46 protein-coding genes (1 of these 46 running past the window's edge) are annotated in these 51,604 nt (G+C 44.5%); 25 read left to right on the top strand and 21 right to left on the bottom strand.

Features of this window, described 5'->3' with window-relative positions:
- Positions 1–127: 127 nt before the first annotated feature.
- Positions 128–1,318: an MFS transporter gene (locus G5T77_RS01935; RefSeq protein ID WP_166136549.1), complete on the top strand. Its 1,191-nt coding sequence runs from the start codon at positions 128–130 to the stop codon at positions 1,316–1,318.
- Here the strand turns inward: G5T77_RS01935 and G5T77_RS01930 are convergent.
- Positions 1,315–2,262 carry an IS30 family transposase gene (locus G5T77_RS01930; protein WP_166136546.1) on the bottom strand — a complete coding sequence of 316 codons (948 nt, stop codon included), beginning with the start codon at positions 2,260–2,262 and terminating at the stop codon, positions 1,315–1,317. The genes G5T77_RS01935 and G5T77_RS01930 overlap by 4 nt on opposite strands.
- Before the next feature lie 274 nt (positions 2,263–2,536).
- Between G5T77_RS01930 and G5T77_RS01925 the strand changes: the two genes are divergently transcribed.
- Together G5T77_RS01925 and G5T77_RS01920 are read left to right on the top strand one after the other, a co-directional pair.
- Entirely contained in the window at positions 2,537–4,927 is a 2,391-nt protein-coding gene (locus G5T77_RS01925; protein WP_166136555.1) for a YgiQ family radical SAM protein, read from the top strand.
- 398 nt (positions 4,928–5,325) lie between these two features.
- Positions 5,326–5,874 carry a DUF2726 domain-containing protein gene (locus G5T77_RS01920; protein WP_166136543.1) on the top strand — a complete coding sequence of 183 codons (549 nt, stop codon included), beginning with the start codon at positions 5,326–5,328 and terminating at the stop codon, positions 5,872–5,874.
- Positions 5,875–5,955: 81 nt separating this feature from the next.
- Here G5T77_RS01920 and G5T77_RS01915 read toward each other — a convergent pair whose 3' ends face one another.
- The 5 genes from G5T77_RS01915 to mdtD all read right to left on the bottom strand — a co-directional run bounded on the left by G5T77_RS01915 (position 5,956) and on the right by mdtD (position 11,261).
- Positions 5,956–6,312: a RidA family protein gene (locus G5T77_RS01915; protein WP_166136540.1), complete on the bottom strand. Its 357-nt coding sequence runs from the start codon at positions 6,310–6,312 to the stop codon at positions 5,956–5,958.
- 4 nt (positions 6,313–6,316) lie between these two features.
- Positions 6,317–7,612 (bottom strand): shikimate transporter, encoded by a 1,296-nt coding sequence (gene shiA / locus G5T77_RS01910; RefSeq protein WP_166136537.1) that lies wholly within the window; start codon positions 7,610–7,612, stop codon positions 6,317–6,319.
- Between the two features lie 222 nt (positions 7,613–7,834).
- Positions 7,835–8,890 (bottom strand): DNA polymerase IV, encoded by a 1,056-nt coding sequence (gene dinB, locus G5T77_RS01905; RefSeq protein ID WP_166136534.1) that lies wholly within the window; start codon positions 8,888–8,890, stop codon positions 7,835–7,837.
- A gap of 143 nt (positions 8,891–9,033) precedes the next feature.
- On the bottom strand, positions 9,034–9,819 hold the full coding sequence (locus tag G5T77_RS01900; RefSeq protein WP_166136531.1) for a GH25 family lysozyme: 786 nt from the start codon (positions 9,817–9,819) through the stop codon (positions 9,034–9,036).
- A gap of 50 nt (positions 9,820–9,869) precedes the next feature.
- Positions 9,870–11,261 (bottom strand): multidrug transporter subunit MdtD, encoded by a 1,392-nt coding sequence (mdtD, locus tag G5T77_RS01895; RefSeq protein ID WP_166136528.1) that lies wholly within the window; start codon positions 11,259–11,261, stop codon positions 9,870–9,872.
- A 351-nt stretch (positions 11,262–11,612) separates the two neighbouring features.
- Between mdtD and G5T77_RS01890 the strand changes: the two genes are divergently transcribed.
- A complete protein-coding gene (locus G5T77_RS01890; RefSeq protein ID WP_034169797.1) occupies positions 11,613–12,578 on the top strand; it encodes a hypothetical protein in 966 nt (321 codons plus the stop codon).
- 88 nt (positions 12,579–12,666) lie between these two features.
- Here G5T77_RS01890 and G5T77_RS01885 read toward each other — a convergent pair whose 3' ends face one another.
- Positions 12,667–13,287, bottom strand: a complete 621-nt coding sequence (locus G5T77_RS01885; protein ID WP_166136525.1) for a TIGR00730 family Rossman fold protein — start codon at positions 13,285–13,287, stop codon at positions 12,667–12,669.
- 323 nt (positions 13,288–13,610) lie between these two features.
- On the opposite strand from G5T77_RS01885, the gene G5T77_RS01880 reads away from it, so the two are divergent.
- From G5T77_RS01880 to G5T77_RS01855, 6 genes are all read left to right on the top strand, one after another.
- Positions 13,611–15,191 carry a TerC family protein gene (locus G5T77_RS01880; protein ID WP_166136522.1) on the top strand — a complete coding sequence of 527 codons (1,581 nt, stop codon included), beginning with the start codon at positions 13,611–13,613 and terminating at the stop codon, positions 15,189–15,191.
- A 75-nt stretch (positions 15,192–15,266) separates the two neighbouring features.
- Positions 15,267–15,716: a YchJ family protein gene (locus G5T77_RS01875; protein ID WP_166136519.1), complete on the top strand. Its 450-nt coding sequence runs from the start codon at positions 15,267–15,269 to the stop codon at positions 15,714–15,716.
- A gap of 61 nt (positions 15,717–15,777) precedes the next feature.
- Positions 15,778–16,422 (top strand): trimeric intracellular cation channel family protein, encoded by a 645-nt coding sequence (locus G5T77_RS01870; protein WP_034169794.1) that lies wholly within the window; start codon positions 15,778–15,780, stop codon positions 16,420–16,422.
- A 131-nt stretch (positions 16,423–16,553) separates the two neighbouring features.
- Positions 16,554–17,873, top strand: a complete 1,320-nt coding sequence (locus G5T77_RS01865) for an MFS transporter (RefSeq protein ID WP_005233444.1) — start codon at positions 16,554–16,556, stop codon at positions 17,871–17,873.
- A gap of 163 nt (positions 17,874–18,036) precedes the next feature.
- Entirely contained in the window at positions 18,037–20,256 is a 2,220-nt protein-coding gene (parC, locus tag G5T77_RS01860) for a DNA topoisomerase IV subunit A (RefSeq protein ID WP_166136516.1), read from the top strand.
- Between the two features lie 150 nt (positions 20,257–20,406).
- Positions 20,407–22,083: an AMP-binding protein gene (locus tag G5T77_RS01855; RefSeq protein ID WP_166136513.1), complete on the top strand. Its 1,677-nt coding sequence runs from the start codon at positions 20,407–20,409 to the stop codon at positions 22,081–22,083.
- A 35-nt stretch (positions 22,084–22,118) separates the two neighbouring features.
- Here G5T77_RS01855 and G5T77_RS01850 read toward each other — a convergent pair whose 3' ends face one another.
- Positions 22,119–22,505, bottom strand: a complete 387-nt coding sequence (locus G5T77_RS01850; protein WP_034703874.1) for a hypothetical protein — start codon at positions 22,503–22,505, stop codon at positions 22,119–22,121.
- 100 nt (positions 22,506–22,605) lie between these two features.
- Between G5T77_RS01850 and G5T77_RS01845 the strand changes: the two genes are divergently transcribed.
- Positions 22,606–23,004 (top strand): MAPEG family protein, encoded by a 399-nt coding sequence (locus tag G5T77_RS01845; protein WP_166136510.1) that lies wholly within the window; start codon positions 22,606–22,608, stop codon positions 23,002–23,004.
- A 120-nt stretch (positions 23,005–23,124) separates the two neighbouring features.
- Entirely contained in the window at positions 23,125–23,661 is a 537-nt protein-coding gene (ppa, locus tag G5T77_RS01840) for an inorganic diphosphatase (protein WP_005233448.1), read from the top strand.
- A gap of 100 nt (positions 23,662–23,761) precedes the next feature.
- Here the strand turns inward: ppa and G5T77_RS01835 are convergent, their stop codons facing one another.
- Positions 23,762–25,087: an OprD family outer membrane porin gene (locus tag G5T77_RS01835; protein ID WP_166136507.1), complete on the bottom strand. Its 1,326-nt coding sequence runs from the start codon at positions 25,085–25,087 to the stop codon at positions 23,762–23,764.
- An 870-nt stretch (positions 25,088–25,957) separates the two neighbouring features.
- Between G5T77_RS01835 and G5T77_RS01830 the strand changes: the two genes are divergently transcribed.
- Entirely contained in the window at positions 25,958–26,692 is a 735-nt protein-coding gene (locus G5T77_RS01830) for a TorF family putative porin (protein ID WP_166136504.1), read from the top strand.
- Positions 26,693–26,738: 46 nt separating this feature from the next.
- Here the strand turns inward: G5T77_RS01830 and G5T77_RS01825 are convergent, their stop codons facing one another.
- On the bottom strand, positions 26,739–28,226 hold the full coding sequence (locus G5T77_RS01825; protein WP_166136501.1) for a YifB family Mg chelatase-like AAA ATPase: 1,488 nt from the start codon (positions 28,224–28,226) through the stop codon (positions 26,739–26,741).
- 65 nt (positions 28,227–28,291) lie between these two features.
- Positions 28,292–28,519, bottom strand: coding sequence for an accessory factor UbiK family protein (locus tag G5T77_RS01820; RefSeq protein ID WP_166136498.1), 228 nt, complete (start codon positions 28,517–28,519; stop codon positions 28,292–28,294).
- 278 nt (positions 28,520–28,797) lie between these two features.
- On the opposite strand from G5T77_RS01820, the gene glnK reads away from it, so the two are divergent.
- The 7 genes from glnK to G5T77_RS01785 all read left to right on the top strand — a co-directional run bounded on the left by glnK (position 28,798) and on the right by G5T77_RS01785 (position 34,938).
- Complete coding sequence (gene glnK, locus G5T77_RS01815; protein WP_004650081.1) at positions 28,798–29,136, top strand: P-II family nitrogen regulator; 339 nt, start codon at positions 28,798–28,800, stop codon at positions 29,134–29,136.
- Positions 29,137–29,197: 61 nt separating this feature from the next.
- On the top strand, positions 29,198–30,613 hold the full coding sequence (locus G5T77_RS01810) for an ammonium transporter (protein WP_166136495.1): 1,416 nt from the start codon (positions 29,198–29,200) through the stop codon (positions 30,611–30,613).
- A gap of 139 nt (positions 30,614–30,752) precedes the next feature.
- Complete coding sequence (gene nrdR, locus G5T77_RS01805; RefSeq protein WP_004787309.1) at positions 30,753–31,220, top strand: transcriptional regulator NrdR; 468 nt, start codon at positions 30,753–30,755, stop codon at positions 31,218–31,220.
- A gap of 2 nt (positions 31,221–31,222) precedes the next feature.
- On the top strand, positions 31,223–32,311 hold the full coding sequence (gene ribD / locus G5T77_RS01800) for a bifunctional diaminohydroxyphosphoribosylaminopyrimidine deaminase/5-amino-6-(5-phosphoribosylamino)uracil reductase RibD (RefSeq protein ID WP_166136492.1): 1,089 nt from the start codon (positions 31,223–31,225) through the stop codon (positions 32,309–32,311).
- Complete coding sequence (locus G5T77_RS01795; RefSeq protein ID WP_034703433.1) at positions 32,308–33,600, top strand: DNA adenine methylase; 1,293 nt, start codon at positions 32,308–32,310, stop codon at positions 33,598–33,600. Before ribD ends, G5T77_RS01795 begins: the two co-directional genes overlap by 4 nt.
- A 23-nt stretch (positions 33,601–33,623) precedes the next feature.
- Positions 33,624–34,283, top strand: a complete 660-nt coding sequence (locus G5T77_RS01790; RefSeq protein ID WP_166136489.1) for a riboflavin synthase — start codon at positions 33,624–33,626, stop codon at positions 34,281–34,283.
- A 109-nt stretch (positions 34,284–34,392) separates the two neighbouring features.
- Complete coding sequence (locus G5T77_RS01785) at positions 34,393–34,938, top strand: VTT domain-containing protein (protein ID WP_166136486.1); 546 nt, start codon at positions 34,393–34,395, stop codon at positions 34,936–34,938.
- Positions 34,939–35,040: 102 nt separating this feature from the next.
- Here G5T77_RS01785 and G5T77_RS01780 read toward each other — a convergent pair whose 3' ends face one another.
- From G5T77_RS01780 to G5T77_RS01770, 3 genes are read right to left on the bottom strand one after another with little or no spacing between them, the layout of a single operon-like run.
- Positions 35,041–35,655 carry a hypothetical protein gene (locus tag G5T77_RS01780; protein WP_166136483.1) on the bottom strand — a complete coding sequence of 205 codons (615 nt, stop codon included), beginning with the start codon at positions 35,653–35,655 and terminating at the stop codon, positions 35,041–35,043.
- Between the two features lie 26 nt (positions 35,656–35,681).
- Positions 35,682–36,089, bottom strand: a complete 408-nt coding sequence (locus G5T77_RS01775; RefSeq protein ID WP_166136479.1) for a DNA polymerase III subunit chi — start codon at positions 36,087–36,089, stop codon at positions 35,682–35,684.
- Positions 36,082–37,530: a leucyl aminopeptidase gene (locus G5T77_RS01770; protein ID WP_166136476.1), complete on the bottom strand. Its 1,449-nt coding sequence runs from the start codon at positions 37,528–37,530 to the stop codon at positions 36,082–36,084. Before G5T77_RS01770 ends, G5T77_RS01775 begins: the two co-directional genes overlap by 8 nt.
- Before the next feature lie 156 nt (positions 37,531–37,686).
- Between G5T77_RS01770 and lptF the strand changes: the two genes are divergently transcribed.
- From lptF to G5T77_RS01750, 4 genes are all read left to right on the top strand, one after another.
- The gene (gene lptF / locus G5T77_RS01765; protein ID WP_166136473.1) at positions 37,687–38,787 is read left to right on the top strand and encodes an LPS export ABC transporter permease LptF; all 1,101 of its coding nucleotides are present in this window, start codon (positions 37,687–37,689) and stop codon (positions 38,785–38,787) included.
- A gap of 2 nt (positions 38,788–38,789) precedes the next feature.
- Positions 38,790–39,860, top strand: coding sequence for an LPS export ABC transporter permease LptG (lptG, locus tag G5T77_RS01760; RefSeq protein ID WP_166136470.1), 1,071 nt, complete (start codon positions 38,790–38,792; stop codon positions 39,858–39,860).
- A gap of 124 nt (positions 39,861–39,984) precedes the next feature.
- Positions 39,985–41,532, top strand: a complete 1,548-nt coding sequence (gpmI, locus tag G5T77_RS01755) for a 2,3-bisphosphoglycerate-independent phosphoglycerate mutase (protein WP_166136467.1) — start codon at positions 39,985–39,987, stop codon at positions 41,530–41,532.
- A 23-nt stretch (positions 41,533–41,555) separates the two neighbouring features.
- A complete protein-coding gene (locus tag G5T77_RS01750) occupies positions 41,556–42,728 on the top strand; it encodes a S41 family peptidase (protein ID WP_166136463.1) in 1,173 nt (390 codons plus the stop codon).
- Here the strand turns inward: G5T77_RS01750 and G5T77_RS01745 are convergent, their stop codons facing one another.
- From G5T77_RS01745 to G5T77_RS01735, 3 genes are read right to left on the bottom strand one after another with little or no spacing between them, the layout of a single operon-like run.
- Positions 42,729–44,150 (bottom strand): sigma-54 dependent transcriptional regulator, encoded by a 1,422-nt coding sequence (locus G5T77_RS01745; RefSeq protein WP_166136552.1) that lies wholly within the window; start codon positions 44,148–44,150, stop codon positions 42,729–42,731.
- Positions 44,151–44,167: 17 nt separating this feature from the next.
- Positions 44,168–45,733 (bottom strand): ATP-binding protein, encoded by a 1,566-nt coding sequence (locus G5T77_RS01740; RefSeq protein ID WP_166136460.1) that lies wholly within the window; start codon positions 45,731–45,733, stop codon positions 44,168–44,170.
- A gap of 27 nt (positions 45,734–45,760) precedes the next feature.
- Positions 45,761–46,396: a response regulator gene (locus G5T77_RS01735; protein ID WP_005233474.1), complete on the bottom strand. Its 636-nt coding sequence runs from the start codon at positions 46,394–46,396 to the stop codon at positions 45,761–45,763.
- Between the two features lie 216 nt (positions 46,397–46,612).
- Between G5T77_RS01735 and G5T77_RS01730 the strand changes: the two genes are divergently transcribed.
- A complete protein-coding gene (locus tag G5T77_RS01730) occupies positions 46,613–47,665 on the top strand; it encodes a serine hydrolase (RefSeq protein ID WP_166136457.1) in 1,053 nt (350 codons plus the stop codon).
- Between the two features lie 59 nt (positions 47,666–47,724).
- On the opposite strand, the gene thrC is transcribed toward G5T77_RS01730, so the two are convergent.
- The 4 genes from thrC to xerD all read right to left on the bottom strand — a co-directional run.
- On the bottom strand, positions 47,725–48,864 hold the full coding sequence (thrC, locus tag G5T77_RS01725) for a threonine synthase (RefSeq protein WP_166136454.1): 1,140 nt from the start codon (positions 48,862–48,864) through the stop codon (positions 47,725–47,727).
- Positions 48,865–48,921: 57 nt separating this feature from the next.
- Positions 48,922–50,226, bottom strand: a complete 1,305-nt coding sequence (locus G5T77_RS01720; protein WP_005233480.1) for a homoserine dehydrogenase — start codon at positions 50,224–50,226, stop codon at positions 48,922–48,924.
- A gap of 127 nt (positions 50,227–50,353) precedes the next feature.
- Positions 50,354–51,166 (bottom strand): DsbC family protein, encoded by an 813-nt coding sequence (locus G5T77_RS01715; RefSeq protein ID WP_034703409.1) that lies wholly within the window; start codon positions 51,164–51,166, stop codon positions 50,354–50,356.
- Positions 51,167–51,265: 99 nt separating this feature from the next.
- A protein-coding gene (gene xerD / locus G5T77_RS01710) for a site-specific tyrosine recombinase XerD (RefSeq protein WP_166136452.1) crosses the window boundary here: on the bottom strand, positions 51,266–51,604 show its final stretch. Its footprint extends 579 nt past the window's final position; only the last 339 of its 918 coding nucleotides appear in the window; its start codon lies beyond the right edge, outside the window; it ends in the stop codon at positions 51,266–51,268.

Below are 51,604 nucleotides of genomic sequence, written 5' to 3'. Positions count from 1 at the left end.
GCTCACGCAGGGGGCTTTTTTTATGCATAGAATTTAAGAAAATTAATTATTCGATGGTTATTTAAACTGAATCATCACATAAAAGGCGAATTGAGAAGGGTATACTGAGCAGGTTCATGGAGCGGATATGTCCTCAAATTCATCTTCAAGCCATATCGCATATGGTTCATCTGCTTTTAAAGCTATTTTATTCTCCTTATTTCTGGCGGGTTTTGCGATTTTCTCATCGCTGTATTGTGTCCAGCCCATGATGCCGATTCTGGCAGACTATTTTCATATTTCTCCGACACAAAGCAGTTTTCCGCTTTCATTCTCTACGATTGCACTAGCTGTGGGCTTGATCTTTACTGGTCTGATTTCAGACCGTTTTGGCCGTAAGCCGATTATGGTCTGGTCTTTATTTTCAGTTTCAGTCTTACTGTTACTCAGTGCTTTACTGCCAATCTGGTCGATATTTCTAGCCACACGAGTACTGATTGGTTTAACGGTCAGTGGTGTGGCAGCCGTGGCGATGACTTATATCGGAGAGGAAGTGGTAGAGCAGGATGTGGGCTTTGCCATGGGGCTGTATATTTCCGGAACTGCGATTGGGGGCATGAGCGGACGGTTGATTGCAGGGACATTGGTCGATTTTATTTCTTGGCAATCTGCGACTCTGATCATTGGGTTACTGAACCTATGTATCGCTATAACCTTCTATTTTCTATTACCTAAGTCCAGACACTTTCAGGCTTATCCAATTCAATTCAGCCGTTTTATCAGAGCATTTCAACAGAATCTGAGTGATCCTAAATTAAGAATTCTGTTTTTACAGGGCTTTATCCTGATGGGGGGATTTGTCTCGGTATTTAACTATCTGAGTTATCGTTTGATTCAAGCGCCATTTGAACTGTCTCATGTCTGGATTGGTCTGATTTCGATTACTTATCTGGCCGGAATTTATAGCTCGCCACGAGCCGCAGCTTGGAGCAGGAAGTTTGGACGTTATAGGGTACTTGCCGCCATGCTTTGTACCATGCTGTTTGGCTTAGCCTTAATGTTGATTAATAACTTGGCTTTAGTCTTTATTGGTTTGCTGATTTTTACCTTTTCCTTTTTTGCGGCTCATTCAACGGCCAGTAGCTGGGTATCGGTGCAATCCTTACAGTATCGTGCGGTAGGTTCGTCCCTTTATTTGTTCTGTTACTACCTGGGTTCAAGCTTACTTGGAAGTTCGAGTGGACTGGTCTGGGAAAATTCCGGATGGTTAGGACTAAGTGTATTTATCGCTATTATTTTAGGATTAGGCTTGCTGATGGCACAGCGTTTAAAACCTTAGATTAGCATTTGAAGTGCAACACCATGTTGTTGCCATAATACCTGACTCGGACTTTTAAAGCCGAGTCTTTTTCTTGGACGATGATTCAAGCGTTGAGTAATTTCTGCAATATATGCATCCGTATAGTCATTCAAGTCACTGCCTTTTCTAATATATTGTCTGATCAATCCATTCGTATTTTCATTTGTTCCACGCTGCCAGGCGCTATAGGGATCAGCGAAATACCAATCTATATCTAATTCCTGAGCAGCATACTCATGCAGGCTGAACTCTTTACCATTGTCCGCGGTAATTGTTTTTAGATGCGCTTTGATGGGTTCCAATAATCTGATCGTAGCCTGGCAAACTTCCTCAGCCTTGCGCGTGCTGCACTTTTTCAGCCAAAGATAACCTGTCTTCCGATCTACAATTGAAACCAGGGATTGTTGGTGGTTCTTGCCAACTATCGTATCTATTTCCAAATCACCAAAGCGAGAGCGCTGCTCAATCTCAGCAGGTCGATCATGGATACTTTTGCGGTTTGTCAGTTGACCACGAGTTTCAATAGAGCCATATTTTCTCTTTCTTTGATTTCTGAAACGTAAGTTGTGGAAGAGCACACCACCTCTGCTTTTATCCTGCTGTATAAACCTGTATATGGAATGCAGACTGACTGAAACATGAGAAGCAATCTGTTCGGGACTCCATTGGAGATCAAGATAAGCTATGACTTGTACCCAAGTATCATAAGGGATTCTTTTGGGATTAGGACAATGCCGTCTGCGAGCTAATTTATGGGCATGTTGAGCGAAATAACCATTCCTTGCCCGATTGCGTGCTATTTCTCTGGAAATAGTGGAAGGTGAGCGATTTAGCCTCCAGGCGATATAACGTTTAGAAAAACCTTCACGTAACAATGTGGAAATCTGATATCTTTCTTCTTGAGTAAGATGAGTATAGTTCATGATGCAACTTTGACTTTGGTCGGTCGGAAGCAAAATGCTAGCTCATCTTGCTTCCTTCCAATAATTTAATCTCTGCTGCACTTCATTTGAGAATCCAAGAACCTATAAATGATTCTTCAAAATCAGGATGAGTATATATTCCTAATAAAGGTCTTAAAGCTGTTTTTGTATAAATTATAATCAAGCAACCTAAGCCGAATTCATGCTAAAATACTCGGCTTTCATCTTTGATCACTTTTCTGATCTTCCATCTGCCAGCCGAGAATTGCTAGCCATGTCTACTGCTTATACTGCTCAGACTGCGCCTAAAGCGTTGTTTGATTACGACAAATATTGGGCGTCATGTTTTGAACCCGCGCCTTTTTTGCCGATGTCACGCGAGGAAATGGACCAACTCGGTTGGGACAGCTGTGACTTTATTTTTGTCTGCGGTGATGCCTATATTGACCACCCGTCATTTGTGACCGGGATCATTGGACGTGTGCTCGAAGCACAAGGTTTCCGCGTGGGGATTATTGCCCAGCCGGACTGGACTAATGTAGAAGCCTTCCGTGTACTCGGTAAGCCGAATATTGCCTGGGGCGTTTCTGCCGGTAATATGGACTCGATGATTAACCGTTATACGGCGGATCGTAAGATTCGTTCAGATGATGCTTATTCTCCAGATAACCAGCCGAATAAACGTCCAGACCGCGCAGCAACCGTCTATTGCCAACGTTGTCGTGAAGCTTTCCCGGATGTGCCGGTATTGCTTGGTGGGATTGAAGGTTCATTGCGTCGTATCGCGCATTATGACTATTGGTCAGATAAAGTTCGTCGTTCGATTCTGATGGATTCGAAAGCGGATCTGTTGATGTACGGTAATGGCGAACGCTCGATCATTGAGATCATGCATCGTCTGGCTAAAGGTGAAAAGATTCATCAGATTACCGATGTCCGTGGTACTGCATTCATTATCAATAAACATAACCGAGCTGCGAAAGCCCAGTTTGTCGAAATTGCATCCAATGATGTCGACACCATTGGCCGTGTCGATCCGATCATCAACCCGTATGTGATGAGCGAAGATATTGATGGCTGTGAAATTGAAAAGGATAAAGGCAACAGCTTAAGCCAATACCAGAATTTCCAGAAAGAAGTCGTAGCGAATCCAATCGTGCGTGAAGGGGACAAGTTAGATCCAGATACGCAAATCGTGCAGCTACAACCGGCATCTAAAGCCATTAAACATAAATTACCACCACGTGAATTGGCCGTGATTCGTTTGCCTTCTTTTGAAGAAGTGGCGAATGACCCTGTGCTGTATGCGCATGCCAACCGTATTCTGCATCTGGAAACCAATCCAGGGAACGCGCGTGCCTTGGTACAAAAACATGGTGAACGTGATGTGTGGATCAATCCACCACCGATTCCATTAACTACCGAAGAAATGGATTATGTGTTCGACCTGCCTTATGCACGTCTGCCGCATCCATCCTATGGTAATGCACGCTTCCCTGCCTTCGACATGATCAAGTTCTCGGTGAACATCATGCGTGGCTGTTTCGGTGGTTGTACTTTCTGTTCGATCACCGAGCATGAAGGTCGTATTATTCAGAACCGTTCTGAAGAATCAATCCTGCGTGAAGTAGAAAAAATTCGTGATACGGCTCCGGGCTTTACCGGTATTATCTCCGACTTGGGTGGTCCAACGGCCAACATGTACCGCCTGGCATGTAAAGATCCTGAAATTGAGAAAAACTGTCGTAAACCTTCATGTGTGTTCCCGGGCGTATGTCAAAACCTGCATACCGACCATGCACCGTTGACCCAATTGTATCGTAAAGCACGTGCTTTACCGGGTATTAAAAAGATTCTGATTGGATCAGGTCTGCGTTATGACCTTGCTGTATTGAATCCGGAATATGTCAGAGAGCTGGTCACCCATCACGTGGGTGGTTATCTGAAGATCGCGCCAGAGCATACCGAAAAAGGTCCATTATCCAAGATGATGAAACCGGGGATCGGGACGTATGACCGCTTCAAGCAGATGTTTGACCGTTTCAGTAAAGAAGCCGGTAAGGAACAGTATCTGATTCCTTATTTCATCGCGGCGCATCCGGGTACCACCGATTACGACATGATGAATTTGGCTATCTGGTTGAAAAAGAATGGCTTCCGTGCCGATCAGGTACAAACCTTCTATCCATCACCAATGGCCACTGCAACCACCATGTACTACACCGGTAAAAACCCGCTGGCGAAAGTCGCGCGTTATACTGAAGATGTGGACATCGTGAAAGGTGAGAAACGTCGTCGTCTGCATAAAGCCTTTTTGCGTTATCATGATCCAAACAACTGGCCTTTATTGCGTGAAGCTTTAAAGGAAATGGGGCGTCAGGATCTGATTGGTAACTCGAAACAGCATCTGATTCCAACCTATCAACCTGCTGGTACAGATGGGCAATACCAGTCTGCACGTAAGAAGAATTCGACTGTAGCGGGTGATTCACAGAAACGTACTGCTAACCCAGGTAATCGTGGTCAGGCTCAAAATAACCGTCCGAAAAAAGGCCAGATTCTGACCCAGCATACTGGTCTGCCACCGCGTGAAACGGGTGATGCGAAAAAGCCATTCGGCGGCCCTAAACCTAAAGCAAAATCAAAGCCAAAATCACGTGCTTGATTAAGCTGATAAAAAAGACACTTCGGGTGTCTTTTTTATGTTCAGACTTTATTGATGCGGCTTTCAGGTTCTCAATTAAAATGTAAAATATTTTATTTTTAGTCGATTTAAATTTTTGAAAAATGATATAAAAATAACACTTTGTCGGAATTGTCTTACAGTTCAACCGATTTATATTGCGATCTATCAGGAGACTATTTTACAGTCGCGTATAAGGATTTAACCCTAATTTCTATTGAAATAGCAAAAAGCGGTTTTTAAGTAACCGGCAATCAAGTTTTGCTACGAATTGTATTGGTCTCTACACAGAATGGTAGCAGGGCAATTTTAAAAATAGTATGGGTTTATACTGGATAACAATAAAACAAGAATGATTATAAGAATGCAAGGATTGAGTCATGACCACCTATATGATTATAGGGAGTTTCTTGGTGTTCTGTGTCGTGCTCATGGCATGGAAGCAGCTAAGGAATAGCCCAAAACCACAAGACAGCGCCTTAAAACAGCGCGCTATTTTTAATCCAAATGAACAACTGACGTTTACACGCCTGAAAGAAGTATTGCCTGATTATATTGTACTGGCCCATGTTTCTTATGATGCACTACTTACCACCAAATTTGGTCGTACCCGGCACAAGTATCGTGATCTGATTGCAGATTTTGTGATTCTGGATCAGCAATATCAGATTGTTGCCATTGTAGCCGTCGATGATCCGGTGATTTTAAAACGTCCGCAGCAGGCGCAATTTCAGGATGCTTTGTTGACTATGGCCGGTTATCGGGTCATTCGCTATGAAGATGTACCAGAATACTATCAGTTACGAGGAGATTTCCTGCGTGAGCAGGAGCATTCCAGTAAAGACCAGAGATTTACCGCTGTGAATGATCTCAAAAAATATCATCTCTATTCAGATCTGGAACGACGTAAAGTCAAAGCATTAAACTGATAGAACCTAAACGAAAAAAAGTATACTAAGTGCATACTTTTTTCTATTTTAGATGAGTAGAAATTAGGCCTGAATAGAAGCCTATTCAGGTTTGACGGCTACGACAGTCAGTTCCACTAACACGCGTGGATCATACAGTTTGGCTTCGACACAGGTGCGGGGCAGAGCTTGAATATCCGCTACCCAGGCATCCCAGACTTCATTAAACGCAGCATAATCTTTTTCAATATCTTTGAGATAAATCGTCACTGACATGATCTGGCTTTTATCAGTACCGGCATCCGCCAGGAACTGGTCGATAATATCCAGTGTCTGCTGGGTTTGACCTTTGATATCCAGATCCAGGTCTGTTGCCAGCTGGCCGGCAAGATGAACCAGATTGCCGGCAATGGCGATCTCAGAAAAGCGTTGTGAAACATGCAAACGTTGAACAGACATCAGCTTAATCCTTGGTTTTTGGCATCAAGGCTGCGACTAATGCAGTCAATAGGCAGCCTATCGCAAGATAGATGGCTACATAATGCCATGAACCATCACCCCAAATCACTAAGGAGGCTGCAATCATTGGGGTAAAACCACCACCAATAATACTGGCGACCTGATAACCGACTCCGGCACCGCTATAGCGATATTCCGTACCAAATAGCGAGGTAAAAATCGGTTGATGCACGCTGACCACCATGTCATGCGCGACATTGGCCAGTAGAATGGCGCCAACAATAATCATCCAGGTATTTTGTGCATCCAGTGCCATAAAAAACGGAAAGGCAGACAGTGCACCGATCAGACCACCCCAGACGCACATGGTTTTATGCTGGATTTTATCCGATAGCCAGGCAAAGAAAGGAATACTGAAACAGCTGATCGCACCGACCATCAGGGTGATATTCAGGAAGAACTGTTTGTCCATGCCCAGATTATTGGTGGAATAGTTTAGGGCAAAGTTGGTGACCAGATACATGGTCAGCAATTCGGTCAAACGTAAGGCAATAATATAAAAGAAAGCTTTAGGATGTTTGCTGATGGCCTGCAAGATTGGCAGTTTTTCTGGATGATGATCTGCCTTAATCACTTTCTCTACGAATTCTTGAGATTCATCCTGATCACGGCGAATCCACATCGCAATCCCGATCAGCACGATACTGGCAATAAACGGAATGCGCCAAGCCCATTCAGCAAAAGCCTCTTCACCCAGTGTAACAATAATGATCGATACCGCACCCGTTGCCAGTACCAGACCTACGCCATAGCCGACCTGAACACCACTGCTATAAAAGGCTTTTTTGCCTTTAGGGGCATTTTCCACCGCCATCAGGGCAGCACCACCCCATTCACCACCGACTGCAAAGCCTTGAATGGCACGCAGGGTCACCAGTAAAACCGGTGCCCACCAGCCAATGGCTTCGAAATTAGGTAAAAAACCAATCCCGACGGTGGAAATCCCCATCAGGACCACAGTCAGAACCAGCATTTTCTTGCGGCCGAGCTTGTCGCCGAAATGACCAAATACCACACCGCCTAGAGGACGAAACAGGAAGCCTACCCCAAAGGTGGCTAAAGCCGCCAAGGTACCCATATTGGCACCAATGCTTGGGAAAAACTGGTCTTTAAAAATTAAGGCCGCAACAATGCCGTAAAGGAGAAAATCATACCAATCGACAACAGCACCAACAAAACTGGATAACGCCGCTTTACGCGCGTGTCGTTCTTGAATAACAGAAGAATTTACAGAGGACATGCAGGGAGGGATTCCATGAGATACATCAGAGTTGCCCTGTAATATTCGGATTTGATCGTCACGCCAATCACAGGACAGTATGCTGAAAGTAAAGGTGATTTTCAGCATCTCAGCACATACATGGATAATGCATTGCGCAGATAGAGTACTCCAAAAATTCAAAATGTAAAAACAAAGTTGCCGTATTTTTAAACTAACGTCTAATACTTGTACAAAATAGGCTTAAAGTAGCAGCAATTGCGTTTCTGTTTCACGTGCAGCGAGCTGATAGACGCCAAGCCCAATCAGCCGAAACTGCAGTTGAGGAGTAATATGCATCTCTTGAAGCAATAAGTGTAAAGCCTGCTCCAGTTCTTGCGGGCTACGCAGCAGCTGGCTGAAGCTTTTACTATGCTGCATGGTCTGAAAATTTTTCATTCTCAGTTTTACAGTAACCCCGCGGGCAGAGAGCTGTTTTTTTTCCAGACTCTGCCAGAGCTGGGCAATTAATGGCTGCCAGTAAGGCTGGCATTGCGGTAAATACAGATCATCATCGAAAGTCGTTTCCTTGGAAATCTGTTGGCGTTCCCGTTCAGCTTCAACTGGCCGATCATCAATGCCTTGAGCATAAAGAAAAAGACGCCGTCCATATTTGCCAAAATGCTGAATCAGGATTGCTTCTTCAATCTGCTGTAAATCTCCCAAGGTTTCCAGATTCAAACTTTTTAGTTTTTCTTGAGTGACTTTGCCTACACCGGGAATTTTCTTGAGCGGAAGATCCTGAATAAAACGCTGCACCTGTGAAGGTTTGATGACACAGATTCCATTTGGCTTATGCCAGTCAGAGGCGATTTTAGCGAGAAATTTATTCGGCGCCACGCCAGCAGAAGCGGTTAGTCCAGTAGTTTGAAAAATATCTTCACGAATGCGCATTGCCACTTCAGTGGCACTCGGAATCTGCTGCAAATTTTCGGTGACATCCAGATAAGCTTCATCAAGTGAAAGCGGTTCGATGACCTTGGTATAAGTTTGAAATATCTGATGAATCTGCGCAGAGACCTGACGGTATTTGGCAAAATCCGGTTCAATCACGATGACCTGAGGACAGAGCTTACGTGCTTGAGTCATCGGCATGGCAGAGCGTAGTCCGAACTCGCGGGCCGGATAGGAGGCAGCCGCCACTACTGCCCGCGGATGATGCGAGGCAATCACCACAGGTAGAGCGTTCAGCTCTGGACGTTCACGTAGCTCAACCGAAGCGTAGAAGGCATCCATATCGATATGAATAATTTTGCGCATATCCAGTATCTTAAGTGGCTTTAGCTGGATTGGGAAGAGACCGGATTGACAAGTAAACAGGCTAAAGCATCATTCAATATGAAGCATATCCTGCCTAGATGACCCAATATCCATTTCATTGTTGAATCAGTGAGGAATTGGGTTTATTTCTTGGCCGGAGGCTTGGGCTGATCCTGGGTTGGAATACTGTTCTTCTGTAAAAATTTGATCCAGTCCTGCTCTGAGCCATAAAACACGTTGAGATCCACAGTACGGGCAATGCCGGGAATTTCACCTTGACTGGTATGTTGCCAGAAGGTCCATTTAGGCTGACCCTTTAAATCTGGTAAACCTTGGTACTCACGTACCCAGAGCGGTACGTCAGTAAACTCTCCCGCCAGCACGATATTATAAAAAGATTTCGACACATAGAAGATCGGCTGCTTGCCATAATGGTGTTTTAAGGCATCATGCATGATCCGGATTTCCTTGAGCAGCTGCTCTTTGGAGTAGTGATTAATGCACTTGCTGTCATATTCCAGATCCATGACAGGGGGCAGGGCATCACTTTTACGCGGGACAGACTCTATAAAATTCTGAGCCTGAATACTGCCATCACGGCAAAGCCGGTAAAAATGATAAGCACCGACCAGAAAGCCCTGTTCGCGGGCCTGCAGCCAGTATTCCTGAAACTTGGTATCTTTAAAATCACCGCCTTCTGTGGATTTTAAATAGACAAATTTATATTTCTGTTTTGGGATTTTCTTCCAGTCTATTTCTTTCTGATGATGGGAAACATCGAAACCATGAATTGGATAATCTGCTGCATGCGCTGACGGCTGTTTGAAAACCAGCAGATAAAGCACAGACGTCACCACAAGTGTAATCAGCAGCCCGACTGCAATTACTGAGTATTTTTTCCAGTTGCTAGAGGTGGGAGCTGTTTTCATGTGCACGGTGGCCTGATTTACGGATATTCATATCGAGTATATATTCTGCCCTAGACTGGCGTATTTTTGGGAATATGCCAGAAAATATAGGCAGCAATAATATTAATACAGCCCAGACAGAGCAGCGAAACATGGAAGGCATTGTCCAGCTGTTCAGGGCCGAAGTAGGCACTAAACATATTCACCAGCGTACCCGCCAGTGCCACCCCGATACTCATTGACAGCATCATAATCATCGACAGGAAACTGTTGCCACTGCTGGCGTCCTGCTGGCTTAAATCTTTTAAAGTTAACGTATTCATTGAGACAAATTGCAGGGAATTCAGAATCCCGAACACAAAGAAATGAATGGCTCTTAGCCAGATTGGGGTTTCCGCCGTAGTCAGAGCAAAACTGGCGATACATAAACCGACCAGCAAGGTATTGATCAATAAGACTCTGCGATAACCAAAACGCTGAATGATTTTGCGGATAATCGGTTTAGATGCTAAAGAACCGAGTACGGTTGGAATCATCAGTAAACCGGTAATAAAAGGTTCAAAACCAAAAGCGACCTGCAACATTAAAGGCAATAAAAACGGAATCGAGTTGCCGCCGAGTCGGGCAAAGAAATTACCCAGAATGCCAATCGAATAGATCTTATTTTTAAATAATTTACTGCGAAAAAGCGCGTTCAGATGAGTATGCGAATGGTAGGCGTAGATGAGTGAGGCAATCAGGCCACTTCCGATCAGACTTAAGCTCCACCAGAGGGGATATTGTGGATTGGCAAAGTTTTCAATCCCCAGACACAAACCAATCATCGCAATGACCAGCAGAATAAAACCGCCAAAATCAAAACGCTGTACCGTTGGTTCAGTGATATTCGGCATAGCTTTAAAGGTGATCAACGCGCCAAGCAGACCAATTGGCAGATTGATCAGGAAAATCCAGTGCCAGGACAGGTATTCCACCATCCAGCCACCTAAGGTGGGGCCAATCAGAGGGCCCATTAGCCCGGCCAGACTCATCAGGCTCATGGCGGACAGAAACTGGGTACGAGGAATAATTTTCAGCATGGCCAGTCGTCCGACTGGAAGCAGCAAAGCACCGCCAATACCCTGAAATACCCGATAAACCAGCAGTTCATTCAGATTCTCAGACCAGGCACAGCCCAGTGAGGCCAGAGCAAAAATAATGATTGCTGCAAAATAGATATTCCGAACTCCAAAGCGATCGGCCAGCCAGCCACTCAAGGGAATACAGGCCGCTACTGAAAGTACATAGGCCACCACCACACTATGCATCCGTAGCGGATCTTCCTGAAGATTGCTGGCAATCGCAGGCAAGGCGGTATTGATAATGGTGGTATCGAGGCCCTGCATGAAAAAGCCAATCGATACCAGCAAGACCAGCAGTCTGAATTCAGGTTGTAGAGATTGATGCGTAGGAGTGACATTCATGGATTTAAAAAATCATCTATTTTGAATAGTTTAAAGAAACCTATGCAGCAGTGTGACTGAAATAAAAAGGATTGTGAATAGGAGTCGTGTAGACAAAATGCTAATGAATTCACAGCCTGATTTCAGTTATTGAAGGGGAAAGGTAGAAGATATATTCCTACACCTTGATCAGCGCAAGCTGATGCAGAGTCATAAATGCATCATCTGTGAAGTACTTCAAACTTTTTTTAAGGAGCAGGCTACAAAAAAATATGACGGAAATGTCATGAAAATGAAATAAAACCGTCATAATCTGGGGCAAACTTCCAGAACTGCTGTACTGGGAACTGTCTAGTAAAAGGTTTTGTACTTATGACCATCGAGATTCTGATGGTAGTTGGCTTCTGTCTGGCCGCCTATTCCATCGTGGGGAATGATGTTCCGCAAACATTAGGAACATTTATTTCATCGAACTCACATCGCCCATGGTGGGTACTCTGGATTTACATCAGTACTATTCTGGTTGTGGTGTTAATTTATGGCTGGTTTGCTTCTGGGGTAGGGGATGCCTCTTATGGACGTCTGGAAACCATTCCTTTTCCTGAAGATGGGGTTACCTGGCTATATGTGGTACCACCTCTTTTACTGATCATTTTGACCAAATATGGCATTCCGGTAAGTACTACTTTCTTGGTGCTCACGATCTTCTCCCCGAGCAGTCTGGGTTCCATGCTGACCAAGTCAATGATGGGTTATGCCGTCGCTTTCTTTGTGGCGATTGTGATCTATCGTCTAGTCATGAAAAAACTCGCGGTCTATTTCAGTGAAACCCGTGATCAGCAACACTCCCCAATGTGGATGGCTTTACAATGGCTATCTACGGCATTCCTGTGGAGCCAGTGGCTGATCCAGGATCTGGCCAATATTTTTGTTTATGTGCCGCGTCAGGTGCCGTTTGAGTTCCTGATCTTTGCCATTTCTGTATTTGTCATCCTGCTGGGCATGATTCTTTACCAGCGTGGTGGAGCTATCCAGAATATTGTCGATACCAAGACTGGGGTGACCGATGTCCGTTCTGCTACGATTATCGACTTCATTTATGCGCTGATTCTGCTGGTGTTCAAAGAGTGGAGTAACATCCCGATGAGTACCACTTGGGTATTCTTGGGGTTACTGGCTGGTCGTGAATTTGCGATTTCGATGCTGGTGACCGAAGTCAATAAACACCGTACTTCACGGAATGTCAGCAAAGATGCGATGAAACTGATGTTTGGCCTAGCCATTAGTGTGTTCCTGGCGACGACTTTGCCTTGGTTCTATCACACGATTTCCGGTTAATATCTTTGTATATAAGTGAAAAAAGCGAGCATCAAGCTCGCTTTTTTCATGGCTTTAAATCATTGGTATCTAAAGCAGATGAAAAAAATTAAACTACAAAACGTTGCGGAGCATCCAGATTCAGCAAGGTGGTATAAATCTGATCTGCATGTTCACAGACAATCAGTTTAGCCCGATGCTGGGGTGGCAAGAAGCCTTCCTGCACGGCAAGATCAAGCTGGGCAATCAGTGGATTATAAAAACCATTCACGTTATAGAGCATCATCGGTTTTTGATGCTGGTTCAGCTGACCCCAGGTTGCAATTTCCAGAATTTCTTCAAAGGTTCCTAAACCACCCGGCAAGGCGACAAAGGCACAGGCCCGGTCTGCCATCATGGCCTTACGTTGATGCATGCTGGTGACAATATGCAGTTCTGTGAGTTGAGGATGAGCAATCTCATAATCCAGCATAAATTCCGGAATCACCCCCACCGCTTCACCACCATGCTGAATCATGGTGTCTGCCACCTGGCCCATCAGACCAATACTGGCGCCGCCATAGACCAGACCAAAACCATGTTCGGCCAGACCTTGAGAAAGTTGAATCGCTTTTTCCAGATAAATCGGTTTGTTGCCGGCACGAGAGCCACAGTATAAAGCCACTAGCGGGCGTGTTGTTTTTGGGGAGTTATCATTAAAATAATCGGTCATTTCCATTACACTTTGCATTTATTTTTTTCACCTTATCATTTTTTTATCTACTTACTATAACTTAGTTAACAAATATGACAATTCCATGAGCCGGCCTCATTTTAGGACAAAATCTTTCATTCAAATTCATCCATAATCCCGGATGAAAACAGGTGAATTTCATGCTGTTCTTGATATACTGAAAGTCTGTCTTACTACAATAGAACTCACATGGGTAGTCGAAGTTGGCGCTTTAATTTAATAAAACGTCACATTATCAAGTCTTTAATTCAAGTCGGGTATCAACCTGTATCTCATCATGCAAATACTTGCCTTTCTCCTCGGTTAGAGGAGCAGATGCGATGATTTTTGAATGGATGTCAGATCCCTCTGCCTGGATTGGCTTACTCACACTGATTGTTCTTGAAATTGTACTCGGGATCGATAACCTGGTCTTTATTGCAATTCTGGCGGAAAAGCTTCCACCCGAACAGCGTAATGCAGCGCGTATTACCGGTCTGGGCTTGGCGCTGTTAATGCGACTGGTGTTGCTGGCATCGATTGCCTGGGTCGTAACGCTTACTGAACCGCTATTCCATATCTTTGAGCATCCATTTTCAGGACGCGACCTGATCTTATTATTCGGTGGTGTATTCCTGCTGTTTAAAGGCACTATGGAGCTGCATGAGCGTCTGGAAGCCAAACCTGTGACCAAGGAAGAAAATCCGGTTCAGGCGGTGTTCTGGATGGTGATTGTGCAGATCGTGGTACTGGACGCCGTGTTCTCGCTCGACAGCGTGATTACTGCGGTTGGTATGGTCAAAGATCTGTCTGTGATGATGATCGCCGTGATTATTGCGGTCGGTATCATGTTGTGGGCCTCTAAAGCCCTCATGGATTTCGTCAACAAGCACCCGACAGTAGTGATTCTCTGTCTGGGCTTCCTGATGATGATTGGTTTCTCGCTGGTGGTTGAAGGCTTCGGTTTCCATATTCCAAAAGGCTATCTGTATGCCGCGATTGGTTTCTCGGTGATTGTCGAGTTCATTAACCAGACCATGAAACGCAATCAGGAAAAAATGGTGACGACAACTGATATGCGTTACCGTACTGCGTCTGCCGTAATGCGTATGCTGGGCGGTAAACTGGCTCAGGACAATGATTCTTCTGAACCGGAAGATGTACTGGCGACTCGTGCCTTTGCTGATGAAGTCTTTGATGACGACGAAAGTGGAGTCTACCATAGCGTTATGGTGCAGGGCGTACTTGGCCTGTCAGAACGTCCGGTGAAATCGGTGATGACACCGCGTCCTGAACTGGAATGGATTGATCTGGAAAATGATCATGCCAGTATCAAAGAGCAGTTATTGCATATGAGCCATTCACGCCTGATTGTGGCGCGTGGTGAGCTGGACAATATTGCCGGTGTGGTATTGACCCATAAAGTCCTGAATGAATACATCGAAACAGGTATTTTGGACTTCGAAAAACATCTGCGTGAACCAGTGATTGTGCATGAAAATGCTCAGGTCTTAATGGTGATGGATCAGTTGCGTCAGGCACCGCTACAAATGGCACTGGTATTGAATGAATATGGTTCAATTGAAGGGGTGGCGACACCGATTGATGTGCTGGAAGCGATTGCCGGTGAATTCCCGGATGAAGACCAGCTAGAAGCAGCTGTAGAAAGCCTGGAAGATGGCAGCCTGATTCTGGATGGTTCGACCGATATTCGCCACGTGTCACTGCTTCTGGATCGCGATCTGGTCAATGAAACAGAAGAATATTCGACATTGTCGGGCTATATTCTGTTCCATCTGGGGCGCTTACCGGAAAATGGCGAAAAGCTCGAAGCAGATGATTATATCTTTGAGGTGGTCACGATGGACGGCCACAAGATTGATAAGGTGCATATTGTTGCTCCAGCGAACCGGAAAGACTAGTTCAACGCCTGAAGAGGCCAGCTAAAAGTTTGCTAAAATAGCCCGCATTGTCGGGCTATTTTTTATGGAATCAATATGTCAGAAGCATGTCCATGTGGACGAGGTGAATATGCAAGCTGTTGCCAGCCACTGCATCAGGGTCAGCAATTTTCCCAAAGCGCCGAGCAATTAATGCGCTCGCGGTATAGTGCCTTTGCCAAGCATGAAATTGATTATATCCAGCAGACTACCGCCCGTGGACAGCAGCAGGCTTTGGACATGCCAGCCATTGCTGAATGGAGTAGGATCAATCAATGGCTGAAGCTGGAAATCGTGCAAGCGAATGAAAAACTGGACAAGACCCATGCGCTGGTCGAGTTCAAAGCACATTATCACGATGGCAAGCAGGCCCAGATTCATCATGAAATTTCACATTTTGTGAAGTTCGAGAATCGCTGGTACTTTCTGGATCCAACGACAGATCAACAGCTGTGCATCTGTGGCTCCGGGAAAAAATTTAAGCAATGTTGTGCGCATTTTTTATAATTTTCACATAGATTTAGCTTAGAATAGCCGCCATCTCAAAGCCTCAGGTGGAAGCAGGGCGATGTTACTGACCGTCATCTATATTATTGCAATTACCGCTGAAGCCATGACCGGAGCCTTGTCTGCCGGTCGGCGTAGTATGGACTGGTTTGGGGTTACGATCATTGCCTGTGTTACGGCGCTCGGTGGTGGTTCGGTGCGTGATGTACTGCTTGGCCATTATCCCTTGACTTGGGTCAAACACCCGGAATATTTGGTACTGACCTGTTGTGCAGCCTTTGTCACCATCCTGATTGCCAAATGGATGCGTCATTTACGCAATATCTTCCTGGTACTGGATGCCTTGGGCCTGATTGGCTTTACCATCATTGGCTGCCAGATTGCGCTGGAAATGGGGCATGGTTTTGTAGTCAGTGCGGTCGCCGGGGTTCTGACCGGAGTATCGGGCGGTATTTTACGTGACATTTTATGTAATGATGTGCCTTTAGTCTTCCGCCGTGAACTGTATGCCAGTATTTCCTTTGTTGCAGTCATCTTCTACTGGCTCTGCAGCAATTTCGGTCTGTCACTCGAACTGACCATTATTTCCACCCTGATTTTTGGCTTTAGTTTGCGTTTGATTGCGATCTATTTCGGTCTGGAAATGCCGAAGTTTATCTATAAGGATGATGACGAACAGTCCGCTTCATCCAAAGACGAATCTTGATATGAATTATGGTAACTGCGGGAGGGAAAACTTCCCGCAGGCGTACGTATTCGTAGTATAAAAAAATAAAAAATCAAACCTCCTGTTGGGACAGCAGCACCTCCCGTTTCACCTGATCAGAGATTTTTGTTATGGATTTAGTTTCTCGGATACAGCGCTTGCCGATCGGCAAGTTCCACTACACTCTTTTATGGGTGATTGGTCTTGGCTGGATGTTTGATGCCATGGATACGGGATTGATTTCCTTTATTCTGGCGAAAATGGCTGAAGACTGGCAGATGACCGCTGACCAGAAAAGCTGGGTGGTTTCGATCGGTTTTATCGGTATGGCGATTGGAGCGATTTTCTCAGGTGGACTGGCAGATCGCTGGGGACGTAAAACGGTATTTGCCAGTACGCTGGTGGTTTATAGTCTGGCAACCGCTGCCTGTGCCTTTGCACCTAATCTAACCTGGTTACTGGTATTCCGTTTTATTGTCGGTCTGGGATTAGGGGGTCAGTTGCCGGTTGCTGTGACACTGGTCAGTGAATATATCCCGGCACGGGTACGTGGTCGTTTCATTGTGCTGCTGGAAAGTTTCTGGGGCTTGGGCTGGCTGGTGGCTGCGCTGGTTTCGCGTTTTGTGATTCCTGATTTTGGTTGGCAAGCTGCATTCATGATTGGCGGGATACCGGCACTGTATGCCATCGTAATCTGGAAACTGGTGCCTGAGTCGGTGCCGTATCTGATCAATCGTGGCCGGGTAGATGAAGCACAGGCTCTGGTTAAAAAGATTGAGCGCAAATGCGGCGTCGAAGTCATGGAAATCTTTGAAGTTAAACCTGTGGCTGCCAAGCAGAATATCTCGTTTACCCAGCTCTGGAGTGGTATTTTTGCCCGCCGAACCTTGATGCTGTGGCTGATCTGGTTTGGGATCGTTTTCTCCTACTATGGTATTTTTACCTGGTTACCAAGCCTTCTGGTCAAGGAAGGCTATACCATCGTGCAGTCTTTTGAATATGTCCTGGTCATGATTCTGGCGCAATTGCCGGGTTATATTGCGGCAGCATGGCTAGTCGAAAAACTCGGTCGTAAGGCAACTTTAGCTGGCTTTATCGGCATGTGTGCGATTTCAGCCTATTTCTTTGGCCAGTCCGGTAGTGTCACTGAAATTGTGATCTGGGGCTGTCTGATGTCCTTCTTTAATCTGGGAGCATGGGGCGTTCTCTATACTTATACCCCAGAACAATATCCAACCAATATCCGTGCTTTTGGTTCAGGCTGGGCCGGTGCAATTGGCCGTATTGGCGGGATTGCTGCACCCTTTGCCGTAACCCATTTGATGGGGATGCCAAATGGTTTCAGTTACGTCTTTACCATGTTTACTGCAGTATTAATCGCAGTAGCTGTGGTCATTTTAGTCCTGGGTGAAGAGACCAAGGGCAAGACGCTAGAATCTATGGGTTTATAAGGTTGGTGATTTTTTAGTTGCTCAGCTGCTATAAAGTGGATATTTTTAGCCCATAAGACACGATTTGTCGCGCTGTGTAGTTTACTGCCCTTGTGCAGCACACAGCCGCGACTTAGCATAAGAAACATTGATACAAAAACGAATTTTAGGATTATAGGTTGTTATGACAAGCCTTGCGCATCATGCGACAGAAAACCGTTCCGTAGCCGAATTTACCGAACAAGCTTATTTAAATTATGCCATGTACGTGATTATGGATCGTGCATTGCCACATATCAGTGACGGTTTGAAACCGGTACAGCGCCGTATTGTCTATGCCATGAGTGAACTGGGTCTGAAATGGACCAGTAAACCGAAAAAATCGGCACGTACTGTCGGGGATGTACTGGGTAAATACCATCCGCATGGTGACTTGGCCTGTTATGAAGCCATGGTCTTAATGGCGCAGCCATTCAGTTATCGCTATCCATTTATTGAAGGACAGGGCAACTGGGGTTCACCGGATGATCCGAAGTCTTTCGCGGCGATGCGTTATACCGAAGCCAAGCTGTCGCAATATAGTGAACTGCTTTTATCCGAGCTAGGACAAGGTACCTGTGACTGGCAGGATAACTTCGATGGTTCGATGAAAGAACCGATCAACTTACCGGCACGTGTTCCGAATATCCTGCTAAATGGTACCACCGGGATTGCTGTGGGGATGGCGACTGATATTCCGCCGCATAACTTGCGCGAAGTAGTGAAAGGTACTATCGCTCTGATTCGCAATCCGAACCTGACCGATGCCAAAATGGCAGAATACATTCCGGGACCGGATTTACCGACCAAAGCGGAAATCATTACGCCACCCTCCGAACTGCTTAAAATCCAGACCACGGGTCGTGGCAGTTACCGCATGCGTGCGGTATATACCATTGATAAAAATGAAATCGTGATTACCGAATTGCCATATCAGGTATCCGGTTCAAAAATTATCAGTCAGATCGCGGACCAGATGCAGGCGAAAAAGCTGCCATTGGTCACTGATGTTCGTGATGAATCTGACCATGAAAATCCAACACGTTTAGTGGTGGTATTGCGTTCGAACCGTATTGATGCGGAAGCGGTAATGAGCCATCTGTTTGCGACTACAGATCTGGAATCCAGCTATCGTGTCAATATGAACATGATTGGTGCGGATGGCCGTCCACAGGTGAAATCGATTCGTCGTATTCTGCTGGAATGGATCGAAATCCGAAAAACCACCGTCACTCGCCGTTTGCAATACCATCTGAACAAGATCGAAAAACGTCTGCATATTCTTGGCGGTTTGATCATTGCCTACTTAAATATTGATGAAGTAATTCGGATTATTCGTGAGGAAGATCAGCCTAAACCAGTGTTGATGGAACGTTTTGGCATTGATGAGATTCAGGCCGAAGCTATTTTAGAACTCAAACTGCGTCATCTGGCCAAGCTCGAAGAAATGGAACTGCGCCGCGAACAGGAAGAGCTGGAAGCTAAGGCTGCCGTGATTCGTGAGCAGCTGGCTAATCCTGAGTCTTTAAAAACCTTGATCATCAATGAACTCAAAGAGGATGCAAAGAAATTTGGTGATGATCGTCGTTCTCCAATCGTACAACGTGCCGAAGCCGCTGCTATTGATGAAACTGAAATGCTGCCAGCGGATCCTGTAACGGTAGTATTGTCTGAAGCGGGCTGGATTCGCTGTGCCAAAGGGCATGAAGTGGATGCTGAAAATCTGAATTTCCGTGCGGGCGATCAGTATCTCAGTCATGCCCAAGGTAAGTCTAATCAACGCGTCTATGTATTAGACGATAGTGGCCGTAGCTATGGCTTGCCAATCAATAGCCTGCCATCGGCACGAGGGCTTGGTGAACCATTGAGTTCAAAACTGTCTCCGGCAAGTGGAGTCGGTTTCAAGCAGGTATTGGTCGCTGAAGATGATGCGGAAATCCTGGCAGTCAGCAGTAAAGGCTATGGATTTAAAACCCAGGCCAAGCAGCTGGATACCAATGCCAAAGCAGGTAAAGCTTTCCTGAATCTATCTGAAGGTGCACAGGTCATGAACCTGCAACCGCTGGAAGATGCAACTCATGTTGCACTACTTAGTTCAGCTGGCCGTCTGCTGATTGTTGATCTGTCGGAATTACCTGTACTCAATAAAGGTAAAGGTAATAAATTGATACAACTTGAAGATAAAGATCAAATTTTATCCATGACAATATTGAAACTTGATGAAATAATTCAAGTGCTTGCAGGACAGCAACAATTAAAACTTAAAGGGGATGACCTGCAAAAATATATTGGGAAACGAGGCTCTAAAGGAACCCTGTTACCACGTGGATATCAAAAAGCAAATAAACTGTTGATTCAAAGATAATACTAGCATCCATGAATCGAAATACGTTATATATGAGTAACGATTCGACAAATGGATGCAATGTTGCACATATACAAGTCTAAAAAATGACGTGCAGCATTGAAAAAAACAGTTGAACTACTAAGGATTATGATTGGAGAGATTGGCATTATGGAAAAAATTTGGTTCGCTGAATACCAAAAAACAGGGATTCCAGAAACTGTAGAATTACCAGCAGAAAATACATCTCTGGTTGATATTTTTGAACGCAATTTCCAAAAATTTGGCTCACGTGATGCCTTTATCTTTATGGATAAGACTTTAACGTTCAATGAGTTGGAAGAAGCTAGTCGTAAATTCGCAGCATATTTACAAAGTTTGGGTCTGGCAAAAGGCACACGTGTTGCCGTAATGATGCCAAACGTTCTTCAGTATCCGGTCGTAGCATTGGGGGTGTTCCGCGCTGGTTTAGTACTGGTGAATGTAAATCCACTGTATACATCACGTGAGCTTGAGCATCAGTTAAAAGATTCTGGCGCTGAAGTTCTGGTCATTATTGAGAACTTTGCCAGCGTTTATCAGTCAATTATTGGCAAAACGCCTGTGAAACACGTGATTGTTGCTTCTGTGGGTGACATGCTGGGTGCTTTAAAAGGTACTTTGGTGAACTTTGTATTGCGTTCAGTACGTAAGCAGATTCCGGCATGGGATATTCCAGGTCACATCAAGTTCAATGCTGCATTAAACAAAGTAAATCCAAGCAACTATAAACGCCCTGAATTGACTTTAAGTGATACTGCAGTACTTCAGTACACAGGTGGTACTACTGGTGTTTCTAAAGGTGCTGAACTGACCCATCGTAACCTGGTTGCTAACCTGTTGCAGTGTGACGGTATCTTCCAGAGCAAATTCGGTGCGCAAGATGGCCAGCCAGATGACCGTATTTTCTGTGCTTTACCACTTTATCACATCTTTGCTTTCATGGTCTGTGCACTTTACGGCATGTATAAAGGTCAGGCGAACGTTCTGATTCCTAACCCGCGTGACCTGCCTGCGGTGATGAAAGAATTACGTAAATACCAGCCAACATTCTTCCCTGCTGTGAACACACTGTTTAATGCGCTTGTAAACAACGAAGAGTTCAAGCAACTGGATCATAGCCGTTTAAAAATGGCGATGGGCGGTGGTATGGCTGTTCTGCCTTCTACTGCAGAAGCTTGGAAGAAAATTACTGGCACTAACATCATTGAAGGTTATGGCCTGTCTGAAACTTCTCCAGTAGCAACTGCGAACCCACCGGCATCTGAAGCATTTAGCGGTACGATTGGTATTCCGTTACCTTTGACTGAAGTTGCAATTCTGGATGATGACGGTAATGAAGTTGCACTCGGTGAGCAGGGTGAAATCTCAATCCGTGGTCCACAGGTGATGAAAGGCTATTGGAACCGTCCGGATGAAACCGATAAAGTGATGGTGAATGGCTTCTTCCGTACCGGTGATATCGGTGTAATGGATTCACGTGGTTATATCAAAATCGTTGACCGTAAGAAAGACATGATTCTGGTCTCTGGCTTCAACGTTTATCCTTCTGAAATTGAAGAAGTTGTTGCGAAACATCCAAAAGTTCTGGAAGTGGCTGCAATTGGTGTACCAGATGAAAAATCAGGTGAAGTGCCAAAACTGTTCGTTGTGAAGAAAGATCCTTCATTGACGACTGAAGAAGTTCTGGCATTTGCGAAAGAAAATCTGACCGGTTATAAACGTCCACGTTATGTTGAATTTATGGATGAATTACCGAAATCTAACGTAGGCAAAATCCTGCGTAAAGACCTACGTAAGACTGCATAAATCTTGCAATAAAAAAGCGCCTAAGGGCGCTTTTTTTAATTCTCTTTTTTCATTAGCCAGCGGTCGAAGTAAGGACGTCCTACACCGATCACACCCAAAAAAATAAACATGGTACCAAACTGGCGGTTAAATCCTCTCAAATTAAAACTGCCATAACTGAGAATATTATCTATCAGGCAATAAATGATGATTGCGACCACCCAGTGCCAGATCGGCATGCGTTTGATGCCCACGGCATAGAAGGCAATCCATAAGATGGCAAAGGTAAAGAGGGGAGACCAGATATTCATATTGGCACAAATGACCGCTATCAGAAATGCAACAATCGGCAATACGATTTTTAATACGCGATCCACTTGACGTTGATGCTGGCGCTGTTTCTCGAGGACATCGAACATTTCATTTTGATCAGGGCTGACCATAGTGAATCCTTAATCATTTATAAAAACACTCTATTTAACAAAATTTATTCACGAAACGCCATGCTATGATAGACATAAAAATTCTCAAGAGAAAAATCAGATGCATAGCATTAGTGGGGTTATCTATCTCATTTTGGCAGCTTGTCTTTTACCTTATGTTTTTACCTTGATTGCGAAAAAATCGGCAGGGTTTCGTGCAAAAGACAATCAGAATCCGCGGGCATTTTTAGAAAAGTCTACAGGCCTGGCCAGTCGCGCCAATGCCGCTCAGCAGAACAGCTTTGAAAGCTTACCGCTCTTTATCGCCTCGATTCTGATGGCAGAATATATGGTCGTGCCGCAAAGTCTGGTGATGACCTTTGGGATTGCCTATCTGGTTTTTCGGGTCATCTATGGGATCTGTTATCTGGCGAACTGGTCGACCTTACGTTCAATTGTCTGGCTGTTATCTTTATTATGTCCAATAACCTTACTGCTGTTAATTATCAAAATCTCTTAAGCTTAAAATAAAGCAGGTCGAGATATTTACAGTTCGATATTTTAAAATCAAAAAAAATCTGTAAAAACCGTTATAATTATCGCGGTTTTTAAAAGATATAACTTGTTAAAGAGTGATGCTATGAGCTACAGCAATATCCCAGCGGGTAAAGATGCGCCAAACGACATCTATGTCATTATTGAAATTCCTGCAAATGCAGCACCAATCAAATATGAAATCGATAAAGATTCTGATGCATTATTTGTAGACCGTTTCATGGGTACAGCAATGTTCTACCCAGCAAACTATGGTTATGTACCAAATACACTTTCTCTAGATGGCGATCCTCTAGACGTATTGGTCGTAACTCCACATCCAGTAGAGCCAGGTTCAGTCATTCGTTGCCGTCCTGTCGGTAAACTGAACATGGAAGATGATGGTGGTGTTGATGCGAAACTGGTTGCAGTTCCACACGATAAACTGACTCCGATCTACAAAGATGTTCAAGAATATACTGATCTTCCTCCATTACTGATCAGCCAAATCGAACACTTCTTCCAGCACTACAAAGACTTGGAACCAGGTAAATGGGTTAAGTTAAGTGGTTGGGAAGGTGCTGATGTTGCTAAACAAGAAGTACTCAGCTCAATTGCAGCTTATGCAGAAGCAAATAAATAATTCATTTGCTTTTCAGTTTAAGTCTTTAACTTTTTAAAGCTTAAACAAAAAAACCTGCACATTGTGCAGGTTTTTTATTATGGCTTGAAATTCGAGTGAATTAGAATAATTTCACAGGAATGTCTAACCAAATACGCCATTCATTGGTGTCTGGCATATATGCATCATTATAAAGTTGATCTGCACGGTAAAATGAATGACGTAGACGTAAGCTTGCATCTTTGGCAAAACCAGACTGAACAGTGTATTTCACCTGGTTAAAGAATTCACTTTCTTTAGCATTATCAATTGTCATATTACCTTGATTATCAGTAGCTTTAATATCCCAACCATATACATATGCTGTAGTCCAGGTTAATCCAGGAATATTTAGACCTTTGAAGTCATAGGTATATTGAAGTTGAGCAGATTTTTCATCATTACCAATGAAGTCAGACAGGTATGAGTTTGGCATGTAAATAGTTTGATGACCATCACCGACACCACGACCTAAACCGTAGTCATAGCCTGTATTACCAAAGTTCTGTTGGTAAGCAACCATTACATTGTGCGGACCATGATTATAAGTAGTCGATAAAGCTAAAATTGTATTATCGAATGAATCATCTTGTGAACCAATTTGAGAATACAAATAAGGATTCGCTTCTTTATCCCATTTAGTGTGATAACCACTGAAATCATGAGTTAAAGTGCTTTTATCTGCTAAATCATAACTATAGTTAGCATTTACATAATGACGGTCTAAACGGTCTTTAATGTCTGTACCATAGTAAGAAGCGTTTAAAGCATCACTAAATTTATATTTCGCACCCCAAACAGTAGCGCGATCTAATTCATTGCCATCTGAATTAATCTGGCTAGAGCGCTGATTTTCAGTGAATTTACCCGCAACAAGACTTAGATTTTCAATTTCCTTACTTTCAATCAATACACCATTATAGTATTCAGGCACTAAACGTGCAGTATTGCTTGCAAGTACAGGAAGATCTAAAACTTGAGTACCATAAGTCGCTGTTGTATTTGATACTCGAGCTTTCACATATGCACCACCACGAGCCCAATGGTCATAGGCATCTTTAGTACCATCTGCATTATCTTGAGGATGAGTAGGGATCATATCGTTACCAGTATGACCATTTTTACCTAATTTGAATGAAGCATCACCAATGATACCTGCACCAAAGCCGACTACACCTTGAGTAAAACCTGAATCTAATTTGACAATTGCTGTTTGAGCGAAAGAACTCGTATCACTATTTGGTGGAGTACCTTTATAGTCACGGGTTAAATAACCAGTACGGAAAAGTACAGATCCTTCTGCGTCTTCTACAAAACCTTTAGACTCACTCTGCTCGCTAGCAAAAGCGGTTGAGATCAATGCAGCCTGAATCAAAACTGCCAATGTTAATTTTTTTGTGTTTTGCATTGGGAGAGAGCCTTATACAAATTGATGGAAATTTTTAGGAATTGTATAAGATTCGCTGAATAAATGTCATTTTTATTTACGATATTCCACTAAAGTCGATGGATTTTTTTTAATCTAAAGTGAACAATGGTAAGAGATCTAACAGTCTAAATCCTGACCATATAGTAAAAAAACAAATAAAAACAAAGATATTTTTTAAATATAAATTCTCTGAAGGGTATGACTCATGAGTGCATCAATAATATTTAAAATTAAAATTTTTAGAATGAAAAAGTTGAGTGTTCAAAATCTTCATTCTTCTGTATCAGACTCTTCATTAATAATTTCTTAAAAGTGAGAATTGATTATAAATTATTGAATTTTAATATATAAATATTTAATTTAAATATTTATAAATCCAAAAATACGCATAGATTGCCGAATAATAAAAAGTCATTCCATGAGCATCACTTTTTCTTGCTTAGCACTATTTTGAACTTTTTAATCCAGAAATTTTCTGAGTTTGAGCAAGAATCGAAAACTCGAATAGAGCAATCTGCTTCTTTACCTTTTATTTCTGCACCTTTTTTTAGCACAAAATTTAATCAAAGCGAAAATAGTTTCAAAATGGCGCAACTTGTAAATGATTATGTATAAGGGCGAAAAAAGAAAATAAATCTTTGAAAAAGGACCAGTGTTAAAAAGAATCTATCAAAGTGCTTTTTTTAAAAATTTAAATATAATTTAAAAACAAATACCTAGTGATTTATTTTATTTATATTCATCAGATTTCTGTTGTTTTATTCCAGATTGGCATAGCTCTTGCAAATTTTGAACTTGAGTTTAATCAATATCATAAAAACGTCTCAGACGATCTGGGGGAGTCATACAATGAAATCAACATTAAAAGTATTATCTTTTGCTTTACTAGGTGCTGCATCTTCTTTCACTTTAGCGGATGAACCAGCTGCTGAACATTCAGTTTCTGGAAATATCAGTGTACTTTCAAGCTATAACCTGCGTGGGATTACCAACACACCTGAAAATAGCGGAGCTACTTTACAAGGTGGACTTGACTATAATCATGCCTCTGGCTTCTATGCTGGTTGGTGGGGTTCTACCTTAGATTATTCTTTGGTTGAAGAAGGCCGTGATGCTTTTGAAAATAATTTCTATGCAGGCTACAGCCATTCGGTAAACGATGATTTGGGTTTAACGATCGGTACGACTTACTACTATTATTATGAATCTGATGAAGAAACGAATGGATTTGAACTGTTATTAGGCCTGAGCTATAAAGATTTAGGTATTACAGCACAAACTCTTCTTGAAGATACGACTTGGGGGAATGCAGGGGATACTTATATCAAAGGTACTTATAGCTATGCACTGCCTAATGACTTTAGCTTAGACACCGCTTTAGGTTTATATGCTTATGAAAAGTCAGGTGACTATGTAGAAGAGACAAGTGAAAGCTTTGGTTTCCGTCATTTTGATATCGGTTTAAGTAAACCTCTTGCAGATACTGGTGTGACTGCAAGCATCAATTACATCATCGGTGGTTATGATCGTATGGATGTGAAACAAAAGAACAAAGTAGTATTAGGATTAGGTTATAGCTTCTAATTTTCTCTGAATAAAAAAGGCGACTTTAGGTCGCCTTTTTTATTGTTTAAATGTGCTGCCCGCGATAAGACAAGGCTTCCGATAAATGCCCAGTCTGAATATCTGGACTTTGGTTAAGATCGGCAATGGTTCTGGCAACACGCAAAATGCGATGATAGCCTCTTGCTGATAAATTCAGTTTCTGCTGCGCCAGTTCAATCATTTTCTGAGCTGATGGATCGAGAGGGGCATATTGCTCCAGTTGTTTTGGACTAAGGCTCATGTTCAATGCATTTTGCCGTTCGATCTGAATATTATAGGCGCTGATCACACGCTGTCTGACCGTTTCAGAGTTTTCGACAGGTTTATTGTCTTGTAACTCCTGTGTCTGTAAAGGTGGTACGTCAATATGCAGGTCAATCCGGTCCAGTAATGGACCAGAAATCCGGTTCTGATAACGCTTGATGCTTTCAGGTGAACATTGACAGCGGCTGTCCTGATTAAATGCATAACCGCATGGACAAGGATTCATGGCTGCCACCAGTTGAAAATTGGCTGGAAAAGTAATTTGCCGGGAAGCACGTGAGATTACAATTTCTTTGGACTCAAGCGGCTGACGTAATACTTCTAAAACCTTGCGGTCAAACTCAGGCAGTTCGTCTAGAAATAAAACGCCCAAATGTGCCAGTGTGATCTCTCCAGGTTTAGGATGTGAGCCACCGCCGACCAGTGCAATGGCAGACGCAGTATGATGCGGTGCCCGAAATGGCCGCTGGCCAAAGGGATGATTGGCATTGGCAATTGAATAGATACTAGCAACTTCCAGATTTTCCTGAGTATTTAAGGGAGGTAAAATACTGGCGAGGCGCGATGCTAACAAGGTTTTACCTGTACCAGGTGGACCGCGGAACAGCAGGGAATGGCCACCAGCAGCTGCAATTTCCAAGGCACGCCTTGGTCGCAATTGTCCTTTCACATCCGCCAGATCAAATTTATAAAAAGAGTGCTGATCTACTGGACTGGTCTTAAAGGGGGTTAGGGTTTCTGCTTGAGCCAGATGTGCACAGACTTCCTGTAAATGATTGGCAGCAAATACCTGAAAATCCGGAAGCTGAGAGGCTTCCTGAGCATTCGGACTAGGCAAGATCAGTTGATGCTGTGCCTGCTGGCAGGCGATTGCAATACTCAGGATTCCTGTTACTGGCCGCAATTGACCATCTAGGGCCAGTTCACCAATAAATTCAAGGTCATCTGTGCAATTTTCTGGAAGCTGCCCTGAGGCCACTAAAATTCCTAGCGCAATCGGCAAGTCCAAACGTGAGCCATCTTTAGGTAGATCGGCAGGTGCCAGATTAATGGTCAGGCGTTTGGTCGGAAACTGAAAGCCGCTATTCAGAATAGCTGATCGAACCCGATCCTTACTTTCCCTGACTGCGGCTTCAGGAAGCCCCACAATGGTGAGGGAAGGCATGCCAGAACTGACATGAACTTCGACTTCAATTAAAGGTGCATGCAGGCCTAACAGGCCTCGCGTATAAATTTTGGCAAAAGACATATTGTTGTCCCAATATAGTGCATTATTTTTATTGTTCTCGTGTCTTTTGTGCACTGTAGTTGTGCTTATTTTTTAATCGAGACTTTTTCTTCTAGCTCTTCGACTTGTTTTAGTAACTCATTTAAACGCTGATTAGCATTATTTAGGGCAGTACGTTGACGTTCGAGCTCTTCTTTAGACACTAAATCCATTTTACTGACGGCTTCATTGAGCAGGGCACGCAGATTGTGCTCCAGGTCCTTTTTAGGGTGTTCAACTTGCTGCAAAATTGCTTGTAACAGGGTTTCAATCATAATCTGATCCATCGCCATATAAATGCGCGGACAGTGTAGCATTGCTGCAAGAGTGACTTACAGTATTTCAGATAAAATATAGGCTGCTTCGATTAGTAATATTGTAAAAATCCACATAAAAAATATCCAATTTGTGCAGATTCCAATACGTTATAAGTATAAAATAAAAGAGCAAGAAACATCGTGCCGGGCTTTCTAATTTCCCCCGACCTTAGGAATCTTGGCATGAAATTTGAACATAAAACCTTACTGGTGAAATAAGCCGAAGGAAAACAAACATGAAGCTCGTAACTGCAATTGTAAAACCTTTCAAATTGGATGATGTGCGTGAAGCATTATCTGAAATTGGTGTTCAAGGCATCACTGTGACTGAAGTCAAAGGCTTTGGTCGTCAAAAAGGCCATACTGAACTTTATCGTGGTGCTGAATACGTTGTAGATTTCCTACCGAAAGTCAAAATTGAAATCGCAATCAGCGACGAAATGGTTGATTCGGTAATTGAATCAATTACTCGTGTTGCAAGCACTGGCAAAATCGGTGACGGAAAAATTTTCGTAACTAACTTAGAACAAGTCATCCGTATTCGTACCGGTGAAACAGGTGCAGACGCTGTTTAATTTGGCACGAAGTTTGCTGAGTACCTAATAACTCACAAAAAAACATGGTTGGGGGATACGAATGAAAAAAATGCTAATGGCGTTCGGCTTGTCCAGCGCTCTTTTAGGTGGTTCTGTTGCGTGGGCTGAAGAGGCCGTAACAGCACCAACACCTACTGAAGAAGTCGCACTCGTTGCAGAGACTGGCGATACTTCACTTACAACAACAGACACAACTACAGCAGAGATTGCTGAAGTGGCGCCAGCGGAACCAGCAGCGCCTGCAGAAGAAGAAGCTACTCTCGATACTGGCGATACAGCCTGGATTCTCACTTCAACAGCCCTTGTATTACTGATGACCATTCCAGGTTTAGCCCTGTTCTATGGCGGTATGGTCCGTAAGAAAAATGTGCTGGCAACAATGGCACACAGCTTTGTTGCTGCAGCCGTAGTCAGTATTGCCTGGGTCGTGATTGGCTATACATTGGCCTTTGGTGAAGGAAATGCCTTTATCGGCAGTCTGGACAAGCTCATGCTGGCTGGAATAACCACCGATGCGCTTTCAGGCACGATTCCTGAAATCCTGTTCGTGATCTTCCAAATGACGTTTGCCATCATTACGGTTGCCATCATCAGCGGTTCAATTGCGGAACGTATGAAGTTTGGTGCTTTTGTGGCATTCATTGCACTTTGGGTGATTCTGGTTTATGCGCCAATTACTCACTGGGTATGGGGTGGCGGCTGGTTAGGCAACGACGGCGCGCTTGACTTTGCTGGTGGTACAGTCGTTCACATCAACTCAGGTGTAGCGGGTCTGGTTGCAGCCTACATGCTTGGTAAACGTATGGGCCTTGGCCGTGAATCAATGGCGCCACATAATCTGACTTTAACTGTAGTCGGTGCAAGCTTACTTTGGGTAGGTTGGTTCGGCTTCAATGGTGGTTCAGCATTGGGTGCGAATGGTTCTGCAGGTTATGCGCTGATCGTAACTCAAGTTGCAGCAGCGGCAGCAGCGATCTCTTGGTTAATTACTGAAAAAGTAGTACGTGGTAAAGCCTCTGTATTAGGTGGGGCTTCTGGTGCGGTAGCAGGTCTGGTGGTGATTACTCCAGCAGCTGGTTTCGTTACTGTCGGTGGTGCACTGGCAATGGGTTTGATCGGTGGTGTGGTATGTTTCTGGGGTATTACTGCTCTGAAACGCGCACTAAAAGCCGACGATTCTCTAGATGCCTTTGGTTTGCACGGTGTGGGTGGTATCGTTGGTGCGATTCTGACAGCATTCTTCGCAAGCGAATTCATCATGGGTGATGCTGCTCCAGCAAATGTAATGAGCCAACTTTGGGTTCAAGTTGAAGGTGTACTTGCAACTATCGCTTACTCTGCAGTATTAACTTTCGTGATTCTTAAAGTGATTGATCTGATCATCGGTATCCGTGTTTCTTCTGATGATGAACGCATGGGTCTGGACTTAAGTCAACATGGCGAACGTGTAGAATAATCTGCTAAAACAATAATCAATATATTGTGTAAAACAGCCCATCTGGGCTGTTTTTTTTCTATATGTTGCGTAAAACTCTACAAAGTTTGGAATTTTTGCTACACTCGGAAATCATCAGGATTTGTTCAATTAAACCGCTATGCATTGCCCATTTTGCAATACACCAGACAGTAAAGTGATTGATTCACGCCTGGCCGCTGAAGGTTGCCAGATTCGCCGCCGTCGTGAATGCGTCAGTTGTAATGAACGTTTTACTACCTTTGAAAGTTATGAAGTGGTGATGCCGCGTGTCATCAAATCCGATGGCAAGAATGAACCCTTTGATGAAGCCAAATTACGTCGCTCACTGATGCATGCCTTGCAGAAACGTCCTGTGACTCAAGAACAGATTGAAACGGTGCTGAGTGATATCCAGTTGCAGATTCGCCGTCTGGGTGAGCGAGATGTGAAATCACGTACTATTGGTGAAATTGTCATGCAATCTCTATTCGCACTTGATCATGTGGCTTATGTCCGTTTTGCTTCGGTGTATCAGGATTTCCAGGATGTCGAAGCCTTTCGTCGTCAGATTGAACAGATGCAGCAACGTGGTGAGTTTCAAGAATAAGCATGACTGAACTCACTCAAGATCAAATCTGGATGCGCCGTGCCATCGAACTGGCACGTCAGGGGCAGTACTCCACTAAACCGAATCCGAATGTCGGCTGTATCATTGTCAAAGATGGCGTAGTCGTGGGTGAAGGTTTCCATCCTAAAGCCGGTCAGCCTCATGCGGAAGTCTTTGCCATGCGTCAGGCGGGAGAGCAGGCATGCGGTGCAACTGCGTATGTGACGCTGGAACCTTGTGCGCATTATGGTCGTACACCGCCGTGTGCCAAAGGATTGGTTGAAGCAGGTGTGGCTAAAGTGATTGTTGCCTGTCCTGATCCAAATCCACTGGTTGCTGGTAAAGGTGTGCAGATTCTGAAAGATGCTGGTATCAACGTTGAAGTGGGTATTTGTGAAGATGAAGCGCATCTGCTGAATGATGGCTTTCTGAAAGCCATGGCAACCGGTATGCCTTATGTGCGTCTCAAAATTGCATCAAGCTTAGATGGCCGTACGGCTATGGCATCCGGTGAATCGAAATGGATTACCGGTGCAGAAGCTCGTCAGGATGTGCAACATTGGCGTGCGATTTCTGGTGCGGTGATTACTGGGATTGAAACCGTATTAGCAGATGACTGTCAGCTTAATGTCCGTAGTCTGAAGGGTGTTGATGATATTAACAGCATCGTTCAGCCAAAGCGGGTTATTCTGGATCGCCAAGGCCGTTTGCTACTCACTGCCAAAATTCTGGAACAGCCGGAAACGGTAATGGTCATGGGGCCATATCGTCCGGAACTGGCTGACCTGGGTGTGACCCAACTTGAGATTCAGTCTTTACAAGAATTATTACAGCAACTGGTTCAGCAGCATCAGATATATGATGTGCTGGTGGAAGCAGGTGCGACTTTATCTACTGCATTTTTACAGGCAGGGCTGGTGGATGAACTCATCAGTTATGTTGCACCGACTTTATTGGGGCAAACTGCGCGTAGTATGTTCAATGCAGAATTCAGCCGAATGGCAGAACAACTTCGATTCAAGTTGCAGGACGTGACCCGTTTGGGTGATGACGTGCGCTTCAGGTTAATTCCCTCTCAAGAGACACTATGAATTCAGAGTCTACGGTTTACCACAAACGTCGCCATGCGGCACGTACCACAGATGAATATCTTTTCCATCAGCTGGTTCCTTATCTGGGGAACAAACGCCGTTTACTACACTTAATTCTGGAAGCACTTGAGAGCACGGGAACCCTAAAACGTGAAGATGGCCGTGCGCCGATTTTTGCCGATTTTTTTGCAGGTTCCGGGGTGGTTTCACGTCTGGCCCGTCAGAATGGCTATCGGGTGATTGCCAATGACTGGGAACCCTATAGTCATGCACTCAATCATGCAGTTTTAGCTTGTACTGAAGCACCTGCCTTTAAAGAGCTCGGTGGCTATCAGAAAGCGATTGATTATCTGAACCGTTTGCCTGAAGTTAAAGGCTGGGTGACACATAACCTGTGTCCGCGTAATGATGAGATTTATGATCCGACCCGAGACCGTTTGTTCTTCAAACGCCGTAACGGCATGCGTATCGATGCCATCCGTCAGCAGATTGCCACCTGGCAGGCTCAAGGTGCGATTGATGACGTGGAAATGAGTGCTTTGCTGGCACCGCTGCTCTATTCAGCCAGTTTTGTCAGCAATACCTCAGGTGTATTTAAAAGTTTCCATCATGGTTGGGGCGGTAAAACCCAGACTGCACTAGAACGCATTGAATCACTACTTTGGTTAACGCCAAGCCGTTTCTGTGAAGATGCTAAGCATCAAGGACCTGCCGCAGAAATGTGGTGTGTGGATGCCCAACACTTAGCCAATCAGATGAGTGGTTTTGAAGTCGATGTGGCTTATCTGGATCCACCGTATAACCAGCATGCCTATAGTAGTAACTATCATGTACTCAATGCTTTAACGCTGTGGGATCAGGTGGATTTACCGACTCCAGACACTAAAGGCTTCAAGAGCGGGATTGACCGTGCATGGCGTAAAGAACGTCCAAGTCAGTACAACTCATCCAAGCATGCCAAAGAAGCCTATGAAACTTTGTTGGCGACCATTAATGCGCGTTTTATCCTGACCAGTTATTCAACCGATGGTAATATCAGTGCCACAGATTTGCTGCAGGCCAACCTGAAACGTGGCCGTGTAACCTTGCTCACTCAGGATGTGCCACGTTATCGTGTCAGTAAGCAGCGCCAGTCTGAACGTGCACGCGTATTGGAATTTATTGTAATTACCGACACGCATGCCAAGTCAGGTCCACCAATTCGTCAGTTACTGAGCCAGTTGCATCATTATGCTGAGCTGGGCGGTGTGGATACGACCGGCGTGAGCACCCAATTGGCCTTGTGGTAAGCGCAGAGAAAAAGGAAATAAAGATGTTTACAGGTATTATTGAAAGTCTGGGCAAGGTCGAGAGCTTGCAAAGCGTTGGCGGTGATGTACGCTTACGCATCCAGACGGATCTGGATATGTCCGATGTACATCTGGGTGACTCGATTGCCACCAATGGCATCTGTCTGACCGTAATTGACTGGGGTGAGAACTGGTATGCTGCAGACGTATCACGTGAAAGCCTGGACCGGACTACACTGGCTAACTGGAAAGTCGGCCAACCTGTAAATGTCGAAAAGGCAATGCTGCCAACTACACGCTTTGGCGGACATATTGTCTCTGGTCATGTCGATGCGGTTGGTGAAATTACAGTAGTACGTTCCGATGCCCGTTCCATTTATTTTGAAGTGACTGCACCAAAAGAAATTGCCAAATATTTGGCAGAGAAGGGCTCTATAACAGTAGATGGTATCAGCCTGACCATTAACCACTTGCGTGGTAACATCCTTAGTCTGAATCTGATTCCACATACAGCCGAACGTACCAATATTAGTACCTGGAAGTTAGGCACTAAAGTCAATCTGGAAGTGGATGTACTGGCGCGTTATATCGAGCGTTTATTGCTTGGTGACAAGGCCGCAGAAACTACAGAACAGTCTAAAATCAGCATGGAATTCTTAGCCGAAAATGGCTTTTTGAAATAAATCCGCTGAGCAATTACCAGACAGTCTAATTGAAAAATTAGACTGTTTTTTTATTTTTCGGGATAATACGTAGCTCAACTCGCGATTTTAGCCCCAGTGGACAGGTCGAATGCTCGATTTTTTACTTCATCTTGAACAGTCTTTACCTCTATTGCTGGAGCAGTATGGGGTGTGGATCTATGCAATTTTGTTCCTGGTGATTTTTGCGGAAACAGGTTCGCCATTTTTTTTCTTTTTGCCCGGTGACAGTCTGTTGATTGCCGTCGGTGCGCTGTGTTCCAGCTCCGATCTGATTACCTTACACTCCATGGGTTTATTGCTGCTGATTGCTTCGATTCTGGGTTATACCGTGAATTATTATTCAGGCAGGGTGCTCGGATTAAAATATTTCAATGAGCATTCACGGTTTTTCAAACCCGAATATATGGTCAAAACCAATCATTATTTTATGAAACATGGTGGCAAGACGATCTTAATTGCGCGTTTTATTCCCTTTGTACGTTCCTTCGGTCCTTTTGCGGCAGGTTCTGGCCATATGAGCTTTGCGACTTTCAGTTTTTATAATGTGGCTGGGGGAATTCTCTGGATTAGCACTCTGCTAGGGGCGGGCTATCTGCTTGGCAATACTGCATTTTTACTGGCTGACTTGATTTAATTTTAAAGTGGATTTTATAGTTTGATGGAATAAACTAACCAAAACAGGAGAAAGATTAGGCTGAAAAATAAAAAGAATCTTTCAGCCAACTGACTATCAAATTTACTTAGCCAGATCAGAATTCTTCAGAATATAATCAATTTCTTCCTTGGCTGCAGCGCTTAATTTCTCACGCAGTGCATTGACGGTTTGTTCAATCACAGTTTCTGCTTCGAGTTCCAGACGTAACCGTAAGCTTTCCAGCTCAGACGAAATCTGGGTATCGTCGATATTTAAGCGACCTTTGGCAAAGTCGAGCACCTGATCCGGATTTTTCTGATAACGCGCGGCATAATCCTGAACTTCAGTATCCAGCATATGACGCATTTCAGCCAGCTTCTGGGTTTGCTCGGCAAATTTTCGCTCTTCATCACGGCGTAGCTGTTCGGCATAGGCCTGTTCGTCAGCACGTTTTTCGGCTAAAGCTTTTTCGAGTGCCCGTTGTCTGCGAATGCGTGCTTCTTCAATCAGTTCGGCCTTGCGCTGTGCATACGCTGTTTCAATTTTACGCTCAGACTCTTTCTGTAACTGTTGGTCGCGAACGAGCCATTCTTCTACAGCGGTTTCAGGCTTAAGTACTTCACAGATGCGCGAGAGGTCATCGATAAAGGTCTGACGTACAGCCTCAGGCGTGTTTAACCAGCGCTGTTTAAAATCTGGACCTACATTTAATGCCACTTGCATCTCCTTGTTCACGTGATTACTTAGAGCTTAAAGGTATTTGGCTGAATGCCAAAGCGACGATATTGTTTATATTTCTCACGTCCCAGCTGTTTAGCCGGTTCATTGTTTTCAATAATCTCAATAATGTGACTAAATTTCGCATCAGGTTCAAGTGCTTCCGGATTAAAATTAAAAATAATCCAGCCCGACAGCTCTGGTAATTGAGCCGAAATACACACGGTTGCATCTGGCTGATCGATTCCATGTGGAATAAAGCTAGCGGGATCAAAGTTCCACAGCTTTTCATCCAGTTCCTGCTGTAAGGCAGGATCGGTACACAGCAGCCAGATGCGCTCTGGCTGACGCAAAATTTTACGGCATAAACGACAAGTGCTGTCCACGTGCCGTTCAGGGCTTTTTTCAAATAAATAAAAGCTGACCTTAGCCATGCTTTTGGACGCGATTAGCCAGGAATTGCATTAATAGAGGTACTGGACGGCCAGTTGCACCTTTATTTGGACCTGAATTCCATGCAGTACCAGCGATATCCAAGTGAGCCCAGCGATAGTCACGCGTAAAACGTTGCAGGAAGCATGCAGCCGTTACAGAACCGGCTTTAGGGCCACCAATATTGGCAATATCAGCAAATGGGGAATCCAGTTGTTCCTGATAGTCGTCCAGTATCGGCATGCGCCATACACGGTCAAATGCATTTTGGCCGGCGGTTTCAAGTTCTGCAGCCAGCTCATTGTCTGGCGTAAACATACCGGTCAAGACTGAACCTAAGGCCACTACACAAGCACCGGTTAGAGTTGCAATATCAATCACCAGAGCAGGATTAAAGCGTTTTACATAAGTTAATGCATCGCAGAGTACCAGACGGCCTTCAGCATCAGTATTTAAAATTTCAACAGTTTGACCACTCATGGTGGTGACAATGTCACCTGGACGGGTGGCTTTGCCCGACGGCATATTTTCCGCTGCAGCAATCGCACCCACCACATGAATTGGTAAACGAGATTCGCATAGCGCACGAAGGGTGCCCAGGACTGAAGCCGCACCGCACATATCATATTTCATTTCGTCCATGCCAGCGCCTGGTTTTAATGAAATACCGCCGGTATCAAAAGTAATGCCTTTACCCAGTAATACTACTGGTGCTTCTTCACGATGCGCCAGATATTCAATCGTAATAATACGGCCTGGACGGTCTGAACCTTTGCTGACTGCAAGGAAGGCACCCATGCCAAGGTCAGCCATTTGCTGTTCATTGAGTACAGTCACTTTAAGCAGGTCTGGATATTGAGCCGCCAGCGCTTGGGCCTGTTCTGCCAGATATTCCGGGAAGCAGATATTGCCAGGACGGTTACCCAGATCACGCGCCAGATTCTGACCAGTCTGAACGGCCTGTATCAATTGCAACTGTTCAGCTGTTAGCGGAGTTTCGGCAGCGATAAAATCAATCTGCTCCAGAATAAATTCGTTCTTTTTTGACTTGTATTCGTCATAGCCGTAGCTGGCCTGAGTTAAAGCCAATGCAAACAGATAGTGCAATTCTTGTGGAAGTTGTGTCAGATCAACAGAAATCTGTTTGAATTTTTTTTGAGAGGCTTTAATAATGGCTTGGGCAATTTTCGCCAGTTTTCCCGCTTGTAATTCGGCAGTCTTGCCGAGGCCGATCAGGGCCGCATGCTGAGACTGGCTGACCTGTCCAATCAGGCTTAAACTTTCTGCTAGACCGGCCTTGAATTGGGAGGCTTCAATTAATGTGTCTAGGTTATTGATTTGGTATGTTGATGCAGCGCTCTGAATTTGCTCTGAGTCGACTAAAATCAACAAAGATTGACTTGATCCATTCTCTGGGAATGACGTATTAATTGTAAGGTTCATATCTTGTTTTCACGCCTGTTTAGATTTGCAAATCATTCAAGCATTGAAACATTTATCCGAATAGATTTTCAATGGGCAGAGCCGCCTAGGTTTTATATTTTTGCTATTCGGGTAAACTAGCACTCGTTTTATGGAGCTCATTTTGGAAGAACTAATTTGATTATTCGGCGTTATCTGGTCAAGCAAGTGATATCGACCTCCTTGGTGGTGATTGCCTTACTGACCCTTATCATGATGGGCGGTCGTTTGATCAAGTATTTTGGTGTGGCCGCACAGGGGCGTCTGGATGCTGGAATCCTGTTCAGCATCATTGGTTATCGTTTGCCTGAATTCCTGACCCTGATTCTTCCACTTGGGTTTTTTATTGGCTTAATGCTGGTCTTTGGTCGTCTCTATGTTGATCATGAGATGGCGGTCTTAAACGGTAGCGGAATTAGCCGACATCAGCTGGCACGTCTTTTGATTCCAATGACTTTGGTCTATCTCCTTGCACAAGGCTTTCTCATGCTGTGGGCTTCACCGTGGGGGATTCGACAGTTCGAAGCCTTGACCAGTGAGCAGGCAGTACGAACCGGCTTTGATCTGGTTCGGCCTAAAGAATTTATTTCTTCCGGACCTTATACGATTTATGCCGGAGATCTATCCGAAGATCGCAAAAACTTGAAAGATATTTTCTTCTATCAGCGTGCGGAAAAAGAAGGCAAGCCGGATGTGATGATTCTGGCGCAGGAAGCGACCCGAATTGAAATGCCGAATGATGCGGCCAATGTGGTCGACCTGGTCAATGGTCGCCGCTATGAAATTTATCCAGGCACGCCGCAATATACTCAAGCTGAATTTGAAAGCTATCGTTTACGGATCGAAAGTGATAAAGAAGCAGAATTGGCCAGTGATGAAGTTGAAGCCTTGCCGACCGGACAGCTTTGGAAAAACCGTCAAGATCCTGTCGTAGCCAGTGAACTTGGCTGGCGTGTCTTTGTACCATTTGCCATTGTGATTGCCCTGATTTTATCTGTAGCCTTGTCTGAAGTCAGTCCGCGTCAGGGGCGCTATCTCAAATTATTCCCGGCACTGATGATCTTTGCCAGCCTGATTGTCGCCCTGATGGCGATCAAAACCCGGGTCAGTAAAGCAGAAATGGGCATTTGGGCTTATCCATTAGTCCTGATCATTTATGCTATAGCCGGTGCATTGTTCTCACGTAAACAGAATTTGGCGCCAAAAATTAAAAAACGGATTCAGCGAGTGAGGTCTTAACAATGTTAGCACGTCGTATAGTTGCCAAACATGTGACCGGAACCACTGCGCTGGCGATGCTTGGGGCAACAGCTGTTCTTTCAGGTCTGCAGGTCTTATTTACGTATTTAGGTGAATTGGGTTCCCTGAAAGAAGGCTATGGTGCCTGGGATGCCTTGAAATATGTACTCTGGGGCGCACCCAATTATTTGTATGAAATCCTGCCAATTTCGGCACTGATTGGCGCGGTACTCGGTTTGGGTACATTGGCTTCCAATAGTGAACTGATCGTAATGCGTTCAGTCGGTGTTAGCCTGTGGCGGATTGTCGGCTGGGTGATCCGTTCAGCATTGCTATTAGTCGTATTATCGTTTGCCCTGAGCGAGTGGGTGATTCCATATACCAATGAACAGGCCAAAGCAGTCAAAAGCTATAACAAGCCGGTAAAAATTGGTGAAGTGAAAGGTTACTGGACGCGTGAGGGCAATCGCTTTATCTATATTGATTATGCCAACGCCAAAGGCCAGCTGAAAAAGGTACAGATGCTGGACTTTGATGACAATTACCGTCTGCGGGGCACTCTGGATGCCAAGCAGGGTGAGTTTGTCAAAGATGGGGCCTGGAAACTAGATAGCACAGAACAGTTTGATATTTTACAAAATGGCAATGCGACACTAGTACAGCATGATGAGCAGCCACTGACTTTGGCCTTGCAGCCGAAATATGTGCATATGGTCACGATTGATCCGGAAGATTTATCGCCAAGCCAGCTGGTGAGCTTTATGAGCTATATGCATGAATATAGTCAGGTACCTAAAACCTATCAGCTGGCCTTCTGGCAGAAAGTCGGTTCGCCATTTGCCCTGATTGCGCTGGTAGTGATTGCCTGTTCATTTATTTTCGGGCCATTGCGTCAGCAATCGATGGGCTTCCGTTTGGTGATTGCGTTATTCGCAGGGTTAGGCTTCTTCTATCTGCAGGATTTTTTCGGTTATGCCAGTCTGGTCTATGCGCCGTCACCGGCATGGTTTGTATTTATTCCTATTTTGCTGATGTTTGCTATTGGCGGCTACTTGCTCCATCGGGCCCGCTAAACTACAGGAAAATAGAAGAAATCAATCGCAACAAGAGGCTTAAACCATCGTCTGGTCATGGCCTCTTTTTGCAAAATTCGGTAAACTAGAGCGATTAATTCGTAGACGAAAAGAGTATTTCATTATGACGGATGCAACTGCTGGCAAAATCCCTCACGTTTTGGTGATTATGGATGGTGTGGGTCATCGCGAAGCGGTCGAAGACAATGCGTTTTTAGCGGCTAAACGACCAAATTTAACTGCTATGCAGGAAAAGCATCCGCATGGTTTGATCTCAGGTTCAGGTGAAGATGTCGGCCTGCCTGATGGTCAAATGGGGAACTCTGAAGTTGGTCATATGAATCTCGGTGCTGGCCGTGTGCTGTATCAGGACTTTACCCGTATTACCAAAGATATCCGTACTGGTGCTTTCTTCGAACATGAAGTGCTGGTGGATGCGGTTGAAAAAGCCAAAGCAGCAAATGGCGCAGTCCACATTATGGGTCTGTTGTCTGAAGGTGGTGTGCACTCACACGAAGATCATATCGTGGCCATGGCTGAACTGGGATTAAAACGTGGTGCTCAGGTTTATCTGCATGCGTTCCTGGATGGCCGTGATACGCCACCAAAAAGTGCGCAACCCTCTTTAGAAAAACTGGATGCATTATTTGCTCAATATCCGGGCCAGGGTCGTATTGTCAGCATGATCGGTCGTTATTTTGCCATGGACCGTGACAACCGTTGGGATCGTGTAGAGCAAGCGTATCGTCTGCTGACTGAAGGTGAAGCAATGCGTACTGCAGCTACTGCAGTTGAAGGTCTGGAACAGGCTTATGCTGCAGAGGAATCAGATGAATTCGTAAAAGCGACTCGCATTGGCGACACTGTGAAGATTCAGGATGGCGACAGCGTCGTATTCATGAACTTCCGTGCTGACCGTGCTCGTGAATTGACTCGTGCCTTTGTTGAAAAAGATTTTGCCGGTTTTGAACGTAAGGTTGTACCGAATCTGGCGAAATTCGTGATGTTGACCCGTTATCAGGCGACCATTGATGCGCCAGTAGCCTATATGCCAGAAGCGCTGGTAAATTCTTTAGGTGAGTATCTGTCGAACCTGGGTAAAACTCAGCTACGTATTGCAGAAACCGAGAAATATGCGCATGTAACCTTCTTCTTTAGCGGTGGCCGTGAAGATGAATATCCAGGTGAAAAACGTATCCTGATCCCATCTCCAAATGTTGCGACTTATGACCTGAAACCGGAAATGAGTGCCTATGAAGTAACAGATGAACTGGTGGCAGCGATCAATTCAGGCGAGTTTGACCTACTGGTTGTGAACTATGCCAATGGTGATATGGTCGGCCATACTGGTGTATTTGATGCAGCAGTGAAAGCCGTTGAAGCCGTGGATACTTGCTTAGGCCGAGTTTATGAAGCTGTGATGGCGAAAAAAGGTCATATGATTATTACTGCAGACCATGGTAATGTGGAGCAGATGCAGGATTATCAGAGCGGTCAAGTGCATACCCAGCATACCACTGAACTGGTTCCATTTATCTATGTGGGTCCAAGCTCTGCAACAATCGCAGAAGGTGGCGTATTGGCTGATGTCGCACCAACCCTGCTGAACTTGATGCAAATTCCGGTACCAGCTGAAATGCAGGGTCGCAATCTTATTGAGCTGCACGCTTAATCTTTTATAAAACAGGTCTAAGAATGATAAAAACACATGGCAAGTCTGTAGTCTTATCCTGCTTACTGATGTGTTTGAGTCATTCCGCCTGGAGTGCTGTTTCGACCGAGATGGCACTCGATGAACTGGAAATGGATGAACAGGTCTATAATGAAATTCCTGTTACATCCATCCAAGAATTTGTTCAGATTTATGGCATCGTCAAAGATAATTATATTCAAGACAAAAATGACGATGTGCTTTTCCAGCAAGCCATTCAAGGTTTGGTGAGCGGCCTGGACCGCTATTCCCGCTATTTATCTCCTGAAGACTATAAACAGCTGCGTGAATATACTGAAGGTGATCTGGCCAGTATTGATTTTGATCTGCATTTTAATTCACAGCTAAAACAATGGATGGTACAAGGCCTAAGTCCGGATGCTGACTCTGCCAAACAAGGCCTTCGCAATGGTGTCACAGTTTATAAGATTGATGATCAGGTCTTGAGTGCGCTGAAACGTGAGCAGGTGCGAGATTTATTGACTGGTGCCATTGGCTCTACTTTAACGCTTCAGCTTTCTGCGCAAAGTGTACCGATTACACTGGTCCGCAATACCAAAGTGGATACCGAGATTAAATCGACTTTACACAGTAATCAGGTTCTGGTGCTGCAGGTCAAAGTTTTCCAGCAAGATACTGCTAATGAAATCAAGCGAATTATTGAAAGTTATTCAACCAATCGCCTGAAAGCAGTGCTGTTTGACTTACGTAATAATCCGGGTGGTTTATTGTCTGCGGCTGTTGAATCAGCAGATTTGTTCCTGAATCAGGGTATTATTGTTTCGACCAAGAGCCGTTCTGAAGGTAATCAGCAATTTCAGGCACTTCCAGGAATTGAATTTCAAAATCTGAAAGTCGGGATTCTAATCAATAACCGTTCGGCTTCCGCTGCAGAAGTATTTACTGCTGCTCTGAAAGAACATAATCGTGCCTGGGTGGTAGGGGAAAAGAGCTATGGCAAAGGGGTGGTGCAGAAACTGTTTCCTTTGAGCAATGGCTCTGCTTTGCAGATGACTGTATCGCAATACTTTAGCCCGAGCGGCAATATGATCGAAGGACATGGGATTCAACCACATTTCACCTATCCTCTCGGTCAGGATGCACGTGAGGAGAGCTATCTGGATCACGTCACAGACTTGCTGCTCCTGCAGAAATAATTATTCCTCTTCTTCGGTATCCAGTCCGAATTTTTTCAGGCGGTAACGTAAAGACCGAAACGACATACCCAGTTTCTTCGCGGCTAATGTACGGTTCCAATGCGTCAGATTCAAAGCATTCAGCAGAATTTCTTTTTCAATCTTTTCTAAATACAGTTCCAGACCTTCCTCGGGGAGTTTCTTGGGAATAATGATCTGATCCGTAGATGAGGTCGGCTCTGCCAGATTTGCCGTTTCTGATTGGACGGATACCGTATGACGCAGTGGAGCAGTTTGCAAATGCTGAAGGTCAATCTTATCTTCATCACTCAAAGTAATGGCACGTTCAATGATATTGCGCAGTTCACGCACATTGCCCGGATAATATTGCTCCAGTAAAAATTCCTTGCTCCGTTCCGTCAGTTTTTTCGCAGGAATCTCCCATTCCTGGCAGATCTTTTGAATAAAATGCTCAGCGAGGAGCAGAATATCCTGGCCGCGCTCACGCAATGGTGGTAAGACCAGATCCATCACATGAATACGGAAGAATAGGTCCTGACGAAATTTGCCTTGTTGTACCAGCGCATCGAGATCCTGATGGCTGGCGCTAATAACACGGAAATCGACATCAATTTCAGTATCAGAACCGACTGGACGAATGCGTTTTTCCTGAACTGCACGTAGCAGTTTGACCTGCATAGACAGGGGTAATTCAGCAATCTCATCTAAGAACAGACTACCTCCATGGGCAGACTGAATTAGCCCTTGTTTGTCCTGTGTCGCACCCGTAAAGCTGCCTTTCTTATGGCCAAATAGTTCGCTTTCCATCAGTTCGGTCGGAATCGCGCCGCAGTTAATTGCGATAAAAGGTCCTTCATTGCGATTGCTGAGACGATGGACCAGATTGGCCACCACTTCTTTCCCGGTCCCTGATTCGCCAGTAATAAATACCGGAGCCTGAGAACGGGCAATTTTTTTCAAGGTAACACGTAATTGCTGAATAGGCAGGGATTGCCCAATCAGCAATTTATGTGCTAGTGAATCATTGGAATTATTCTGATAATAGTCTACTGGTTTATTCAGTGCTTTTTGCAGCAGTTGTTCTAGATGCTTTTGATTGATCGGTTTGCTGACAAAGTCAAATGCACCTGCCTTGAGTGCAGCAATTGCAATATCCATATTGCCATAGGCCGTTAGAACAGCTACCGGAAGGTGAGGGGAATGCTGGTTAATCCAGTCCAGTAATTGCAGACCATTGCCATCAGGAAGATTTAGATCCGTCAGACATGCATCATATTGATGATCTGTCAGAAATTTTTTTGCATCTTCCAGACGATGGGCAATATGCGTACGGATTCCCATGCGCATCAATGACATTTGCATGAGGGTACACAGATCTTCCTCATCATCCACCAATAAGACCAGTGGTTGTTGTTCCACAATATTTCCCCTTATTCCTTTTATGCTGTCACACGTTGACAGCTAATCCGAAAGCATGCGCCTTGTTCTTGTGAAATGTAGTTGAGTTGTGCCTGATTGGCTTCACAAAAACTGTGTGATAAATATAGTCCGAGTCCCGTTCCATGGATAGATGTGCTGAAAAAAGGTTTAAATAATAATTCCTGATCATGGGTGGCAACACCAGAGCCAAAATCCCGGACATCTATCCATACTTTATGTTCATATGGGTGAATATTCAATTGAATATGGGGTGAATCCGGTGAATTATGCCGGATAGCATTACGAATCAGATTAATCAGAATCTGACGTAACTGGGCTTCATCGAACTGAATTGCCAGTGGTGCATCAATATTAAATTGAATCTGGTCCGCCACATCTGCTAAATCTTCCTGAATAAACAGTGGCATAAACTCATTCAGCTGAATCACGACCGGATGGGTTTCTTTATTCTTCACCATATTCAGGGTGTCTTGGATAATCCGGTCAATACGGGTAGCCTGTCGGCTGATCATCTGATGCAGGACCTGTTGCTGTTCAGGTTCAGAATCGAGATAAAGATCATTGGCCTGTACAATGGCAGCCAGAGGATTGCGAATTTCATGGGCAATACTGGCGGAAAGCTGGCCTAGAGCAGCAAGCTTTAACTGTTGCACCTGCTGATTAAGTTTGCGGGCATCTTGCAGCACGAGGAGAGTCAGAGTCTGGTGCGGCACAATCAGCTTTTGTACCTGCACATGAATATTATAACGACTCTGCTGGGATTCAAATTGAAACCGCTCGCCATTTTCTAGATTTTCAAAACGGATCAGTTCAAACAAGTCATTTTGAGATTGGTATAACGAAAACCTTTCATGGGCATACATTGGCTCAATGCCCAGCAGATGACAGGCAGCTGGATTGCTGAGCACCACATGGTAATTCTCATCTAAGACCAGATAACCAGTTTCAATCTGTTCCAGAATATAGCGGTTAATATTCTGTAAGCGATATAGTTCTAGCGATTGAGAAAAATTCAGGTTTTCCAGAATCTGAAAGCGCCGTACCGCAATTTGTCCCGAGCCATAGACGACAAAAAACAGAAAGGCCAGCAGGGCACTGTTGCCGATATTGGTAAGCGAGGAGAAAGCGAAAATACTGCCGATAAAATGCTGGTAGATGATACTAATCACCGCAATCAGGGTGATGATCAGGGCCTTCTTGGCATCCAGTAATAATGAGGCTGAAAAAATGGTAATAACAAAAATCAGTCCGAGATGGACATTTGGACCCTGACTGGCCAAGGTCAATAAACTCAGAAAAAAGACATCGCTGGCAAAAATCAGAATGAACTGTGGCTGAATCAGGCGCTTTACCCATCTCAGCGTAAACAGCTGCACAGTATTGACGGCGACGCCAATTATTAAGGCATAGTGATAGAGTTTAGGATACTGATAATCCGCAGTCATATCAGGATAAGTCAGCAGAAAAATCAACAACAGACCCGTGCTGATAATCAGGCGGTAGGCGCTATACCATAGGCCCAGATGATATTGATTCAGTTCAGAATAACTGGATGTTTGCGCCATAGAAACCGCATTAAGCAGAGGGTTAGATTAAGGTTTAATCAGGCCATAGCGCATTGCAAGATGGGTTAGTTTAACATCACTATCGATATTCAGTTTTTCGAAGATCCGGTAACGGTAAGTATTAACTGTTTTAACACTTACAAACAGCTTGTCGGCAATTTCCTGCGCGCTGATACAGTTCACTACCATCATGGCTACCTGCATTTCACGTTCAGACAGTGCGTCAAAAGGAGATTGCTGGGTATCGGACAGGTAAGAACTCGCCAGCTGTTCAGCAATGTCGGCACTGAAATATTTACCGCCCTGCATGACTTTATTGATGGCACGGACCATCTCTGATACAGGTGCACCTTTGGTGATATAACCTTTGGCACCTGCTTTCAATAATAGTGAAGGATAAGGTTCTTCAGCCAGGCCACTGACCGCAAGAACTTTGGTTTCAGGAGCAGTCTGTAGCAAACGGCGTGTGGTTTCTACACCACCGATACCTGGCATGTTGACATCTAACAGAACCACATTGGGATGATGCTGACGGACGAGGGTAATTGCTTCTTCACCAGATTCAGCCTGTCCAATCACCTGAACATCCGCATGGTCTTCCAGCATTCTGCAAATTCCAGTACGAACTAATTCATGGTCGTCGACAACTAAAACTGTGATCACCTAGACTCTCCCTCATTAAAAAATCATTTTTTTGTTACATAAAGCAAAATAAGCTTGCAATGAAACTACAAAATTAGCAATCCTATTCGCAGATTAAATCTGAAACTTATCACATAGTGTCAAGAACAAAAAATGTTCGGCATTGTGTTTAAATGTAAGGCATATTAGAGGTAATACGCAAATCAATCTTACCTCTGTTAGTTGAGTGAAGGAATAGTGAAGAAAATAAACAAGTCTTTAAGGCATCTACTCGGCCTGTCCGTGTTAATCAGCATGAGCACGACAAGTTTTGCTGAAATCATTATGAATTCTGGCACAACAGAGGGCGGATCCAGCATCAGCTGGTCTTCTGATGAAGTCAATCAGCTCATGAATGATAATTTGAGCGTATCTGCTGCAGAACCTTCACCACCAGGTTCAGCAACTGTTACGACGACGATTCGTCAGGGCAGTGCACCAGCGCCAGTACCGACAAAACCTGTACAGATTATTGATAATAGTCATTTTATTAATCAACCTGCTGTAAGTGCGCGTGCAGCTTTGGTGATGGATTCACAGACGGGTGAAGTGTTATTCAGTAAAAATACCAATAATGCTTACCCGATTGCGTCGATTACTAAATTGATGACTGCAGTAGTGATTTCAGATGCGCGTTTGAATATGTCTGAAAAAATTACCCTGCAACAGGCTGATTTTTCCTGTGCAGGCTGTAAGAGCTCAAGTTCTACCTTAAGAGCCGGGGACAGCATGAATCGTGCTGAAGCCTTATTATTTGCTTTGATGAAGTCTGAGAACCCGGCTGCAGCTGCATTGGCGCGTACTTATCCAGGCGGTCGTGCAGCCTTCATTGCGAAGATGAATGCCAAAGCTAAAGAGCTGGGCATGAATTCAACCCACTATATGGAATCTACTGGCCTGCATCCTGGCAATGTGTCTTCTGCACGTGATTTGGGGATTCTGGTCAATACCGCTTCACAGTATGGCCTGATCCGTCAATTCTCTACCACTGCCAGCTATGATTTCAACCTGGGTTACCGTGTATTGAAATCCAATAACACCAATTCACTGGTGCGTAATGGTGGCTGGAATATCAATCTGTCTAAAACCGGTTATATTAATGAAGCAGGACGTTGTGTCGTCATGCACACCACCTTGAATAACCGTCCTGTGGTGGTCGTGGTATTAGGTGCGGATTCAACTGCTGCACGTACCAATGATGCGACTCGTCTGATGACTTGGGTATCTAGCCTGCCTAAACAACGTGTTTAATCTTTTTTAAGCGCATATAAAAAGCCCTGCAATTGCAGGGCCTTTTATTTCAATCTAAATTACATATTAGAAAGAATTGATTCACGAACCTGTTCTAAAGTTGCGTCAATTGAAAGCATTACGGCATCAGAACATTGTTTGATCGCAGTATCCGGATCTTTCAGACCGTTACCAGTTACAGTACACACGATCACAGAACCTTCAGCAATTTTACCTGCTTTAATGTCACGGATTGCGCCACCGATTGAAGCTGCAGATGCAGGTTCTACGAATACGCCTTCATACATAGAAAGAAGACGTTGCGCTTCCAGAATCTCGGCATCAGTCAGTTCATCGAACCAGCCTTTAGAATCACGAACAACCGCTTTCGCATGGTTCCAGCTTTGTGGATTACCGATACGGATTGCAGTTGCAACAGTCTCAGGATTTTCAACAGGTGCACCACGAAGGAAAGGTGCAGCACCAGAAGCCTGGTAACCTACCATTGTTGGCAGACCTTCAGGTTTAGGACCAGTGAAGGCATCAGTTGCAGCGTCGTAAACCACTTGCTCAAACTCGCCAGCAGGTTGATTCGCAACAGCTTCGGTATAACCCATCCAGTGCGCAGTGATGTTACCTGCGTTACCCACTGGCAGGCAGTGGTAATCTGGTGCACGGCCCAATTCATCCACGATTTCGTAAGCAATGGTTTTTTGACCTTGCAGACGGTACGGGTTGATTGAGTTAACAATCGTCACAGGTGCTTTATCAGAGATTTCTTTTACCAGACGCATACCGTCATCGAAGTTACCGCGGATTTGCATGGTGATCGCACCATACATCATCGCTTGCGCCATTTTACCCATTGCAATTTTGCCTTCTGGGATTAAAACGAACGCTTTGATACCTGCACGTGCAGCATAAGCCGCTGCAGCTGCTGAAGTATTACCTGTAGAAGCACAGATAATCGCTTTAGAGCCTTCTTCAACCGCTTTTGTTACCGCCATGGTCATACCACGGTCTTTAAATGAACCAGTCGGGTTTAAGCCCTCGTACTTCACATAAATTTCAACATTTTTGCCAATAATGCGCGGAATATTCGCAAGCTTAATCAGTGGCGTGTTACCTTCACCCAGAGAAACGGCTTTAGTAGTTGCAGACACTGGTAAACGGTCGCGATAGCGGTCAACTAAACCAGTATAACGATTGGCATTCGACATGATGATGTTCCAATTGTGTGTAGAGCTTGGCAAGGGGAGAGTGTCCCCTCGACCCGATTAATTATCAAGCGATTCTAAACGAATTCGTACAATTTCGCCATGAATGACAGGAAGAGCTTGAATTTGTTTTAACGCTTCATCCATTTTCGCTTCCTTGACTGGATCAGTCAGGATCACGATAGGAATAAGATCTTTCAGACGTGACTGCTGCAGAATCGCATCAATACTGATGCCTTCACGGCTTAGAATAGAGGTTACTTCAGCCAGTACTCCGGTTTGATCTTCAGCATTGATCCGGATGTAGTATCCAGTCGTCATTTCTTCACGTGGCAGGATTGGCAGGTCACTTAAGCTTTCAAAAGCCAGTTGCGGAATTGTACCAGCACCATCTTCAGTATAAGAAATATCACGTACGATATCCACGACATCTGCGACTACTGCAGAAGCTGTAGGACCTGCACCCGCACCTGCACCGTAATACAGTGTAGGACCAACCGCATTGGCTTGAACCAGAACTGCATTTTTCACACCATTCACATTGGCGATCAATTGCTCTTCAGGAATCAGGGTAGGATGCACGCGGAGTTCGATACCAGTTTCAGCACGACGGGCAATACCGAGGTGTTTGATACGGAAGCCCAAGTCTTCAGCATATTTCACATCTTGTGCAGTAATTTTGCTAATGCCTTCAGTAAAGACTTTATCAAACTGCAACGGAATACCAAAAGCAATAGAGGCCAGTAATGTCAGTTTGTGTGCTGCATCGATACCTTCTACGTCGAAGGTTGGATCTGCTTCTGCATAACCCAGTTCTTGTGCTTCTTTCAGTACATCAGCAAAGGCACGGCCTTTATCTCGCATTTCAGTCAGGATAAAGTTTCCTGTACCGTTAATGATGCCAGCCAGCCAGTCAATCTTATTGGCTGCCAGACCTTCACGCATCACTTTAATAATTGGAATGCCGCCAGCCACCGCTGCCTCGTAAGCAATTTGCACAGCGTTGTCATCGGCAAGTTTGAACAGTTCATTCCCGTGTTCAGCCAATAGGGCTTTGTTAGCAGTCACGACCTGTTTGCCATGCAGGATGGCTTCTTTAATCACTTCATAAGCAGGGTGAATACCGCCCATGACTTCAACCACCACATCTACATCAGGTTGACGTACGATGTCGAGCAGATCTGCACTTTGTTTGACTGATTCAGGTAGATCCAGATCAGGACGCGGACGACGCGTACCAACATGGGTAATTTGAATTTCACGACCGGTGCGACGTTTAATCTCAGCAGCATTTTCTTTTAATAGTTTAAGGGCACCACCACCCACAGTACCAAGACCGAGGATTGCCAGACGAACTGGTTTCACGTCACACTCCAAATATAAACAGTTTTTTACGAGAGCCTAGATCATAGCTAAAAAAGCGGCCTGACTCTAGGGTCATTTCAGAATATCTTCATCTATAAAATAAAGTTAAATAACTAATTAAAATGAGTTATTTAAGTCGATCCAATAATTCTGATGTGCTCATATAGCCACCGAGGTAAAGTCCTTCAGAACTGTATACGCCCGGCGTACCATTGACACCAATATTAAGACCCATTTGATATTGATCTTTCACAGGATTTTTACAAGTAGTCGGCGTGATAGATCCACCGGCAATGGCCTGGTCGAAGGCTGCGCGACGGTCAGAATTACACCAGATGGCTTCCATGGCAGGCATATGCTGCTCGCCACGTGGCCAGGCAATATAACGCACCTCGATGCCTTTGCTGTTCATTTCATCCATCTGTTCATGGAATTTGTGACAATATGGACAGCTGACATCGGTAAAGACATAGATCACGTGCTTGGTTTTACCTTTGGCTGGATAGATCAACAGGTCTTCAGCTTTAAGATTTGCAAAGATTTTCTTGTTCACGTCAGATTGCAGGGTTTCACTGACATTGTGCAGCTCTTTATCACCAAGACGAATGACATCGCCCTGAATCAGATATTTACCGTCATTTGTCACATAGACGGGTGCCATACCTTCCAGGCTGACCCAAGACATGTTGGGTACTTCAGTAGTTTTAATACCCGTGATTTTTGCGTTAATGCCGGCTTTTTTGAAATGACCTTCTAGCGTGGAAATCAGGCGTTGCTGTGCATTACGTTCGCTAAGGTTAGAGGCTTCACCCGTCGCCGGTGCACTTGCTGTAAGCGTATCTTGCTTTTTATCTGAATTATTTGAATTGGAACATGCGCTCAGTCCCAGACCGGTAGCAAGCAGACAAGCGATAAAAATTTTGGTGCGGGCAAATGTCATAATAACCCTTTTTTTCTTGGACTAAAAACAGAGCATTAGCATAGCAAAAAAAGATAGAGCTACGTCAAACTTCTCAGTTTATTCTATTCAAATCAGCTCCTAAGCCCGTGGATGATGGGTTGCATGCAGTTGCTGCATTCTAACTTGTGCCACATGGGTATAGATCTGTGTGGTGGATAAATCACTGTGACCTAGCAACATTTGTACTACCCGTAAGTCAGCGCCATGATTAAGTAAATGCGTGGCGAAGGCATGGCGCAAAGTATGTGGAGACAGTTCAGCCTGAATCCCGGCTTGTAGTGCGTAGCGTTTAATGGCATACCAGAAATTCTGCCGGCTCATGATGCCGCCATGCTGGGTGAGAAACAGATAATCAGTCGCTGTCTTATAAAGTTGCGGACGTGCTTCCTGTAAATATTTTTCTACCCATTCACAGGC

The organism is Acinetobacter sp. GFQ9D191M (assembly GCF_011174875.1).
Classification (GTDB): Bacteria; Pseudomonadota; Gammaproteobacteria; order Pseudomonadales; family Moraxellaceae; genus Acinetobacter.
The sequence above is the reverse complement of the archived record's forward strand: the minus strand, read 5'-3'. Positions and strand labels throughout refer to the sequence as shown.

Bases quoted from the DNA above. Each gene is read 5' to 3' on its own strand.
- G5T77_RS01830 (WP_166136504.1), top strand. From the start codon at position 25,958: ATGAAATCAACATTAAAAGTATTATCTTTTGCTTTACTAGGTGCTGCA.
- mdtD (WP_166136528.1), bottom strand. From the start codon at position 11,261: ATGAATGTCACTCCTACGCATCAATCTCTACAACCTGAATTCAGACTG.
- G5T77_RS01795 (WP_034703433.1), top strand. From the start codon at position 32,308: ATGAATTCAGAGTCTACGGTTTACCACAAACGTCGCCATGCGGCACGT.
- gpmI (WP_166136467.1), top strand. From the start codon at position 39,985: ATGACGGATGCAACTGCTGGCAAAATCCCTCACGTTTTGGTGATTATG.
- G5T77_RS01775 (WP_166136479.1), bottom strand. From the start codon at position 36,089: ATGGCTAAGGTCAGCTTTTATTTATTTGAAAAAAGCCCTGAACGGCAC.
- lptG (WP_166136470.1), top strand. From the start codon at position 38,790: ATGTTAGCACGTCGTATAGTTGCCAAACATGTGACCGGAACCACTGCG.
- G5T77_RS01870 (WP_034169794.1), top strand. From the start codon at position 15,778: ATGTTACTGACCGTCATCTATATTATTGCAATTACCGCTGAAGCCATG.
- G5T77_RS01865 (WP_005233444.1), top strand. From the start codon at position 16,554: ATGGATTTAGTTTCTCGGATACAGCGCTTGCCGATCGGCAAGTTCCAC.
- G5T77_RS01845 (WP_166136510.1), top strand. From the start codon at position 22,606: ATGCATAGCATTAGTGGGGTTATCTATCTCATTTTGGCAGCTTGTCTT.
- G5T77_RS01880 (WP_166136522.1), top strand. From the start codon at position 13,611: ATGATTTTTGAATGGATGTCAGATCCCTCTGCCTGGATTGGCTTACTC.
- G5T77_RS01825 (WP_166136501.1), bottom strand. From the start codon at position 28,226: ATGTCTTTTGCCAAAATTTATACGCGAGGCCTGTTAGGCCTGCATGCA.
- G5T77_RS01835 (WP_166136507.1), bottom strand. From the start codon at position 25,087: ATGCAAAACACAAAAAAATTAACATTGGCAGTTTTGATTCAGGCTGCA.
- nrdR (WP_004787309.1), top strand. From the start codon at position 30,753: ATGCATTGCCCATTTTGCAATACACCAGACAGTAAAGTGATTGATTCA.
- G5T77_RS01885 (WP_166136525.1), bottom strand. From the start codon at position 13,287: ATGCAAAGTGTAATGGAAATGACCGATTATTTTAATGATAACTCCCCA.
- G5T77_RS01855 (WP_166136513.1), top strand. From the start codon at position 20,407: ATGGAAAAAATTTGGTTCGCTGAATACCAAAAAACAGGGATTCCAGAA.
- dinB (WP_166136534.1), bottom strand. From the start codon at position 8,890: ATGCGCAAAATTATTCATATCGATATGGATGCCTTCTACGCTTCGGTT.
- G5T77_RS01930 (WP_166136546.1), bottom strand. From the start codon at position 2,262: ATGAACTATACTCATCTTACTCAAGAAGAAAGATATCAGATTTCCACA.
- G5T77_RS01875 (WP_166136519.1), top strand. From the start codon at position 15,267: ATGTCAGAAGCATGTCCATGTGGACGAGGTGAATATGCAAGCTGTTGC.
- G5T77_RS01810 (WP_166136495.1), top strand. From the start codon at position 29,198: ATGAAAAAAATGCTAATGGCGTTCGGCTTGTCCAGCGCTCTTTTAGGT.
- ppa (WP_005233448.1), top strand. From the start codon at position 23,125: ATGAGCTACAGCAATATCCCAGCGGGTAAAGATGCGCCAAACGACATC.
- G5T77_RS01820 (WP_166136498.1), bottom strand. From the start codon at position 28,519: ATGATTGAAACCCTGTTACAAGCAATTTTGCAGCAAGTTGAACACCCT.
- ribD (WP_166136492.1), top strand. From the start codon at position 31,223: ATGACTGAACTCACTCAAGATCAAATCTGGATGCGCCGTGCCATCGAA.
- G5T77_RS01750 (WP_166136463.1), top strand. From the start codon at position 41,556: ATGATAAAAACACATGGCAAGTCTGTAGTCTTATCCTGCTTACTGATG.
- G5T77_RS01915 (WP_166136540.1), bottom strand. From the start codon at position 6,312: ATGTCTGTTCAACGTTTGCATGTTTCACAACGCTTTTCTGAGATCGCC.
- G5T77_RS01900 (WP_166136531.1), bottom strand. From the start codon at position 9,819: ATGAAAACAGCTCCCACCTCTAGCAACTGGAAAAAATACTCAGTAATT.
- G5T77_RS01740 (WP_166136460.1), bottom strand. From the start codon at position 45,733: ATGGCGCAAACATCCAGTTATTCTGAACTGAATCAATATCATCTGGGC.
- G5T77_RS01770 (WP_166136476.1), bottom strand. From the start codon at position 37,530: ATGAACCTTACAATTAATACGTCATTCCCAGAGAATGGATCAAGTCAA.
- shiA (WP_166136537.1), bottom strand. From the start codon at position 7,612: ATGTCCTCTGTAAATTCTTCTGTTATTCAAGAACGACACGCGCGTAAA.
- G5T77_RS01715 (WP_034703409.1), bottom strand. From the start codon at position 51,166: ATGACATTTGCCCGCACCAAAATTTTTATCGCTTGTCTGCTTGCTACC.
- G5T77_RS01935 (WP_166136549.1), top strand. From the start codon at position 128: ATGTCCTCAAATTCATCTTCAAGCCATATCGCATATGGTTCATCTGCT.
- G5T77_RS01790 (WP_166136489.1), top strand. From the start codon at position 33,624: ATGTTTACAGGTATTATTGAAAGTCTGGGCAAGGTCGAGAGCTTGCAA.
- glnK (WP_004650081.1), top strand. From the start codon at position 28,798: ATGAAGCTCGTAACTGCAATTGTAAAACCTTTCAAATTGGATGATGTG.
- G5T77_RS01925 (WP_166136555.1), top strand. From the start codon at position 2,537: ATGTCTACTGCTTATACTGCTCAGACTGCGCCTAAAGCGTTGTTTGAT.
- thrC (WP_166136454.1), bottom strand. From the start codon at position 48,864: ATGTCGAATGCCAATCGTTATACTGGTTTAGTTGACCGCTATCGCGAC.
- G5T77_RS01785 (WP_166136486.1), top strand. From the start codon at position 34,393: ATGCTCGATTTTTTACTTCATCTTGAACAGTCTTTACCTCTATTGCTG.
- parC (WP_166136516.1), top strand. From the start codon at position 18,037: ATGACAAGCCTTGCGCATCATGCGACAGAAAACCGTTCCGTAGCCGAA.
- G5T77_RS01890 (WP_034169797.1), top strand. From the start codon at position 11,613: ATGACCATCGAGATTCTGATGGTAGTTGGCTTCTGTCTGGCCGCCTAT.
- G5T77_RS01850 (WP_034703874.1), bottom strand. From the start codon at position 22,505: ATGGTCAGCCCTGATCAAAATGAAATGTTCGATGTCCTCGAGAAACAG.
- G5T77_RS01920 (WP_166136543.1), top strand. From the start codon at position 5,326: ATGACCACCTATATGATTATAGGGAGTTTCTTGGTGTTCTGTGTCGTG.